This is a genomic window from Microbacterium sp. HD4P20, assembly GCF_019449275.2.
Classification (GTDB): Bacteria; Actinomycetota; Actinomycetes; order Actinomycetales; family Microbacteriaceae; genus Microbacterium.
The window spans coordinates 1-48,864 of record NZ_JAHZQZ020000001.1 but is presented as its reverse complement, the minus strand read 5'-3'; the positions used below and the strand labels follow the sequence as shown (position 1 = coordinate 48,864).

The window sequence follows — 48,864 nt, the reverse complement described above, 5'->3', positions numbered from 1 at the left end:
GGCCGCCTGTCGACTCGATAGATTGGCGGCTATGACGCTCGAGCTTCGGGGGATCACCAAGCGTTTCGGCGCACTGGTTGCCAACGATCACATCGACCTCGTCGTCCGACCGGGTGAGATCCACTGTCTCCTCGGCGAGAACGGGGCGGGCAAGTCCACCCTCATGAACGTGCTCTACGGCCTCTACACCGCCGACGAGGGCCAGATCCTTCTCGACGGTGAGGTGCAGACGTTCGCCGGTCCCGGCGACGCGATGGCGGCGGGCATCGGCATGGTGCACCAGCACTTCATGCTCATCCCGGTGTTCACGGTCGCCGAGAACGTGATGCTCGGCCACGAGCAGACGGGCTTCGGCGGAGTCCTTGACCTCGACAGTGCGCGCGCCCACGTGCGGGAGGTCGCCGCGCGGTTCGGGTTCCAGATCGATCCCGATGCGCTGGTCGGGGATCTGCCGGTCGGTGCCCAGCAGCGCGTCGAGATCATCAAGGCGCTTTCTCGCGACGCCAAGGTCCTCGTGTTCGACGAGCCCACGGCGGTGCTGACCCCCCAAGAGACCGACGAGCTGATGGGCATCATGCGGCAGCTGCGCGACGAGGGGACGTCGATCGTCTTCATCACGCACAAGCTCCGTGAGGTGCGCGAGGTCGCCGACCGCATCACCGTGATCCGCCTCGGCAAGGTCGTGGGCGAGGCCGAGCCCACGGCGAGCAACGCCGAGCTGGCGTCGCTCATGGTGGGCCGGCCCGTCGAGCTCACGGTCCACAAGGAGGCGCCCCGCACGCGTGAGGGTGGACTCGTCGTGGACCGCCTGCGCGTCGTCGACGAGCGAGACCAGATCGTCGTCGACGGCGTCAGCTTCGAAGTCCGGCCGGGCGAGGTCCTCGCGATCGCCGGTGTGCAGGGCAATGGGCAGACCGAGCTCACCGAGGCGATCATCGGCCTCCAGCGCCGGGTGAGCGGATCCATCTCGCTGGACGGCACCGAACTGGTCGGCATGACGGTCAAGCAGATCATCGACGAGGGCGTCGGATTCGTCCCGGAGGACCGCAAGGTCGAAGGCCTCGTGGGTGAGTTCAGCGTCGCCGACAACCTCATCCTCAATCGATCCAGCGGTGCGCCGTTCTTCACCGCCGCGACGCTGCGCCGCGGAGTGCTGCGCGAGTTCGCCGAAGAGAAGATCGCCGAATTCGACATTCGCACGCAGGGCCCTGACCTCGCGGCCGGCCGGCTGTCCGGCGGCAATCAGCAGAAGGTGGTGCTCGCGCGCGAACTGAGCCGCGAGCTCAAGCTCTTCGTCGCGTCGCAGCCGACGCGCGGCATCGACGTCGGCTCGATCGAGTTCGTACACAAGCGGATCATCGAGACGCGCGACTCCGGCGTGCCGGTCATCGTGGTCTCCACCGAGCTCGACGAGGTCTCGGCGATCGCCGACCGCATCGCCGTGATGTACCGGGGCGGGATCGTCGGGATCGTCCCCGGCGACGCGCCCCGCGAGGTGCTCGGACTCATGATGGCCGGCGAGAAGCCGACCGGCTCGATCAGCACGCAGGAGGTGCCGGCGTGACAGACCAGAGCCCGGAGAGCACGAACCTGGGCCCCGGGGGCAGCGACCCGGTGATGGCGCGAACCGCACAGGGGGAGCCGCAAGAGCTCACGCCCGCCGCCGACGTGCCGCCCCCGCCCCGGCAGAACCAGATCATCCGCGAGATGCTGCGCAGCAACATCGTCACGACGATCCTCGCGATCGTGCTGGCGATGCTCATCGGCGGGCTGCTGATCGCCCTGACCGACCCCGAGGTCCAGCGTGCCGCGGGCTACTTCTTCGCGCGCCCGCAAGACACCCTGCTCGCGATCTGGGATGCCGTCGCGGGCGCGTACTCGGCCCTCTTCCGCGGTGCGATCTACAACTACACGGCCGACAGCTTCGTGCGCGCGATCAAGCCGATCACCGACACGCTCAACTTCGCGACCCCCCTCATCGCGGCCGGTCTCGGTGTGGGGCTGGCGTTCCGGGTCGGCCTGTTCAACATCGGCGCCCGTGGTCAGATGCTGATGGGCATCGCAGCAGCCGCGTTCGTCGCGATCAACGTCGACGCTCCGATGTTCATCCACCTCCCGCTCACCATCGCCGCCGGCATCGCCGGTGGAATGGTGTGGGGCGGGCTGGTGGGATTCCTCAAGGCCCGCACCGGAGCCCACGAGGTGATCCTGACGATCATGCTCAACTTCGTGGCCTTCTACTTCGTGTCCTGGCTGCTCGCGACGCCGGGCCTGCTGCAGCGTCCCGGCGGCACGCAGCCGATCTCGCCGCCGACACCCCCCAGCGCGCAGTTCCCGTCGATGTTCGGCGCTCCCCTCACCGTCAACTGGGGCTTCATCGTCGCCATCGCCGCGACGATCTTCGTGTGGTGGCTCGTCGAGCGCTCGAGCCTCGGCTTCCGCATGCGGGCGGTCGGCGAGAACCCGTTCGCGGCCCGCGCGGCCGGTGTCAACGTCGAGCGCATCATCATCTACGCGATGGCGTTCGCGGGGGGCCTGGCCGGCCTGGCCGGCGTGAACCAGATCTCGGGCACCATCACGAGCGGATTCGGCAATCACATCGACGCCGGCATCGGGTTCGACGCGATCACCGTAGCGCTTCTCGGGCGCAGCAAGGCGTGGGGGGTCTTCGCCGCCGGCATCCTGTTCGGCGCCCTCAAGGCGGGAAGCTTCACGATGCAGGTGTCGCAAGACATCCCCGTCGACATCGTCGTAGTCGTGCAGGCGCTCATCGTGCTGTTCATCGCAGCCCCGCCTCTCATCCGCACGATCTTCTTCCTCCCCAAGGACGAGAGTGAGCTGTCGGCGAAGAAGAGGGCCCGCCGTGCGGCGAAGGCGGAGGTGGCCTCGTGAGCACCGACATCCTGAACGCACCCGCATCGCCGGTCGCGGGCGGCTCGTTCTCGCGCGAGAAAGTGCGTCAGCGGCACTTCAAGCTGCCGATCTCACTGGCCGTCGCCACCGTGCTGATCTGGCTCATGGCATTCCCGTTCGGGCGCCACGGCGTGAGCACGTACCGCTTGAGCGACCGCACGTCGTCATGGAACCTCGGTGACATCGGCGTGCCCACGTGGGCCACCGTCGTCGTCTGCGCCCTGCTCCTGGCGCTGCTGACCGCATACGCCTTCTGGGCCGCCGTCACGTACCGCCGGGCGGGCCTGTGGCTGCCGGTCGTGTTCGCCCTGATCGCCGTCTTCGCCTTCCTCACGTGGTCGGCCGCGGGCGGCCTCGTCCCCGTCACGGGTCTGCTCTTCGGTGCCGTGTCGCTCTCGGTCCCGCTGGTGTTCGGAGCCATCGGCGGCGTGCTCGGGGAACGCGCGGGCGTGGTGAACGTGGCGATCGAGGCGCAGTTCCTGCTCGCAGCCTTCAGCTCGGCCGTCGTCGCGAGCATCACCGGCTCGTACGTGGCGGGCCTCCTGGCCGCGATGCTCGCGGGCGCGCTCGTGGCATCCGTCCTCGCCGTCTTCGCGATCAAGTACCTCGTCGACCAGGTCATCGTCGGCGTCGTGCTCAACGTCCTCATCACCGGCCTGACGAGCTTCCTCCATGGCGCGGTGCTCAATCCCAACGCCGAGGCGCTCAACTCCCCGCCCCGCTTCCCGCGGTGGGCGATTCCGGTCCTGTCCGACATCCCCGTCATCGGTCCGGTGGTCTTCAATCAGACTCTCATCGTCTACATCATGTACATCACCGTGCCGCTGGTGGCGTGGGGACTGTACAAGACGCGCTGGGGCCTGCGCCTGCGCGCGGTCGGCGAGCACCCGCAAGCGGCCGACACCGTCGGCATCAAGGTCAATCCGACGCGGTTCTGGAACGTGCTGCTGGCCGGGGCGATCGCCGGGATCGGCGGCGCCTACTTCACGCTCGGCTCCGTCGGCTCGTTCGACAAGGAGATGACCGGAGGCCTGGGCTTCATCGCGCTCGCCGCTGTGATCTTCGGCGGCTGGGACCCGGTGCGCGCCGCGCTCGCGGCACTGCTGTTCGGATTCACGACCAACCTGCAGACGCTTCTGACGAACCTGGGCTCGCCCATCCCGTCCGAGTTCATGGCCATGCTGCCGTATGTGGTGACCATCCTCGCGGTGGTCGGCTTCGCCGGTCAGGTGCGAGGACCGGCCGCGGCGGGCAAGCCGTACATCAAGGGATGAATGTGACCGATATCGACTGGGATGAGCTGCGAGCGGCCGCGACGGAGGCGATGCAGCGTGCCTACGCACCTTACTCGCGCTACAAGGTCGGCGCGGCCGCGCTGGTGACCGACGGGCGCATCGTGACCGGATGCAACGTCGAGAACGCCTCGTACGGCGTGGGACTCTGCGCCGAGTGCGGGTTGGTGAGCCAGCTGCAGATGACGGGTGGGGGCGGGCTCGTCGCGTTCGTCTGCGTCAACGGCCGCGGCGACACGATCATGCCGTGCGGCCGGTGCCGTCAGCTGCTGTACGAGTTCGCCATCCCCGGGATGCTCCTCGAGACGGTGTCGGGCATCCGCACCATCGACGAGGTGCTGCCCGACGCGTTCGGTCCGCGCGACCTCGAGGAGGCCGCGCGGTGAGCTCGGTCGAGGCATTCGACGCGGTCGACGTCATCCGCACCAAGCGCGACGGGGGAGCCGTTCCCGAGGATGCGCTGCGATGGATGGTCGACGCGTACACGCGCGGCTACGTCGCCGACTCGCAGATGGCCGCCTTTGCGATGGCCGTGCTGCTCAACGGCATGGCGCGCGACGAGATCCGCGTCCTCACCGATGCGATGATCGCGTCGGGCGAGCGCATGAGCTTCGCGTCGCTCGGCAAGCCCACCGTCGACAAGCACTCCACCGGTGGCGTCGGCGACAAGATCACCCTCCCGCTCGCACCGCTGGTGGCCGTGTTCGGTGTCGCGGTTCCGCAGCTCTCGGGTCGTGGCCTCGGGCACACCGGCGGCACGCTCGACAAGCTCGAGTCGATCCCGGGCTGGCGTGCGGCGCTGTCGAACGACGAGATGTTCGCGCAGCTGCGCGAGGTGGGCGCCGTCATCTGCGCCGCGGGCTCGGGGCTCGCCCCCGCCGACAAGAAGCTCTACGCCCTGCGCGATGTGACCGGCACCGTCGAGGCGATACCGCTCATCGCATCGAGCATCATGTCGAAGAAGATCGCCGAAGGCACCGGCTCGCTCGTGCTCGACGTCAAGTTCGGCTCGGGCGCGTTCATGCGCGACATCGACAAGGCGCGTGAGCTCGCGCGCACCATGGTCGAGCTGGGCACCGACTCGGGCGTGGCGACGACGGCGCTGCTCACCGACATGAACACGCCCCTCGGCCTCGCGATCGGCAACGCCAATGAGGTGCGCGAGTCGGTCGAGGTGCTCGCGGGCGGTGGCCCTGCCGACGTCGTGGAGCTGACGGTGGCACTCGCCCGCGAGATGCTCACGCTCGCCGGTCAGCCCGACGCCGACGTCGAGGCGGCACTGAAGGACGGCCGTGCGATGGACGTCTGGCGCGCGATGATCCGTGCGCAGGACGGGGATCCGGATGCCGCGCTGCCGGCCGCACGCGAGAGCCACACCGTGACGGCGACCGAGGCCGGCCACCTCACCCGCCTCGAGGCGCTCCCCTTCGGCATCGCGGCCTGGCGGCTGGGGGCGGGCCGCGCCCGCGCCCAGGACCCGGTGCTGCACGCCGCCGGCATCGACCTGCACGTCAAGCCGGGCGAGGCGGTCTCGCCCGGACAGCCGCTGTTCACCCTGCTCGGCGAGGACGCCTCCCGATTCGATCGAGCACTCGAGGCGGTCGAAGGGGCCTGGCGGATCGGTCCGGATGCCCCGGCGCCGGCACCGCTCGTGCGGGAACGCATCACCGCCTAGGCTGAGGCATCCCGTTCGCATCGCTTCCCCCATTCGCCTTCCTTCGCCCCGACACCGCCCCACCGAGGAGAGAACATGCCCATCGACCAGCACGGTGACGCCATCCTGGACGGCGTGTCGATCCGCGGTCTTCCCAAGGTGTCGCTGCACGATCATCTCGACGGCGGCGTGCGGCCGCAGACGATCATCGAGCTGGCGGACGAGGTCGGGCTCGACGTGCCCGAGACCGACGCCGACGACCTCGCCGACTGGTTCTCGGAGAAGAGCGACTCGGGCTCGCTGGTGGAGTACCTGAAAACGTTCGACCTGACGACCGGCGTGATGCAGACCCGCGAAGGGCTCTCGCGCGTCGCCCGCGAGTTCGTCGAGGATCTTGCCGCCGACGGCGTGATCTACGGCGAGGTGCGCTGGGCGCCCGAGCAGCATCTGGCGCGGGGTCTGTCGCCCGAGGAGGCTGTCGCGGCGGTGCAGGAGGGCATCGAAGAGGGAGAGGACGCCGCGGAGCGGCGCGGCCACGACATCCGGGTCGGGCAGCTCATCACCGCGATGCGGCACACCGACCGGTCGCTCGAAATCGCTCGCCTGGCCGTGGACTGGCGCACGCGTGGTGCGGTCGGCTTCGATATCGCCGGGCCCGAGGACGGCTTCCCGCCGTCGAATCACCGGGAGGCGTTCGAGTACCTCGCGTCGGAGTTCTTCCCCACGACGGTGCACGCCGGCGAGGCGGCCGGGCTCGACTCGATCCGCTCCGCGCTCATCGACGGGCGCGCGCTGCGGCTCGGTCACGGTGTGCGCATCGCCGAGGATCTCGAGGTCGTCTCGCGTGCGGGCGAAGAGGTGCTGGTTCAGTTCGGCGACCTCGCGCGGTGGGTGCGCGACCGCGAGATCACGCTCGAGCTCTCACCCTCGTCGAACCTGCAGACCGGCGCGATCGAGCGCTGGGGTTCCACGATGGAGGACCACCCGTTCGACCTGCTGTACCAGCTCGGGTTCTCGGTGACGGTGAATGTCGACAACCGCACCATGAGCCGCACGTCGCTGACCCGCGAGCTGGCGCTGCTGTCGGAGACCTTCGAGTACGGCCTCGACGACCTCGAGGTGTTCCAGCTCAACGCCGCGGCCGGCGCGTTCCTCGCCGTCGAAGAGCGCGAAGAGCTGATCGACCTCATCTCCAGCGGCTTCGCGGAGTAATCCGACTCCTCGCGTTCCCGCGCGGTCGCCTCCGTGGGCGCAACTCCTGAGAATCGGTGCGACACCGCTGTCGTGGTGCCTGATCGGAGCCCCTGCACCGTTCCTTCAGGAGTTGTGCTCGCCGTGGGGTCAGCGCCCGCGGGCGATGACCTCCTTCAGCGCCGACTGGACGAGCTCGCGATTCCACATGATGTCCTCGGCCAGGAGTCGCAGGGTCGTGAAGCCGAGGCGCGCAGCTTCGAGATCGCGTCGACGGTCGCGCTTCTGTGCCGCCCAGCTCGAGTGGAACTCCTCGCTGTCGCACTCGATGATCAGCCAGCCGTTCACGACGAAGTCGACTCGCCCGACTCCCCGGATCGACGGCTGCACGTCGATCCGGCAGCCGAGTGCCCGCAGCATGAGGCGCACGAGTGTCTCGGGTCCGGACTCGCTTCGCCTGTCGAGGAGCGGACGCAGCCGGCGGTAGTGGCGCGGGGGGCGGGAGAACACCTCGGCGATTCCCTCCTCGTCGACGAGGCCGAGGTGCCACGCGCTGTCGAGCGTCGCGATCGCGGCCCGCGGCTGCTGACATCGGGTGGCCTGCACGAGCGCCTCGATCAGATCGGTCACGAGCGCCTCGCGCGGGACCGAGGTCGGTCGCCAATGCCGAACGACCCCGTCAGGCGCGCGGGGCAGTCGGCTTGCGAGCGGGTCCACCTGCATGTGCACGTGTTCCTTCTCCAGCACGAACACCCGGAGAAGACGGAGGAGCGAGACGCAGTCCAGCCGGCCCCCGAGGCGCGCGACCGAGACGACCGCCGGATGCGCCCCAGCCTGAACGTGCCAGCCCTTGCGCACGCGGACGAGTCGGCCGGCCGCGATCTGCTCGGCGAGCTGTCGTCGGGACAGCCCGGCATCGGCAAGGACCCTCGTGCTGAGCAGCGTCGCGGGGCCGGCGTCGTGAATTCGGGTGATTCGCTCGGTCACGGTTTCGACTGTGCCGCCGGCGTCGCGGCACACGACGCCGAAGCAACGCGTCTGAGGAAACCGCCGCGAGAGGTCGTTTGGGGAGGAGCGGGCGGAGTGCCGGCGGGCCGAACTCCTGAAGAACCCCGCTCGAGCACACTCCTGCCCGGTCCGTGCCCGACCAGGTCGGATTTGTCCGGAGTGCTGCACGCAGGGGCCGCGAGCCCGGTAGCGACCCCGACCGACCCCCTACCGGGGTAGGGGGTGCAAGGACGGCTCCGGGGGGTGACGCGCGCGACGGGCCCGGATTCCTACGGTTGCAGGACACCCAAACGAATCCGAACAGAACTGGGAACCGTCGTGACGCTTCTGGATCGTCCTCGCATCGGCACCACCCGCACTTCTCCGACGCCGAGAGATGCCGCGATCGACCTCGTGCGCGCCGTCTGCCTCGTCGTGGTCGTGGCGCTGCATGCGTTCATGGCGGGCATCGCGGTGGTCGACGGCCAGATCGCCGTCACGAACGTCGTGATCGGCCAGGCGTGGTTCGCGCCGGTGTCGTGGATCGTGCAGATCATGCCGATCTTCTTCATCGTCGGCGGGTTCGCGGGCATCACCCAGTGGCGCCGGATGCGCGACCGCGGCGAGTCCGCAGGATCGTTCGTGACCGGCCGGCTGCGGCGCCTGGCGGTGCCCGCGATCGCCGCGTTCTCGGTGATCGGCGTCGGCCTGACCGTCGCGCTCATGGCGGGTGTGTCGCCGGCTCTGGTGGGCGAACTCGGATTCCGCATGGCCCAGCCGATGTGGTTCCTCGGCGTGTACCTGGGTGCGACCGCGCTCGTGCCACTGCTGGCCCGATGCCACGAACGCGCTCCGCGAATGACGCTCGGGATGCTGGTGCTCGGAGTCGTCACCGTGGACGCGGTCCGCATGGGCACCGGGATCGCCGGCCTGGGCTTCCTGAACCTCGCGTTCGTGTGGCTGGCCATGCAGCAGCTCGGCTTCTGGTGGGCGGACGGCCGCCTGGCCGCGACATCTCGGCGCCGGCTCGTCGTCGGGCTTTCGGGCTCGCTGATCGTGCTGGCCGGATTGTTCGCCTCGGGCGCGTACTCGCCCGACATGTACGAGAACCTCAACCCCCCGACCATCTGCCTCGTCGTGCTCGGCGCCGCCCAGCTGTTCGCCCTGGCACTGGCTGCGCCCCGCCTTCGCAGTCTCGCGACCCGGCCGCACGTCGCCGCCGCAGTCGACGCGATCGGCACCCGCTCGATGACGGTGTACCTGTGGCACATGCCCGCCCTGGTCCTGGTCGCAGCTCTCCTCTTCGCATCGGGCGTGCCCTTCCCCGACCCCCTCAGCCCGCTGTGGTGGGCGACGCGGCCGGCCTGGATCCTGAGCGTCCTGATCGCGACGGTGCTGCTGGTGCTCGTGGCGCAGCGTTTCGAGCGCGGCCGCGTCAAGACGACAGGGCAGGAGCCGGCGCGTGGCCGTGTCGTGCTCGCCGTGGCGCTGGGCATGGCGGGTGTCGTCGCCGTGCTGATCGGCGGGTTCACGCCGCTCACCGCAGTGCTCGCCGTCGCCGGCCTCGCGGTGTCGCTCCGGCTGGTGTCGGGTCGGCGGGCGATCGCGCGAGGCGGCCGCCGCTACGCCGTGCCCGGGATGACGAGCCCGGCCTCGTAGGCCGCGATCACCAGCTGGGCCCGATCGCGGGCACCGAGCTTGGCGAGGATCCGCGACACGTGCGTCTTCACCGTCTGCTCGGCGACGAACAGGCGCGCGGCGATCTCGGTGTTGGACTCGCCCTGCGCGACCCCGACGAGCACCTCGCGCTCCCGCTCGGTGAGCTCCCCGAGGACGGCGCGATCGGTGCGACGCGGGCCACGGGTCGCGGTGAACCGCTCGATGAGCGTGCGGGTCGCGCTCGGCGCCAGGAGGGCATCCCCGGCGGCGATGATGCGCACGGCTTGCGTGAGCTCATCCGGCGACGCGTCCTTGAGAAGGAACCCGGCCGCACCCGCCGAGAGGGCGTCGAAGACGTAGTCGTCGATGTCGAAGGTCGTCAGGATCAGGATGCGGGGGGCCTGCGGCGCGGCCGAGATCGTGCGGGTCGCCGCGATGCCGTCGAGCACGGGCATCCGCACGTCCATGAGCACGACGTCCGGATGCAGCTGCTCGACGAGCCGCACGCAGGCCTCGCCGTCGGCGGCCGACCCCACCACTTCGATGTCGGGCTGCTCACCGAGCAGGGCCGAGAAGCCTGCCCGCACCATGGCCTGGTCGTCTGCGATCACGACACGGATCATTCGGATGCCTCCTCCATCGTCGCCGGGAACTGCGCGGCGACCTCGAATCCGCCGTCGTCCGTGGGCGCCGCGAGCACGGTCCCGCCGGCGCCGCGCACGCGTTCGCGCATGGCGACGAGTCCGTGCCCGCCTCCGGCGACGACGGTCGCAGGCCCTGTGGGCCTGCTGTTTCGCACCCGGACGGCGACAGTGTTGTCTGACGCGTCGACGGCGACCTCGATGGTGGCGCCGGGCGCGTGCCGCAGCGCGTTGCTCAAGGCTTCCTGCACGACGCGGTAGCCGGCGAGGTGCGCGATCGCGGACAGCGCCGGCTTCTCGGAACCGCTCCATTGGAGCCGTACGTCGGCCCCGGCCTGCGCCGTCTGGCGTACCAGGACGCCGATGTCGGCGAGACCGTGCTGCGGCTCGACGAGCGGTGCGTCGCCGTCGACGCGCAGCGCGTCCAGGAGGCCCCGCATCTCGCGCAGCGCGGTGCGGGCCTGGGTGGCGATATCGGCGAACTCGTCCGCGGTGCGCGGCTCGACGCCGCCCAGGCGCGCGGGAGCGCTCGCGGCCTGCACGTTGATGACCGACATGCTGTGAGCGATGACGTCGTGCAGATCGCGTGCCAGCCGCGCCTTCTCTTCGGCGATGACACGGCGTGACAGCTCCTCGGCGTTGATCCGCTGCTCGCGCACCAGCTGCGTCCGAATGCGGCGCCACTGGCGCACCGCGATGCCGACGCCGAGCACGCCGGCGCCGATGGAGATGAACACGACGATGTTCGCGGTGGCCGCATCCGCATTGCCGCCGCCGTGAAGGAGGGCGATGACGATCGATCCCGCCGCCGACAGCCCGAAGATCGTGCTGCCGATCTGCCAGGGAGCGCGGAAGGCGAGCAGGAACACCAGGAAGAACTGGGTGATCTCGGGGGCCACTGCCCACGGCCACGGCGCCTCCGGCGTCGGAGCAGACAACCACAGCAGACCGCATACCGCGATCACCGACACCACGCCGGCGGCCACGGGCCAGCGAAGGGCGAGCGGCAGTGCGCCGACGTGCAGCACCGTGAGGCTGAATGCCGCAGCGAGCGGCACGCCGTAGATCGTCGTCGAGAGCGGCGTCTGCACCGAGATGAGGGCGAGCGCGACCGCCGACACGGCCACCCAGGTCCACGCCTCGGTCCGCGATCCGCGCTCGACGGGTTCGGTCGTGCTCACATTGCCCTCCGTCTGCTGTCGCTCCAGTCTCCCCGATGCCGGTCGTCGTCGGTGGCACGCCGAGGCCACGGTCTCGTCGGTCGACCGTACCCGCCTGCCGATCGAGCTCCCCGCGTCAGCGCCGGCCTACGCCCGGGTGCGTGCGCAGGTACGCCTCGAACGCCTCTGCCGCCGTCATCGTGGGAGTGAAACCGAACCGCGTCTTCAACGCGTCGTTGGCGAGCACCGGGCGATACCGCAGGAACCCGACCTGCTCCGGTCCGTGGACGGTGAGGCGCAGCATCCGTCCCACCCGAAGCCCGAATCCGAGAAGCGCGGCGGGCACGGTGACGACCGGCTTGCCCAGACGCCGGGCGATCTCGCGGACGGTGAGCCGCCCGTCGCCGGCGACGTTGTAGATGCCCGCCGGCCCGTCGGTGGCGGCGCGGACCATCGCCGCGGCGACATCGTCGACCCAGACGAACACGAAGGGCGACCCCGAGCCGCGCACCGCCAGGAGCGCGCGGCCGTCCCACAGCGCGGTGATCTGGTTCTGCACGGTCGGTCCCAGGATCGTGCCGATGCGGAACACCACCTGCTCGAGCGCAGGGTGTGTCTCGCGGAAGCCCGCCAGCATCTGTTCGACGAGGCGCTTGTGCTTGGCGTACGGGAACTCCTCGTTGCCGCGCACCGGGTCCGACTCGCGCAGCCACTCGGGATTGTCGGGGTGGTATCCGTACGCCGCGCCGGAGGAAGAGACGACGATGCGGCGCACGCCGGCCTCGACGCAGGCGTCGAGCACGTGGCGGGTGCCGTCGACATCGACGCGGTACTCCAGGTCGTGATCGCGGCCCGGGTTCACGATCGCGGCGAGGTGCACGACGACGTCGATGCCGTGGCGCTCCAGCAGTGAGGTGAGGCCGGCCGCCCTCGTCACGTCGCACTCCTCGTAGACCACGTCCTCGACGGGATGCTCGGGCGGCCGCACATCGCCGGCCACCACCAGCTTCACGTCGGGGTGCCCGGTCAGGGCGGTCACGACGTGCGATCCGAGGAACCCCGCACCACCGGTCACCAGCACACGCACGCCGGTGCTGCGAACGTTCACGACGCCGGACCCGGGGGTGCCGAGGCGTCGCCGGCCGCGGCATCCGTTCCGCTCGCCGCAGCCGCACGACGCGACGCGTCACCCGTGGCAGAGCCGGTGCGCCGCCGGGTGTGGCCGGCCCAGAGCCCGGCGACGATGAGCCCGGCGATGATGTCCCAGATGCCCCACCAGCCGGCGACGATCGCCATGCCGCCGAGCCCGCCGAAGAACGCGAACACGAGCCCGAGGCCGAGGCCGGCGTTGCGGATGCCGACCTCGAAGGTCATTGCCTTGCGTTCGCGCGTGCCGAGGCCGCCGACCACTGCCGTGCCGTAGCCGATGGCGAGTGCGACGGCGTCGTGGATCGTGACGACGAGCACGATGATCCCGAGGAACGCGACGAAGTACGACCAGTTGCCCGCGAGCGCCGCGACGATGAAAGCCAGCAGCGCCAGCAGCGAGAACCACTTGACGAACGGCTGTACCCGCGTCGCGAACCTCGCGAACCGGTTGCGGATCACTAGTCCCGCCACGAACGGCAGCCCGATGATGAGCAGGATGTCGAGCAGCATCGCCCACGGGTTGAGCGCGACGGCCTCGAGAAGGGTGCGCGCCGTCGGGTGCAGCGATCCCCAGAACGCCACCGAGAGCGGCAGCATCACGATGTAGAGGAGGTTGGCCACCGCCGTCATCGAGACCGAGAGCGCGACGTTTCCGCCGGCGCGATGCGTCAGCACCTGCGAGATGTTGCCGGGCGGGCAGCACGCCACCAGGATCATGCCGAGTGCCATCGAGGGCGTCACGGGCAGGATGAGCGTCAGCCCGAACGTGACGGCGGGCAGCACCACCAGCTGCGCCAGGATCGCGATGACGAACGGCTTGGGCTTGCGGGCGACGACTTTGAAGTCGTCGACGGTCGTGTCCAGCGCGATCCCGAACATGATCAGCCCGAGCACGAGGTTGAGCACGACGAGCGTGCCGGGGTTGAAGTTCAGCACCACGTCGTCGGGGTTCATGCCGGCGCTCCCTTCGCGCGACGCACGCGGGAATGTGAAGGAAGACGGATGCCGCGGCGCGGCGTCGTGGCGGCGGCATCTGTCGTCAACGCCTCGGTCGCTGCGCGCACGGCCCGGCGGTAGGCGTCCTTGTTGACGTAGTACGACATACGTTCCAGGCCCAGGTACCGGTAGCCGCCGGTGAGGTCGGGCCACGGTTCGCCGGTGACGCGCCGGCGCAACGCGGCGGCGCGCTCGGGGTGGTGTTCGAGCGCCGAGAGGTATGCGGCGATCAGCTCGCCCTGCTCGTAGCGGCCTTGCCAGCCGATTCCGGATGCCTCGATCATGCCCATCACGTAGAGCCCGGGAAACGAAGGCGGGAACACGTTGAGATACAGCTTCGGCGACCAGCCCGTCCAGTTCAGGTCTTCTCTGGCCACGAACGGGTAGTCGAGGGTGTAGCCGGTCGCCAGCAGGACGAGGTCGTACTCGCCGCTCGAACCGTCACGGAAGTGCGCGGTGCGCCCGTCGAACCGGTCGATGTCGGCCCGGATGCGAAGGTCGCCCTGGCCCAGATGGTTGAGGATCAGCGTGTTGACGATCGGATGCGACTCGTACAGGCGGTAGTCGGGCCGGGGGAATCCGAACCGCACCGGGTCGCCGGTGAATGCCCGCAGCACGCGCGTGTCGACGAACTGCTTGATCCGCGCGGGGAGGGGGCGGCCTTGATTGAGGGTGTCGGAGGGCTTTCCGAACAGGTACCGCGGCACGAAGTAGTAGCCCCGCCGTACGCTCATGTCGACCGATGCCGCGTGATGGACGGCGTCGACGGCGATGTCGCAGCCGGAGTTGCCGGCGCCCACGATGAGCACCCGCTTGCCGGTCAGCTGCGTCGCGGTCTTGTAGGCGCTGGTGTGGAGGATCTCGCCGGTGAACTCGCCTCGGAACGAGGGCACGTTCGGCTCGGCCAGGGTGCCGTTGGCGAGGATCACGCCGTCGTAGCGCTGCTGGACCGCGCCGTCCTCGGCATCGGCGCGCAGCATCCACCCGTCGTCGTCGGTGCGCGTGAGCGAGGTGACCTTCGTGTCGAACCGGAACTGTTCGGTGAGTTCGAAGTGAGCGGCGAACTCGCGGAAGTACGCGATCAGCTCGCGGTGGCCGGGATAGTCCGCGGTCGAGCGCATCGGGAACTCCCGGAACTCGGTCGTCGTGCGCGACGAGATGAGATGTGCGGACTCGTAGACCGTCGAGCGCGGGTTCTCGATGTCCCACAGACCTCCGACGCCGCGCGAGGCCTCGTAGCCGTCGAAGGCGATGCCCTGCTTCTGCATGGCCCGCGCGGCCGACAGCCCGGACGGGCCCGCGCCGATGATCGCGTAACGGTGCTCGGTCATGATTCCTCAGTGAGTCCTCGCACGTCCTCGTGCGCCCGTAGAGAGAACCTTATGTTCTCCGGCCGGGCTGATGAAGTCGCGACCCGGTTTGCGGCTCTGCGTGATACTTGCGGTGTCCTATATATGTGTTGTCTAATATCACCATGACACTTCCCGCGATCATCCTCGGGCTGCTCGACATCGAGCCGATGACCGGCTACGACCTCAAGAAGGCGTTCGACGGCTCGGCGGCTCACTTCTGGTCCGCGGACCAGGCTCAGATCTACCGCACTCTCGCGAGACTGGTCGACGAGGACGCCGTGGAGGTTCACGTGATTCCGGGGGAGGGGAGACCCGACCGGCGCGAGCACCGGATCACCGATGGGGGCAGGCGGATGCTGGCAGACTGGCTCGCCTCGCAACTCGAGGTCGAGCGGGCTCGAGAACCGTTCCTGGCGCGCCTCTTCTTCTCGGGCCGTAGCGAGCCCGGGCTCGCCACTCGGCTGCTCTCCGAGCGGCGAGCCGCCGTGGAGCAGCAGCTCGCATCGCTTCGCGCGCTGCCGCGGGCGACCGCCACTCGGGAACAGCGGCTGCGCACGGCGACGCTGGACTACGGGCTGCGGGCACTCCAGGCCGAGCTCGAGTGGATCGACGCCACACGGGCGGTGCTGTGATGCGGTTCGTGGAGTCAGGCCCGAGCGGGGCCCAGAGCATCCTCTTCATTCACGGCGGAAACGTGGCGGGCTGGATGTGGCGTGGCCAAGCGGAGGCGCTGCCCGGGTTCCACTCGCTCATCCCCGACCTTCCCGGCTTCGGAGTCTCGGCCGACGAACCGTGGCCGACGCTCGTCGAGGTGGCCGACGCCCTCGCCGACCTCGTGCGCGCTCAGGGCGAAGGCGGGCGGGCCCACGTGGTCGGGCTGTCGCTCGGGGGCGTGCTGGGCGTGGTCCTGGCCGCCCGGCATCCGGATGTCGTGCGCAGTGTGTTCGTGACGGGCGCGGCGGTGCGGGGCATTCACGGACTGACGCGTGCCATCGGACTCGCACAACTCCCGATGTGGGGGTCGCGCTCGTACTGGGTAGGGCTCGCCCGCGCGTTCCGGCTGCCCGCCGACTCGGTGGACGAGTTCGTCACCACCGGCCTCGGCATCGATCGGGAATCGGCACGGCGCATGATGCGCGAGGTCTATGACGGCGTGCCCGCTCACGTGCTCGACGGCCTGCGCGGGCTCGGCGCTCCGCTGCTTGCGATCGCCGGGGAACGAGAGCCGCGCGTGGTGCGCGCGGCTCTGCACGACATCGTCGGCCGCGCGCCGCAGGGAACCGCGGCGATCGCCCCGCGCATGCACCACGTGTGGAGTGCCGAGGACCCCGAGCTGTTCCACCGTGTGCTTCGGCATTGGCTCACCCGCGCCGAAGCCTCGCCCGAGCTGTCTCGCGCGTGAGCGACCTCGCCGGTGTTGGTGTCCGGACGGCGCGCAACGTCACTGCGTCACCGAACGAGCGTACCCGCGCCTTCAGGGTCGAAGTTCGGCCTGCCGCGCGGCGACGGCATCCTGTACTCGTGGGAAGAGCGGATGCCCCGGCTCCAGGCCGGTGACGGCTTCGGTGATGGCCGCGGCATCCTGTTCGCGCAGCATCCGCTGCAAGTCGACCGACTGCGCGTCCTCGGAGTCGTCGAACGCGAGCGCCGCGGCCATCGCGTCGACGAGTGCGGCGACACTGAGTCCCCGCTCGGCCGCCTGGGCCGCCGGTCCCACGAAGCGCTCGTGGCGTGAGAGCTTGCGCAGGGGCTGACGTCCGACGCGCCACACCGTGTCGGGCAGTGCCCGGTTGGCGAAGCGCGACAGGATCGTGGCTCGGTAACGAGCCAGTTCCGCGGCGTCGAACTCGTGCTTGGCCTCGAGCAGCGCCGAGGTCTCTTGCAGGGCCGCGCTCACGCGCGCCGCGATGTCGTCGTCGGCGAGGGCCTCCGAGATCGTCTCGACGCCGGCCCGGGCGCCGTAGTATGCCGTCGCGGCATGCCCGGTGTTCACGGTGAAGAGCTTGCGCTCGATGTAGGGCGCCAGGTCGTCGACGAAGTGGGCGCCCGGGATGTTCGGGGTGTCGTCGCCGAACGGGTTCCGCTCGATCGCCCACTCGAAGAACGGCTCGACGGTCACGTCGACGCCGTCGCCGGCGACCTGCGCCGGCACGATCCTGTCGACGGCGGTGTTCGCGAAGACGGCGCGGGAAGCCAGGGCGTCCCAGGCTTGACCCGCCAGGCGAATGATCTCGTCCCGCAGCAGATCGGTGGCACCGATGGCGTTCTCGCACGCCATGATCTGCAGCGGGGGAGACGACGGATCCCGCAGCGCCAGTCCCGACATGATGAGTGGTGCGACGAACTTGAGCACGGTCGGACCCACGGCGGTCGTGACGACGTTGGCTCCCGCGATCTCTTCGATCACCTCGTCGGGCCGCTCGGCGCTGTTGATGGCGCGGAACCCCGTCACGACGATGTCGCGTCCGCCTTCGCCCGCCTCGTGCACCGTGTACTGCGACGCGGCGTTGATCGCGTCGACGAGCGGTGCCGAGACGTCCGAGAACACCAGGTGGTAGCCGCCCTCGTGCAGGAGCAGCCCGACGAAGCCGCGGCCGATGTTACCCGCGCCGAAGTGGACCGCCTTCATCACACGCCCGCGGCGGAGACGAGCGAGTAGAGCTCTTCGGGAGACTGCGCGGCCTTGAGCTTCTCGACCTCGTCCTCCTCGGAGAAGAGGATCGCGATCTGCGACAGGATCTCGAGGTGCTCGTCGCCCTTGCCGGCGATCCCGATCACGAAAGTGACCGGCTCGCCGCCCCAGTCGACGCCACCGTCGTAGCGCACGACCGACAGGGCGGACTCGAGGATGGCGTTCTTGGTCTCATTGGTCCCGTGCGGAATCGCCAGCTCATTGCCCATGTACGTCGAGACGGTCTGCTCGCGCTGCTGCATCGCGTCGAAGTAAGCCCCGGTGACCGCGCCCGCGGCCTCCAGGATGTCGGCGGCCTCCTTCATCGCTTCCTCGCGCGTCGCGCTTCCGGAGTGGATGCGCACCTGCCCGATGCTCAGAACGTCCCGTGTCATGTCTGTCGCCTTTCGTCGATTCCGGATGCCTCTGCCAGGTGCCGCATGCAGTGTCGCGCTGAGGCGGTGGAGCCGGGGGCCTCCCGCCTCCCGGCTCCACCGCTGTCTCAGCTACGCACCATCCTCGTGCTGCGCGCGCACCAGGTCCACGACCTCGTCGTACTTCGGCGAGTTCATGAAGTTGTCGACCGAGATGTGCACCGCGCCTGGCGTCTGCTGCCGCGCACGGTCGGTGAGCTGGTTCTGCGTGATGACCAAGTCGGCCGAGGCATCCAGATTCGCGATCGCCTTGTTGACGACAGTGACGTCCTCGATGCCCGCCTTCTTGATCTTGTTGCGCAGCACGCTCGCGCCCATCGCGGATGAGCCCATGCCCGCGTCGCACGCGAACACGATGTTGCGCACGGTCTTGGTGGTGAGGACCCCGCCGTCGGCGAGTCCCGCGGTCTCCGCCTCCGTCTCCAGCTTGTCGACTGCCTCCTCGGCGTCGCGGAGGGCGGTGCGATCCTTGCCGTCCGAAGCGCGAAGAGCATCCATCGCTGCGGATGACTTGCCCTTGTTGGCCTCGGTCTGGCTGATCGCCGCGCCGAAGGTGTCGGCCTCGGCCAGCAGATCGCGCTTGCGTGAAGCACGCAGGATCACAGCGGTGATGAGGAAGGTCACCACCGCCGCGAGCAGCACCGAGAGGTAGACGACCATCAGGTTGGCGAACCCGCCTGCCGCGGGGCTGGAGGCCGCTGCGGTCACGGCGATGATGCTCCCGGGCGCCGCGGGGAAGGCGAGCCCGCCATTGAGCAGCATGTTCGTCGTCACGCCGGTCGCCCCGCCTGCGATGAGCGCCAGGATCGTCATGGGCTTGCTCAGCGCGTACGGGAAGTAGATCTCGTGGATGCCACCGAAGAACTGGATGATGATGGCGCCGGGCGCGGATGCCTTCGCCGCCCCGATTCCGAAGAACGTGAAGCCGAGGAGAAGGCCGAGCCCCGGGCCGGGGTTCGCCTCGATCAGGAACAGGATGGACTTGCCGGTCTCCGTCGCCTGTTCGATGCCCAATGGCGTGAAGACGCCGTGGTTGATGGCGTTGTTGAGGAAGAGAACCTTCGCCGGCTCGACGATGATCGAGACGAGCGGCAGCAGCCCTGCCGTCACCAGGAATCCGACGGCCAGGCCCAGCACATCGCTGACCCACAGGATCGCCGGGCCGAAGACGAAGAATCCGAGGATGGCCAACAGCATTCCGAGAATGCCGGCCGAGAAGTTGTTCACGAGCATCTCGAAGCCTGGCCGGATCTTGCCGTCCCAGATCTTGTCCATCCATTTGGTCACGAGCGCGGCGAACGGGCCCATGATCATCGCTCCGAGGAACATCGGGATGTTCGTGCCCACGATGACGCCCATCGTCGCGATCGTCGCGACCACACCACCGCGTTCGCCGTAAACCATGCGCCCGCCGGTGTTGGCGATGAGGAGGGGCAGCAGGTAGGTGATCATGGGGCCGACGAGACCGACGAACCTGTTGAATGGGTCGCCGTTCTCGTCGAGGGCGATCTGGGTCATCGCGCCCGGCCAGCTGATGATGTCGGCGTTGCCGAAGCCGCCGAGCAGAGGCGAGACTGGTGTCCACCACCCGAGCCACCCCACCGCGATGAACAGCATGGTGATGAAGCCCCAGGCGATGAACGCCGCGATGTTCGGCATGATCATGCCGGAGAGGAACGTGCCGAAGCGCTGAACGCCTACACGTGCCCGATTCATGCCCGAAGCGGGCTTGGACGCCGTTGTCATTGCTGTGCTCCTTCGTCGGTGGTGTTCGCTGCCGCGAGTGCGGCCCTTCGGGTGGAAGCTTCTTGCGCCGCGGTGCGGGCGGATGTCGCCGAGTCTGCGGCCAGGGCCGCTTCGGCGATGTCGCGAGCGTCCTCGAGCGTGTGCTGCAGCAGGCTCGCGCGGACGTCGGCGAGCGCGGTCGGGGCCATCGAGAGGCTCGTGGCACCCAGGCCGACGAGCACGACGGCCAGCAGCGGATCGGCCGCCGCCTCGCCGCAGATGCCGACGGGCTTGCCGGTGGCCCGGCCCGCATCGCCGACTTCGCCGATGAGTCGCAGGACCGCGGGATGCCACGGATCCTGGAACGTCGCCACCGAACCGAGCAGGCGGTCGGCGGCGAGCGTGTACTGGGTCAGGTCGTTCGTGCCGATCGACGCGAAGTCCGCGTGGGCGAGGATGCGGTCGGCCAGCAGCGCCGACGACGGCACCTCGACCATGACCCCGGCCGTCTTCACGCCGTAGTCGCGCGCGAGGTCCACGAAGTACTGCGTCTCTTCGACGGTCGACACCATCGGCGCCATGACCCAGAGGTCGGCGCTCGTGGCAGCATCGGCTTCGGCGAGGGCGGTGAGCTGTTCGCGCAGGATGTCCTCGCTCGCGCGCAGGGCTCGCAGGCCCCGCAGTCCGAGCGCGGGATTCTCCTCGTGGGCGTCGTTGAGGAACGGCAGCGGCTTGTCGGCGCCGGCATCCAGCACCCGCACCACGACCTTCTTTCCGGGGAAGGCGGCGAGCAGCTTGGTGTACGCCTCGCGCTGCTGCTCGACCGTGGGCGCCTGGTTGGCGCTCAGGAACAGGAACTCGGTGCGGAAGAGCCCGACGCCCTCTGCTCCGAGGGTGACCGCCTCGGCGGCGGCGTCGGCGTTGCCGAGGTTCGCCAGAAGCGGCACGGGCGTGCCGTCCGCCAGCGCTCCGTCGGTCAGGGGAGCGGTCGCCGCGGCGGCGCGGGCTGCGGCCCGGTTCTGTGCGCGCTCGAGTTCGTCTGGCGTCGGATCGGTCGTGACGACGCCGGCCGCGGCATCCACGATCACCATCTGCCCGTCGCGCAGCCCCTTCGCCTCGACCGTGCCCACCACCGCCACGATGGACTTCTCGCGGGCCAGGATCGCGGTGTGCGAGGTCGGCCCGCCTTCGGTCGTGACCAGCGCCAGCACCTTGTCGAGGTCGAGCAGGGCGGTGTCGGCGGGGGCGAGATCCTTTGCCACGAGGACGAACGGATGCCCCGGGTCAGGCACTCCCGGAGCCGCGACTCCGCGCAGTCGGGCGATGACCCGCTGCGCGACGTCGTCGAGGTCGGCGGCTCGCTCGCCGAGGTAGCCGCCCATCGCGCTGAGCTGGTCGCGGAACGATGCGAAGGCGTCGAACACCGCGAACTCGCCGGTCTTGCCCTGCGCCAGGCGCGTGTCGACCTCGTCGGCGAGGCTGGGGTCCTCGGCCATCATCGCCTGCGCCTCGAGCACATCTTGTGCGGCGCCGCCGGCCTGGGCGCCGCGCTGCTCGAGCTCGCGCGCGACAGCGGCGACGGCATCCGTCACGCGTGCCTTCTCGTCATCGACGCTCAGCGTGCTCGGCGCGTCGCTCGGAGGCGGCAGCGGTTCGGCCATGCGGGCCACCGGCCCTTGGGCCACGCCCAATCCGATCCCGACACCTCGAAGCTCTTGAGTCACCTGCTCGGCCATGGTCATGCCGCGTCGTGGTCGGTCGAGAGCAGATCGGCCAGCGTGTCGAGCGTCGCGTCGGCCCCATCGCCGTCGGCGGTGAGGGTCACATAGTCGCCTTGCTCGACGCCCAGCGCGATCACCCCGAGAATGCTGGCCGCGTTGACGGGGCTGCCCGAGTCCTTGGCGATCGTGATCGGGATGCCGGCATCCTTGGCAGCCTGCGCGAACAGCTTCGCCGGCCGCGCGTGCAGCCCGTGCGACGAGCCGATGCGGACCGTGCGGGAAATTGGGGGCATGTCGGGTGGCCTCTCTGTCAGACGTCGTGGCTGTCGGGTTCGGGGGTCGCCGGCACCGGCGCTGCGGCGGGAGGCGGCTCCGCGTCGTGCTCGACCGCGGCGCGCACCAGCGCCAAGGTCCGCGTGCCGTCCAGATCCGTGAAGATGTCGGGCGGGAGCAGCACCACCGTCGTGCCGCGTGGCGCGGCATCCCGTTCGATGCGCTCCAGCGCATGGCCGAGGTGCGGCCCCACGAGGACGACGTCGGCGGCATCGAGATCGATCGGGAGCGACTGCTCGGTGCCGGCGACGGCGATGTAGGCGAGGCCCTGGTCCTGTGCGGCATGCCGCACACGCTGAGCGACGAAGGTGCTCGAGGCACCCGCTCCGCAGACCACCAGGATCCTCATCGACCCGCCTCCTCGTCTGCCCATTCTTGTGAAAGCCCTGGGAGCCGACAACCACGCCTTCTTCCGCAGGGGCGGAAACCGCGCACGGACCGCATGGTTGACTGGCACGGTGACGAGGGCGAGGCAGGACCGGCTTCTCGGCATCCTCGTGCGCGACGGCGAATGGGCTACCGCCGCGACACTGGCCGATGCGCTGGGCGTGACGCCTCGCAGCGTGCGCTCGTACGTCATGGCGCTCAATGCGCGGGTGGCTCCCGGGACCGCCGTCGAGTCGGGGCCGCACGGGTACCGCGCCGGCGCCGAGGCCGCGGCGGCATTGCGCACCGCCGGCGACCCCGGCACCCCGCGCGATCGCCTCCACACTCTCGTGCGGGCGCTGCTGGACTCGTCGGACGGCATCGACGTGTTCGAGACCGCCGATGAGCTGTACGTGTCGCCCGCGACTCTCGACGCCGACCTCGCGCGGGTGCGCGGGCTGCTCGGCGGCACCGAGCTCACTCTCGAACGGTCTGCGTCGCGCGCGCGCCTGCTGGGCACCGAGGGTGCCCAGCGGCGGTTGCTGAGCCGCCTCGCGCATGACGAGATGGATGCCGGATCCTTCGACCTTTCCGCGCTGCGGCGCACGCTCGGCGAGGGCTCGGTGGGCGCCCAGGCGTTCGGCCCCTTCAAGACCGAGCTCGTCGAACGGCTGGGAACGATGGGCTGGTTCGTCAACGAGTTCGGCATCGGCGACGTCGTGATGCACATCGCGATCGCCGCAGACCGCGTTTCGCGCGACCGGCCCCTCGACGCCGTCGCGGCGCCCGTCGACGAGCGCCCCGAGCAGGCCGAGGTGGCCGCCGTCATCGCCGAGCTCGCCGAGCGTCATCTGGGCGTACGCCTCGGCGTCGGCGACCTGCGCCACCTCGCGGTGCTCGTGCTCACGCGGGTCGTCGCCCCCGGTGCCGCACAGGCCGACAGCGCTCGCGAGCACACCCGGGGCCAACTCGAACCGGAGGTGGAGCAAGCCGTGCGCGAGGTTGTCGCGCAGGCGGCCGCGGAGTTCCTCGTCGACATCGTGCACGAGGACTTCCTGCTGCGGCTCGCGCTGCACGTGCAGAACCTGCGGTTGCGCGCGCGGGAGCAGGCGTGGTCGCGCAACCCGCTGACGCGTTCGCTCAAGTCCACATACCCGATGATCTTCGAGGTGGCGGTGTTCATCGCCAACGGCCTGCACCAACGGCTCGACATCCCCCTCCTCGACGACGAGATCGCGTATATCGCGATGCACGTCGGCGGGCGCCTCGAGCGCAGCCGTCGGGCAGACCAGCTGCTCACCGCGACCATCGTGTGCCCCGGCTACTACGAGCTGCACGAGCTGCTGCGCTCGTCGGTCGACCGTTCACTGGGGCAGGCGATCGAGGTGGTCGGCGTCGAGACGCGCGTCGACCCTGATTGGGACTCGATCGACACCGACCTCGTCCTCACCACGATCGACCCGGCCGTGCCGGGCGAGCGGATCGTGCGCATCCAGCCGTTCCTGACCGACACCGACATCGAGCGCGTGCAGGCGGCGGCGAGCCGCATCCGTCGCTCTCGCCGCCTCGCGCGACTGCGCGGCGAACTGGAGCGGTACTTCGAGCCGAGCGGTTTCGTACGCGGTCTGGATCCCGCCCTCGGCGAGGAAGGCGTCATCCGTCTGCTCGGCGAGCGGCTCGTCGCGCAGGGTGTGATCGACGACGACTACGTCGAGCGGACGATCCAGCGCGAGCAGCTGTCGTCGACCGCGTTCACCGACGCGCTCGCGGTTCCGCACGCGCTCGGGATGACGGCATCCCGTACCGCCATCGCCATCGGGATCGCGGAACCGTCGATCCCGTGGGGCGACGGCCGCGTGCAGGTCGTGGCGCTGGTGGCGTTCTCCGAGACCGACCGCGAAGCCTTCCAGACGGTCTTCGAGCAGTTCGTCGAGGTCTTCTCCGAGCGCGAGAGCGTGCAGCGCATCGTGCGTCGCGCGACCGCTTTCCCGGCCTTCCTCGACGAGCTCGTGGCCGTCATCGACGGCTGACCCGCACGTCATCATTGCGGGTGCGCGGCGTCTGCCGTGCCTTCGGGGGTCGCAACACGCGGTGTGGTTGTGGGGATGCCGTGTGTTGCGCCACCTGAGCCCCGGGTGCGGGGGTGGTGGGGTTCTTCGGGGGTCGCAACACGCGGGAACGACTGCGGTGATGCCGCGTGTTGCGCCACCTCGACTCTGGCCGCGAAGACGGCGACGGATGCCGCGGGCAGGGGGTCATCCGCGGGCGAGGCGCTCCTGCAGGCCGAGCTTCACGGCGGGCCACTCGTGGGGAAGGATCGAGAACACCACGGTGTCGCGGAGCGTGCCGTCGGGGCCGAGGCGGTGATTGCGCAGCACGCCGTCCTGCTTGGCGCCGAGCCGGGCGATCGCGGCCCGGGACTGACGGTTGTGCCAGTGCGTGCGAAACTCCACCGCGATGGCGTCGCACGCCTCGAAGGCGTGCGCGAGCAGCAGCAGCTTCGACGCGGTGTTGACCGCGGTGCGCTGCGCCGCGACGCCGATCCAGGTGTGCCCGATCTCGACGTGCCGGTTGGGCTGGTCGATGTTGCAAAAGGTCGTCGTGCCGACAACCTGGCCCGTGTCGAGCCGCCTCACTGCCCACGGGTTCATCGTGCCCTCGTCGCGCCAGGCGAGCCGCTGCGCGATGTCTTGGGCCGCCCCTTCCGAGCGCGGGATCGACGTGTACCAGGCGTGTTCCAGCCCGACGGCCGCGTCGGCGAGATCGGCGGCGTGCTCGGCGGTGAGGGGCTCGACGCGCACGAACGCGTTCTCGAGGGTGACGGGCGTCGTCAGCAGCATCCCTCGAGCCTAGGGCTCACGCGAGCCGCTCATGGCCCGCCTCGCGAACGCACCAGGACGATTCGCATCAAGCGGTGGTTCGCGTGGGCCGATACCGCAAAGCGACCGCCCCCGACCGGAACTCCTGGCGGTGCACGAGCTCGAGCTGGATGCGTTCGCGCAGCCCCGCGAGCAACGTCGGGCCGTGCCCGGCGACGACCGGCTGCACAACGAACTCGTACTCGTCGATGAGTCCCAGATCGGCCAGCGCCAGGGGAAGCGTCACGCCACCCACCCACAGGCCCTCGCCCGGCTCCTCCTTGAGTCGCTGCACCGCCGAACCCACGTCGCCCGGCACCAACTCGGCATTCCAGTCGACCGCGTTCAGGGTGCTCGACACCACGTGCTTCTTGGCCCGGTCGATGGCCTCTGCGAACGGGGTCTCGGACTCATCCATCCAATCGGGCCACGCGCCCGTGGCAGGGCGCCGCCATGCGGACTCCATCATCTCGTAGGTCACCCGGCCGAAGAGCAGGGCGTCGGCTCGCTCCATCTCTGCGGTCCAGTAGCGCATCGACTCCTCGTCGGGCGGCAGCCCCGCCTCGTGATGGCAGCAGCCGTCGAGCGTGACGTTGATCGAGTAGCGAAGTGATCTCATCTCGGTCCTCTCACGAATCCTTCGTCTGCATCTCGGCCTCGACGACCGCTGCGGCCGCGGCCGGATCCTCGGTCGCGACGGTGGCGGCACGCCGTGCCGCGGCGATCGCCCGCTGGCCGGCGGGCAGCCACACCGCAAGCCCTACGACGATGAACGTCATCACGCCGGCGGCGATCAGCAGCACCTCGATCGGCATGACGTCGGCGAGCGGACCGAACACCACCATGCCGACCGGCATCGCGACGGCCATCACGATGCCCACGAACCCGAACACGCGGCCTTGACGCTCGGGCTCCACGGTCTCTTGCAGAAGCGTCATGGACGGCGTCGAGAAGAACGGCACGGCGAGGCCCACCAGGAACATGAAGCCGAAGAAGACCCAGATGTTCGACGACAATCCGAGCCCGATCGACAGCGCACCGAAGACCAGCGACGACACCACGATCAGGCCGACGCGGCTGCGCTTGGCGAAGAACGACGCGACGAGGATGCCGCCGAGCATCATGCCGACGCTGAAGGCGATCTCGAGCACGGCGAGGTTCACGACATCCTGTGACTCGCCCGCCGGGAACGAGCGCACCAGCATGAGCGGCGTGAGGTTGGACGGCGCCACCGTCAGCAGGAAGATGATGGCGAACAGCACCAGCAGCCAGCGGACGAACGCGTGGTGGACGATGTATCGCACGCCGTCGACGAGGTCGGCGAAGTACCCCGTCTGCGTGTCCGCCGCCCGCCGGATCGTGCTCACCGGGATGAACGCCAGGATGCCGATGCCGATCACCGCCGTCACGACATCGATGAAGAAGATCGGGATGAGGGATGCCGCGGTCCCGTCGGACGCGGCCGACGCCCATGCGTACAGGCCACCGGCGGCGGCGGGAGCCAGCAGCATCATTGCGGATTGGATCGAGCCGTTGATGCCGTTGACACGGATCAGGTTGCGCGTCGGCACGATCTGCGGGATCAGTGCCGAGACGGCCGGCATCTGGATGCCCGCACCCATCGAGCGGATGGCCATCGTCGCGAAGATCAGCCACACCGCGTCGTAGCCGTTGATCATGATCACCGCGAGTGCGAGGGTCGTGACGGCGATCGCGGCGTCGGCGCCCATGATGAGGTACTTGCGGTTGTGGCGGTCGGCCCACACACCGCCGAAGATCGACACGATCGCCTGCGGCAGGAATCCGAAGATCGCGGCCAGGGTCATCACCAGACCCGACTGGTATGTGATCGTCAGGTACCAGAACACCGCGTACTGCACGAGCATCGAGCCGAAGAGGGTCACGGTCTGCCCGCTGAGGAACAGCACCACGTTGCGCAGCCAGTGCGGAGGATCCGGTGTCTCGTCAGTGCCGCCCGACGCGACGGCGGGGGCCGGATCATCGCCGGGTGTCGCGTCGGACCCACCCCCGAGCGCGGCGCCCCGGAGCGCGGTTGCGCCGCGTGGCGAGGCCTCCGGAGGAGGTGCCGGGGCCGAGGCATCCGTCTCGTCATGTTCCCGCGCGCCGGTCATCGTCCACTCCTCGTTTCGATGCGGAATCTCCCCCGCGACGTCGCATCGCGATATATCGCGAACGAGACTCTAGCACGGGGCTCGGACACGCGCAGGGTGTCCGAGCCTCCGGTGCTCAGCCGCCGTATTCGGCCAGCAGCGCGTGCGCCCCGTCTGCCAGCTCGGCGATGCGCCCGGCGGCGTCCTCGCGTGAATCGCCCCGCACATCGAGGTACAGCTTGAGCTTGGGCTCAGTGCCGCTCGGCCGCACGATCACGCGGGAGCCGTCGGTCAGCCACAGGCGCAGGACGTCGCCCGGCGGAAGGTCGTCGACGCCGTCGAGCAGGTCGTCCACTCGGTCCACGGCGGCTCCGCCGACGGACTCCGGATGCCGCGACCGCAGCTCCCGCATGATTCGGGCGATCTGCGACACGTCATCGACCCGCACCGACACCTGATCGCTCGCGAACGAGCCGAACGTGTCGTCGAACTCGTGCAGGAGGTCGGCCAGTGTGGCGCCGCGTTCGCGTGCTTCGCACACCATCCCCAGGATTGCCACGGCGGCCGAGATGCCGTCCTTGTCGCGCACCGTCTCGGGATTGACGAGATAGCCGAGCGCCTCTTCGAAGCCGTAGACCATGCCGGGCGCGCGCGAGATCCACTTGAAGCCGGTGAGCGTCGCGTGAAAGCCGAGGCCGTAATGCTCGGCGACGGCCTTGAGCCCGGGCGACGACACCAGCGAGCACGCGAGCGATGCGCCCTCGGTCGCTCCCTGGGCTGCGACTCGTTGCGCGGCGCGCCAGCCCAGGAGCAGGCCGATCTCGTTGCCGCTCAGGCGTCGCCAGCCACCGTTCGCCGTCTCGTCCGGGACCGCGACCGCGAGACGGTCCGCGTCGGGGTCATTCGCGATCACGAGGTCGGCGTCGGCCTCCCGCGCGGCCGCGAAGGCGAGATCCATAGCGCCCGGTTCCTCCGGGTTGGGGAACGCCACAGTCGGGAAGGTGCCATCCGGATCGAGCTGCGGAGTCACCGGAACGGGCGACGGGTAGCCGGCCGCCGCGACGATGCGCGAGAGAGTCTCCCATCCGACGCCGTGCATCGCGGTGTACACCCAGCGCAGCCCAGCGGCGCCCGCCGGAGCAGGGGCGACCTCGACCGTCGCAGCGACGTAGGCGTCCACGACCTCCTCCGTCGCGACCTCGAACCCGAGCGAGCGCGGGAGCGTGCTGATGTCTCCGGCATCCGCCACCGCCTGGATGTGCCGGGCGATCTCGGCGTCGGCGGGAGCGACGATCTGCGAGCCGTCGTCGGCACCGCCCAGGTAGACCTTGTAGCCGTTGTCGTCCGGCGGGTTGTGGCTGGCGGTGACCATGACGCCCGCCGCAGCGCCGAAGTGGCGGACGGCGAAGGCCAGCACGGGGGTGGGCAGCAGACGCGGCAGGAGGATCGCACGAAGCCCCGCACCGGCGAAGATCTCGGCCGAGTCGCGCGCGAACACATCGGAATTGCGACGACCGTCGAATCCGATCACCACCACCGGAGCGTCGTCCAGGATGCCGGGGGACTGGGGCCCCTCCGCCTCCAGGGCCTCGACGCTCGGGGGCTGCACGAGCGCGTGCGCGGTCTCGCCCCGGCCCGCGGCATCCGTCCCGCCTTCGTCGATCGCCGGCAAGCCCGCCCGCTCGCGCACATACGACGCGAGCCCGGCCGCAGCCTGCGCGACCAGCACGCGGTTCATGCGGTTGCTGCCGGCCCCGAGCGCCCCGCGCAGTCCGGCGGTGCCGAAGGCGAGTCGCGCCGAGAACCGGTCGGTCAGCTCGGCCACCGCAGAGTCCTCGCCGGCCTCGGCCGCCGCGAGCAGCTCGCGCAGTTCGGTGCGGGTCTCGCCGTCGGGATCCTGCGCGAGCCATGCCCGCGCCGCCTCGAGGATCGAGTCGGCGCCCGCGGGCACCGAGGCGGGAGCGGGGTCCTGACGTTCAGGGTCGGCCGCCGGCACCTCCGCCCCGTTCACATCGCCCCGATCACGCGAGCGAGCAGCGACGAGATCACCGGCTCGGCCTCGCGGCCGGCCTCGATGACCTCGTGGTGACTGAGCGGAGTGGTCTGGATGCCGGCGGCCATGTTCGTGATGAGTGAGAAGCCGAGCACCTCCATGCCGGCCTGCCGCGCCGCGATGGCCTCGAGCGCCGTCGACATGCCCACGATGTGACCGCCGAAGGACTTCGCCATCCGCACCTCGGCCGGCGTCTCGTACTGGGGACCGCGGAACTGGCAGTACACCCCCTCGTCCAGGCTCGGATCGATCGTGCGCGCGAGGTCGCGCAGCCGCAGGGAGTAGAGGTCGGTCAGGTCGATGAAGGTCGCCCCCTCGAGCGGCGACGCGCCGGTGAGGTTGATGTGGTCGCTGATGAGCACCGGCTGACCCGGAGTCCAGGTGTGCTTGATGCCGCCGGCCCCGTTGGTCAGCACCATCGTGCGCGCACCGGTGGCCGCGGCCGTGCGCACGCTGTGCACGACGCGACGAACCCCGTGCCCCTCGTAGAAGTGGGTACGTGCGCCGATCACCAGCACGCGCCGCCCCTTGGGGGTCACGACGCTGCGCAGCGTGCCGACGTGGCCGGCAAGGGCCGGAGCGCTGAAACCGGTGACCTCGGTCGCGGGGAACGACGCCGTCGTCTCGCCGACGAGCTCGGCGGCCTTCCCCCACCCCGAGCCGAGGGTGAGCGCGATGTCGTGGCGCTCGACGCCGGTGATGCGCGCGATGTCCTGTGCGGCCGCGGCGGCGACCTCGAACGGGTCGGCGGCGGGATCGTCGAGGCGGTTGCCGGTGGTGTCTGACATGCCCCCACTCTAGGAACCCGGCGGCGCGAGGGCCAGCGAGGCGCCGCGAGCTCCAGCGAAGGCCGGCGGGGTCCGGAGACGCCGGTGCTGCCGCACTGTCGTGGCCGCGGCATCCGGCGGTGGAGAATGGAGCACATGTCCTTGAGCTTCGAGACCACGCAGAGCGTTGCCATCATCGGCGGCGGACCCGGAGGATACGAAGCGGCGCTGGCCGCGGCACAGCTCGGAGCGGAGGTGACGGTGGTCGAACGCGCCGGCATCGGCGGCGCGGCCGTGATCACCGACGTGGTGCCGTCCAAGACGCTGATCGCGACAGCCGACGCGGCGGTGGCGATCTCGGGGGCCAGCGATCTGGGCGTGCAGTTGTTCGCCAAGGGCAAGGATGGCAAGCCGCTCAAGCCCGAGATCGCGATCAACCTCAACGCCGTCAACAAGCGGCTGCTCTCGCTCGCTCGGCAGCAGTCCGACGACATGCGGGCCTCGCTCGTCGAGGCGGGCGTTCGCATCATCTCGGGCCACGGACGACTCGAGGGTGACAATGCGGTGGTCGTCTCGACCGGTCCCGGCGGCACCGACTTCGACCGCGTCGAGGCCGACACCCTCGTGGTCTCGACCGGATCGTCGCCGCGGGAGCTTCCGAGCGCCACGCCCGACGGCATCCGCATCCTCACGTGGACGCAGCTGTACGACATGACGGCGATCCCCGAGCACCTCATCGTGGTCGGCTCGGGCGTCACCGGGGCCGAGTTCGCGGGCGCGTACATGAACCTCGGCGCCAAGGTCACGCTCGTCTCCAGTCGCGACCAGGTGCTGCCCGGCGAGGACTCCGACGCCGCGGCCGTGCTCGAGAAGGTGTTCAAGCGCGGCGGCATGACGCTGCTGTCGAAGTCACGGGCCGCGAAGGTCGAGAACGTCGGCGACGGCGTCGTGGTCACCCTCAGCGACGGTCGCACCGTCGAGGGCAGTCACTGCCTCATGGCCGTCGGCTCGGTGCCCAACACCGCCGGCATCGGCCTCGAGCAGGCGGGCGTGCAGATGACCGACTCGGGGCACATCCAGGTCAACCGCGTCGCGCGCACCTCGGTTCCGAACATCTACGCCGCCGGCGATTGCACCACCTTCATCCCGCTCGCCTCGGTCGCCTCGATGCAGGGGCGCACCGCCGTCTTCCATGCGCTCGGCGACGTGGTGATCCCGCTGGAGCACCGCCGCATCGCCTCCAACATCTTCACCGCCCCCGAGATCGCGACGATCGGCTGGCAGGAGAAGGACATCTCGGACGGCCTCATCAACGGCGTCGTGCACAAGCTGCCGCTGGCGGCCAACCCGCGCGCGAAGATGATGGGCATCAAGGACGGCTTCGTCAAGCTCATCGCCCGTCAGGGCAGTGGCACCGTGATCGGCGGGGTCATCGTCGGCCCCCGTGCCTCCGAGCTGATCTACCCGATCGCGATCGCCGTCGAGCGTCGCCTGACCGTCGACCAGGTCTCGCGCGTGTTCGCGGTGTACCCGTCGCTGTCGAGCAGCATCACGGATGCCGCGCGCGCGATGCACGTCGTCGACCACACGGTCTACGGCGGCTGAGCCCGTCGCGGCGCCGGCAGCTCCTCCGCCACCGGCTCCGCGTCGCCAGTCCTGGCTTCGCGTCGCCAGTCCTGGCTTCGCGTCGCCAGTCCTGGCTTCGCGTCTCCAAGTCCCGTCGAGTACGCATGTTCTCGCCGAGAACGCACCCTGCTTGCGTCGACGACATGGTCGCTCGGCGAGAACGTACGGTCTCGGCGGAGAGAGGCGGGGGGAGGCGGGATGGCTGACGGGAGCTGGGCGGCCGCGGCCGAACCAGGCCGCCCTGAGAAACGACCTCAGCTGATGGTGAGCAGCTGGTGGCCCGCTGACACGGTGGCCCCGGGTGCGGCGTTGATGCCGCCGATGACGCCGTCCTTGTGCGCCTGGATCGGCTGCTCCATCTTCATCGCCTCGAGCACGACCACGAGGTCGCCCTTGACGACCTGCTGGCCGTCCTCGACGGCGATCTTGACGATCGTCGCCTGCATGGGCGCCTTGACGGCGTCTCCGGATGCCCCGGCCATGACCGTCGGCGCATGCGAACGGCGTGACGGGGGCACCGCGGCGGGGCGACCGCTCGAGCCGGGCGCCGAGACGACGCGGTCGGGCAGACTCACCTCGAGGCGCTTGCCGGCGACCTCGACGACGACCGTATGACGGTGCTCGGCCGGCTTCGGGGCCTCGAGCTCGCCATCCCACGCGGGGATGTCGTTGACGAACTCGGTCTCGATCCATCGCGTATAGACGCCGAACCGGCCGTGCTCGGCCGTGAAGGCGGGGTCGCGCACGACCTTGCGGTGGAAGGGCAGCACGGTGGGTAGGCCCGCAACCTCGAATTCGTCCAGAGCGCGACGGGCGCGCTCCAGCGCCTCGGCGCGGTCGCGGCCGGTGACGATGATCTTGGCCAGCAGCGAGTCGAACGCTCCGCTCACGCTGTCGCCGGCGGTGACACCGGAATCGAGACGGATGCCGGGACCGCCGAACGTCTTGAACACGTGGATCGGACCGGGCTGGGGGAGGAAACCGCGACCGGGGTCCTCACCGTTGATGCGGAACTCGATCGAGTGCCCGTCGGGGATCGGGTCGTCGTAGCCGAGCTCTTCGCCCTCGGCGATACGGAACTGCTCGCGCACCAGGTCGACGCCGGTGATCTCTTCCGAGACGGGGTGCTCCACCTGCAGGCGCGTGTTCACCTCGAGGAACGAGATCGTGCCGTCGGCGCCGATGAGGAACTCGCAGGTTCCTGCGCCCACGTAGCCCACTTCGCGCAGGATCGCCTTGGACGACTCGTACAGGATGCGGTTTTGCTCCTCACTGAGGAATGGAGCCGGCGCTTCTTCGACGAGCTTCTGGTGGCGGCGCTGCAGCGAGCAGTCGCGCGTCGAGATGACGACGACGTTGCCGGCGGCATCCGCGAGGCACTGCGTCTCGACATGCCGCGGCTTGTCGAGGTACTTCTCGACGAAGCACTCGCCACGCCCGAAGGCGGTGATCGCCTCGCGCGTCGCGGATTCGAACAGCTCGGGCACCTCTTCGAGAGTGCGCGCGACCTTGAGTCCGCGACCGCCGCCGCCGTAGGCGGCCTTGATCGCGATCGGCAGGCCGACCTCCCGCGCGAACGCGACGACTTCGTCGGCGCCCGAGACGGGACCGGGTGTACCCGGGGCGAGCGGAGCGCCCACCTTCTCGGCGACGCTGCGGGCGGTGACCTTGTCGCCGAGTGCCTCGATCGCGGCCGGCGACGGACCGATCCAGACCAGGCCTGCGCCGATCACGGCACGTGCGAAGTCGGCGTTCTCGGCGAGGAAGCCGTAGCCGGGGTGCACGGCGTCGGCGCCCGAGCGGCGAGCGACCGAGAGGATCTTGTCGATCGACAGGTACGTGTCGGCGCTGGTGGAGCCGTCGAGCGCGTACGCCTCGTCGGCGAGACGCGCGTGCAAGGCATCGCGGTCCTGGTCGGCGTACACCGCGACCGATGATTTGCCGGCGTCGCGGGCGGCGCGGATGACGCGGACGGCGATCTCGCCGCGGTTGGCAACGAGAACCTTGGCGATGTGGGGCATGAACGCCAGCCTACCGACGGGTTTGATCGGACTTTTGACCGGTTCGTACAAGAACCGAGCAGAAACGTGGGATTCCTACGACAAGTTCCGCGTGTCGTCGAGTGACGGATCGGTCGTGTTCCACAGCGCCGTCCATTCCACGCCAAGGTCGCGCACGAGGCGTCGGAGGGTCGACACCGACATCCCCACGACCGTGGACGGATCGCCGTCGACCCGGTCGATGAACGCGCCTCCCAGGCTGTCGACGGTGAACGCGCCGGCCACGTGCAGGGGCTCCCCGGACGCGACGTACGCCTCGATCTCGGCATCCGTCACGTCATCGACGAACGAGACGGATGCCGCGGCCGTCGCATGCACCTCGCGCGGGGGCACGCCCGGCTCGAGGCGCACGACGGCGTGTCCCGAGTGCAGCACGCCGGTGCGCCCGCGCATGGCTCGCCACCGGGCGATCGCGTTGTCGGGTGTGTACGGCTTGCCGAGCACCTCGCCGTCGAGCTCGAACATCGAGTCGCCGCCGATCACGATGCCGTTGAAATCGGGGATGTCGTCGGCCAGCCGCGCTGCGACCTCGGAGGCTTTTCGCCGTGCGAGCAGCAGCACGTGCTCGTCGGGGGCAAGCCGTCGTCCCTCCGCGGCCTCGACCGCGGCGATCACGCCCTCCTCGTCGACGTCGGGGGCCACGGTGAAGGGTCGGATGCCGAACTGCCGCAACAGCATCAGCCGGGCGGGCGAGGTCGAGGCGAGGCACACGCGCATGCCCCCAGTATCCCTCCCACCTCGTCCCTCCTCCTCGCGACCATGTCCCTTTCTCCGCGACCATGTCGGTTTCCTCGCCACCATGTGGGTTTGCTCGCGACCATGTCCTTTTCCTCGCGACCATGTGGGTTCTTCCGCGACCATGTGGGTTCTTCCGCGACCATGTGGGTTCTCCCGCGACCATGTGGGGGACATGCTCGGTGCGAAACCGACATGCTCGGCGTGAAACCGACATGCTCGGCGTGAAACCGACATGCTCGGCGCGGAAGGGGGACGAGAGGGAACGGGTCGGGGGAGAGAGAGGGGTGTGCGAGAGTCGGAGGGTGAGTGAACCAGGCGAGACCATCGATCTTGACATCACCGGCGTCGCACACGGCGGGGTGTTCGTCGCCCGACACGAAGGTCGCGTCGTGTTCGTCGCCGACGCGATCCCGGGCGAGCGCGTGCGCGCGCGTCTGACCGACACCGGTAAGAAGTCGTTCTGGCGCGCAGAGACTCTCGAGGTGCTCGATGCCTCGCCGCATCGGCAACCGCACGTGTGGCGCCAGGCCGATGTGGATGTCGCGCCAGAGAAGCGTCCGGGTGGCGCCGATTTCGGCCACATCGCGCTCGCGCACCAGCGGGAGCTCAAACTGCGGGTGCTGCTCGAGGCGCTCGAGCGGTTCGGCGGTATCGCCGCGCCCACCGCGGCCATGGCTGCCGCCGGCCCTGTCCTCTCGGACACGCTCGAGGTCGTCGACCAAGAGACTCCGGACGGGACGCGCTGGCGCACCCGCGTCAGTCTGCACGTCGACGACGAGGGTCGCGTCGGTCCCTATGCGGCCCGCAGCCACCGCGTGATCGAGGTCGACGGTCACCCCCTCGCCACCGTCGAGGTCGAGCAGGCTGCCCTCGCGCTGCGTGGTCACCAGCCGGGACGTATCGATCTCGTCCAGCCCGCCGACGGCCGCGTGCGCATCATCGCCCGGCCGGAGCGACGAGCGGATGCCGCGCGCCACCGTCGTCGCGGCGCACCGGCGAAGTCCGGCCCTGCCCGCACCGCGCCCAAGGCCGAGGTGGTCGTCGAACGCGTCGGCGGCCGGGAGTTCCGCGTGGACGCCGGCGGTTTCTGGCAGGTTCATCGCCTCGCCGCTCATACGCTGACCGCGCTCGTGGCCTCGCGGCTGCGCGGTGATCGGCTCGACGAATCGGCGATCGACCCCGACGCGTGGCATCTCGACCTGTATGGCGGCGTCGGGCTGTTCGCCGCGACGCTGGGCGACCTCGGCGGCCCTTCGACGCGGGTGACGACCGTCGAGTCCGATCCGCGTGCCACCGAGCACGCCGGCGAGAACCTCGCCGAGTGGGTCGGCGCACGCGCCGAGACCGGGCGCGTGGACCGGTGGCTCGCGCGGCTGGATGCCGAAGCATCCGTCAGCGAACGCGAGCGTCTGTCACGGGGAGTCGTCCTGCTCGACCCGCCCCGCTCCGGGGCGGGACGCGAGGTCGTCGAGCGTATCGGCGCCCTTGCGCCGGCGACCGTCGTGTACGTCGCGTGCGACCCGGTCGCGCTCGCGCGCGACCTCTCGACGTTCCGCGACGCCGGCTACGAGGCGGCGTCGGTCGACGCGCTGGATCTCTTCCCGAACTCGCACCACGTGGAGGCCGTCGCCGTCCTCACGCGGCAGGACGCACGTGGCTAGGCTGGCGGCATGACGCGCGTGGCTCTGATCGACGACCATGAGTCCGTGCGGCTCGGTCTCGAGGCGGCGTGCGCGCGTGCGGCGACGAAGGAAGTCGTCTTCTCGGGCAGCACCGTCACGGAGTACCTGAAGTGGCGCGCGTCGTCGTCGTCAGCTCCGGCCGACGTCGTCGTGCTCGACCTCACACTCGGCGACGGCACCACGGTCACCGAGAACGTTCGACGCCTCGTACTCGACGGGTCGAGTGTGATCATCCACAGCGTCGCCGATCGTCCCGCCGCAGTGCGCGAAGCGCTCGCCGCGGGCGCCGCGGGCGTCGTGAGCAAATCGTCGCCCATCGACGACGTGATCGCGGCGATCATGACCGTGGCCAGAGGCGAGCCGCTCAACAACGTGGAGTGGGCCAGTGCGGTCGAGGGCGACCGCGAATTCGCCGACGCACAGCTCTCGGCCCGCGAGCGCGAGGTGTTGCGCCTGTACGCTGCAGGCCTGCCGCTGAAGGTGGTGGCCGACCGACTCGGCGTCGCCTACTCCACGGCCAAGGAGAACATCACCCGCGTGCGCGTCAAGTACGTCGAGGTCGGTCGCCCCGCACCGACCAAGGTCGACCTGCTGCGACGGGCCATGGAAGACGGACTGCTCGCCGAAACCGCCGGGGACTCGGGGGATTTCGCGCGTGGCCGCTGACGGCCAGACCGGTGTGCTCGACACCGCATGGGGCCAGATCCCGCACTCGCGTGAGGCGTCGACAGGGATCGGATCCTTCACACGGTCCCGCGTGGAGCGGATCATCTCCCTCGTCGCCGGCGCCTTCGGCTCGCTCGTGCTCGGAATCCAGGCGTTCCTGACGGCCCTCGGGCCCTCGGACGAGCTTCCCGGCTGGCACGAGGCGCTCATGGCTGCCGTCTTCGGCTCGCTCGCGGTCATGGTGCTGGCATGCGTCATCGGCCGTGGCGTGCGGGTCGCGGCCGGCGCCTTCGCGCTGATCTACGTCCTCGCTCTGGCCGCATGGCCCATCGCCACCGCCGGCATCGAGCCGAGATCGGTCGACGAGCCGTGGATCTGGTACCTCGTCAACATCGCTGCGCTCGCGGCCGTTCTGGCCTTTCCGCTCCCTCTGCAGATCTGCTGGACCATTCTCGCGCCGGTGCTTTTCGGGCTCGTCCGGCTCATGCAGGGCGGATTCGCCAGTGAGTACTGGATCGCCGTCGGCCTCGACGTCTCGTTCGCCCTGATCCTCGGCGGCGTGATCCTCACCCTCGGCTGGCTCTTCCGCTCGATCGCGGCCAACGTCGACGGCACGCGAGCGCGGGCCGTCTCGTCGTATGCGCGCGCGGCAGCAGCGGATGCCGCGGAGCAGGAGCGGGTTGCGGTCGCCGCGCTCATGCACGACAGCGTGCTGGCTGCGTTGATCGCCGCCGAGCGCGCCACGACGCCGCGTGAACGCTCCCTCGCGGCGACGATGGCACGCGAAGCGCTCACCCGTCTGGCCAACACCGAGCACGATGCGCACGAGGGGCCGGACGAGCCCAGCGACGCCGACACTCTCGCGACCGACATCGAAGCCGCGGCCAGGGAATTGGGCGTCGACGTCGATGTGCAGCGCGAGATCTCGCCCGACAGCTCCCAGATTCCCGGAAGAGTGGCGCGCGCCCTCGTGCTGGCGGCGACGCAGGCCATCGCCAATGCCCTCCAGCATGCCGGCGGGGCCGGGCTGGGCGTGGCGCTGCGAAGCTCCGCCGATCGAGTCCGGATCGAGGTGCACGACGCCGGCGAGGGGTTCGACCTCGACGCCGTCCCCGATGACCGGCTCGGGATCCGCGCGTCCATCGTCGCGCGGGTGGCAGCCGTGGGTGGCCAGGCCGACCTCGAGACCGGCCCGCAAGGTACCGTCGTGCGACTGACCTGGTGGGAGACCGCGGCATGATCAGCGTCAAGAACGTGCTGGTGGTCCTCGCCATCGCCTTCACGGCCTACCTCGCGGCCCGCGGACTGTGGTGGACGGGTCCGGTCCCGCAACCCCTGGTCGTCGTGGCCGCGCTCGCCTTGTACCTCGTGACGACGTGGCTCTGCATCTTCTGGGAGCCGGTCGCCGTCGATGACGGCGTGCAGACCGAGGGAAGCGGCATCCGGGGTCCTCGTCCGCTTCCCGCGGTCGCACAGATCCTCGCGCTCGTGGCAGCGGCGATCGTGCCCAGCGCGATTGCGATCGCCGTCGGTCCGGACTCACGGACGGAGTCGTTCGCCACGTGGTACCTCGGCGGGATCGGCGCCCTGATGACCATCGTCATGGTCCGTCGCCGGCCGTGGACGGCATGGGTGGGCATCGCGATGCTGACGGCGGCCTCGATGGCGTGGATGGGGCCGCTGCCCGCGCTGTCTCTCGGACTCGTCGGCTCGGTCGTATGGGTCACGTGCGCGCAGCTGCTCGTGCGTTCCATCGATCGCGCCGCGCGTGACACGGCACGACTGACGATGCTGCAGCGGGCGGCATCCGCTTGGCAGACGTCGCAGGTCGTCCGTCAGCGCGAACGCCGCGTCCAAGTGCAGAAGGCCCTGGTCGTGGCCGGGCCCGTCCTGACTCGCACCGTCGCCCAGGGTGGCGAGCTCACCGACGCGGACCGCCTCGAGGCGAGGATCGCCGAAGGTCGTCTGCGCGACGAGATGCGGGGGCCGCGCCTGCTCGACGACGACGTGCGTGCCGAACTCGAGCGCGCACGCCGGCGCGGCGCCAACGTGACGGTGCTCGACGAGGGCGGACTCGACGACGTCGACGAAGAGACGCTTTCGATCATCCGACTACAGCTCGCCGACACGCTGCGCTCGGCCAGCTCTGACCGCCTGTACATCCGCACGTCGCCCGACGCGCGGATCGCCGTGACGGTCGTCGGACGCTCGACCTCTGTCGGGGCGCCCAGTGACGAGGACGCCGTCGACCTGTGGCAAGAGATCCCACACCCCGATGCGGCCCGGCCCGCCGACGCAGGCCGCCCGGCTGACAAGGGCTGAACGGGCGCGGGCGAGGATCCGATCCCACACAGGCGCATCCCCTATCCAGCAGGGGGAGGGAGAGCCGGACAGGGGACGGGGTCGAAGGAGGCGAGGGGCGGCGAAGCCGCCCGCCCCTCGCCTAGCGAACGGTTACCCGAAAACCGTCCGCGTGGCCGGATCCGGGTAGTCCGCAGAGCGGAGATCGGATCGGCCGAACGCAGAAGCGTTCCAGCGATACAAGTATCACCGGAACGCAAGACCCCCGTCTGTAGGTATTTCGGGGGACAAATCCGGCGGGCCCGCCTTGCCTATCCGCCGAAGCGTCCCCAGCCGAGGTCGCGACGCAGCGGCTGGCGCAGCGAGCGCTGCGAGAGCTCCCACGCACTGCGCGAGCGACGGTCATCGGCGACGGCCTCGGCCGCCTCGCCCGTGTACGCCTCGGTGACCACGGCGATCAGCGCCGCCAGCTCGTCCTCCGTCGGCGAGCCGCTGTGCACGTCGATGGTCACCGGCTCGATGTCGTCGTCGGCGATCGTCATCGTGCCACCTCGCCCACGGCCGCCTCGCACACGCGGAGCGCGCTCACAGCGGGATGTTCCCGTGCTTCTTGGGCGGCAGGCTCGCGCGCTTGCCACGCAGCGCGCGCAGCGCCTTGGCGATCGACACGCGCGTCTGCGCCGGCTCGATGATGCCGTCCAGCTCGCCGCGCTCGGCGGCGAGGAACGGGGATGCCACGTTGTAGGTGTACTCGTTCGCCAGGCGCGTGCGCACCGCCGCGACATCCTCGCCGGCCTCTTCGGCGCGCTTGATCTCACCGCGATACAGGATGTTCACCGCGCCCTGCCCGCCCATCACGGCGATCTCGGCGGTCGGCCACGCGAGGTTGATGTCGGCTCCGAGCTGCTTGGATCCCATCACGATGTACGCCCCGCCGTACGCCTTGCGCAGGATGACCGTCACCAACGGCACAGTCGCCTCCGCGTACGCGTAGAGCAGTTTCGCACCCCGGCGGATCACGCCCGTCCACTCCTGATCGGTGCCGGGAAGGTAGCCCGGCACGTCCACCAGCGTGACGATCGGAATCGAGAAGGCGTCGCAGAACCGTACGAAGCGGCTCGCCTTCTCGCCCGCCTCGATGTTCAGCGTCCCCGCCATCTGCGACGGCTGGTTGGCGATGATGCCGACGCTGCGACCCTCGATGCGGCCGAAACCGATCACGATGTTCGGTGCGAACAGCGGCTGCACCTCGAGGAAGTCCTCGGCGTCGACGATCCCGCGGATCACTTCGTGGATGTCGTAGGGCTGGTTGGGGGAGTCCGGAATGATCGCGTTCAGTGCGCGGTCCGCATCCGTCGTCTCGAACTCGAACTCCGCCTCGTATACCGGCAGTTCGGCCATGTTGTTATCGGGAAGGAAACCGAGCATCGTGCGGACGTAGTCGATCGCGTCGTCTTCGTCCTCGGCGAGGTAGTGCGCGACGCCCGAGCGGGTGTTGTGCGTGTAGGCGCCGCCGAGCTCTTCCATGCCGACGTCCTCGCCGGTGACGGTCTTGATCACGTCGGGACCGGTGACGAACATCTGGCTGGTCTTGTCGACCATCACGACGAAGTCGGTGAGCGCGGGGGAGTACACGGCGCCGCCCGCGGCCGGACCCATGATGATGGAGATCTGCGGGATCACACCGGACGCCTGCGTGTTGAGACGGAAGATCTCACCGTACTTGCCGAGGGCCACGACGCCCTCCTGGATGCGTGCGCCGCCGGAATCCAGGATTCCCACGATCGGGATGCCGGAGCGCAGCGCGAACTCCATCACCTTGATGATCTTCTCGCCGGCGACTTCGCCGAGCGATCCACCGAAGGTCGAGAAGTCCTGCGAATACACCGCGACGGTGCGACCGTGGATCGTGCCGACACCGGTGACGACCGAGTCGCCGTACGGGCGGGAGCGATCCATGCCGAACGCGGTGGTGCGATGCCGCACGTACTCGTCGAGCTCGACGAAGCTGCCCGGGTCGACCAGCTGATCGATGCGCTCGCGGGCGGTGCCCTTGCCCTTCGCGTGCTGCTTCTGCTTCGCGACCGTCTCGGCGTCGAGGACGGCCTCCTGATAGCGGGCGCGGAGGTCGGCGATCTTGCCGGCGGTCGTGAAGAGATCGGGCTGGTCGGTCACGGGTTCCACCCTATCGGCGGGCCCACGGCATCCCTTGGAGGGTTTGCACAAGGGGTCGCGGCATCCGCTGTGCCTATCCCGGCGCGGACGACGTCGATAACGTGGCGTACATGCCGATCCACGAAGCCGGATACCCCTTGACCGCCGCGATCAGCCCTCGCGTGCAGGTCGTCGAGACGACCGAATCCACGAACGCCGACGTCGTGCACCACGTTGTCCAAGAACCCGACGAGTGGCCGCACCTGTCGCTCCTGCTCACGACCGACCAGCGCGCCGGTCGGGGTCGCCTCGACCGCACGTGGGTCACGCCGCCGGGTACGGCGCTGGCCGTGTCGACCGTCGTGCGTGTATCGGGTATTCCGTACGCCTCGCGTGGCTGGATCCCGCTCATCGCGGGTGCGGCCATGACGCGGGCCGTCCGTGCGCAGCTTCCCGACGCCTCGCACACCGCCGCTCTGAAATGGCCCAACGACGTCCTCCTGGATCGCGGCAAGGTGTGCGGGATCCTGGCGGAGGTCGTGCCGGGGCATCCGGATGCCGTCGTCATCGGCACGGGCGTGAACACGCGGATGCCGTTCAGCGATCTTCCCGTCGAGACGGCCACGTCGTTCGAGGCGGTGGGCATCGAGTGCGACGAGGACCGCCTGCTCGCCGACTACCTCGAGGCTCTCGACGAGCAGCTCGGCGCCCTCATCGGCGCGCGCGGCAACGCTGCGGCAGCCGGAGTTCTCGCCGGGATCCAGTCGCTCTGCAGCACGATCGGCAGTGACGTCGCGGTGTCCCTCCCTGATGGCGAGACGCTGCGCGGGCGCGCGAGCCGCATCGACGAGGAGGGCCGGCTGATCGTTCTGCAGCAGGACGAGTTCGAGAGCGCCGTATCGGCCGGCGACGTCGTTCACGTGCGCTGACCGCGCTACTTTTCGGTCGATGAGCGAGAGCGCTTCTCTCCGGTCGTTGAGCGAGCGAAGCGAGACAACACGCGCCCAGCCTCCCGCGCACCCGCTAAGCGTTCGGGTCGTGCTCACTCGCGCCCGGGGGCAGCGGCCGCGCATCGCGGTGCGCGAGGATCTGATTCACTTCGACCTGGTCGACGAGCGCCTCGTGCACAAGACCGATATGCGGGATGTTCTTCAGCCGCATCGGCTGGTCGACGCCGTTGGTGAGCGTGAGTGTGCCGGTACCCCACATCCGCTGCAGGATGCCGCGATGCTCCCGCACCGTGTAGCCCCGCACGTGATGCAGCTCGCGGCGCCGCGATCCGAAGATGCCCGAGCGCTCGAGCACCCGCCGCGTCGTGATCGTGTACACGTGCGACCACCACGCCAGGAATGGCAGCAGCACGAGCAGCAGCACGATGCCCGCGGCGGCGGTGAGCAGCATCCAGTTCTCGAGCGGTGCCGGGAGGTTGTCGTAGAAGTAGCCGCACACGCCCGCGACGGCGATCAGCACCAGAGCCGACCACGTCAGCCGGCGAGCGTGCGAGCGGAAGCGCGCGACGCGCAACTCGGGCGTCGGCGCGCCCGGTGCGGGCGCCAGGGGACGACCCGCGATGCTCGACGGCTGAGTCACTCTCATATTCTGACCCCTCCCACCCCCAAGGCGCGGTTTCGACGCCCGGGTCGACCAGGACTGCTCGCCTCGGCGTGATGCGCGGCGGTGGGGGATGATGGAGAAGTTGACCATCGAGAGGGGAGCGGCATGGCGCTGCGAGTAGGAGTCGTCGGCGGAGGGCAGCTGGCCCGCATGATGATCGCGCCGGCTGTCGAACTCGGGATCGAGTTGCGCGTACTCGCGGAGGAGGACGGGATGTCGGCATCCCTCGCTGCCACCGCTGTGGGCGACTACCGCGACGCCGAGACCGTGCTCGCCTTCGCACGCGATGTCGACGTGGTCACGTTCGATCACGAGCACGTGCCGCAGGCCGTGCTCACCGCCCTGGTCGACGCAGGCGTCGCGGTGCACCCAGGACCTCACGCGCTGCGGTTCGCGCAGGACAAGCTCGTGATGCGAGCCCGCCTGCAGGAACTCGGGATGCCGCAGCCGGACTGGGCCGCCGTCACCGATGCCGAGCAGTTGCAGGCATTCCTCGACGAGCACGGCGGCCGCGCCGTCGTCAAGACGCCGCGCGGCGGCTACGACGGCAAGGGCGTGCGCGTCGTCTCGGCCGGAACCGAGGCCGACGACTGGTTCGCGACGCTGGCCGAGGACGCGCACGGCGGGGCCCTTCTGGTCGAGGAGCTCGTGGACTTCAGCCGGGAGCTCGCGCAGCAGGTCGCGCGGCGTCCCTCCGGAGCAGTGAGAGCGTATCCGGTCGTCGAGACCGTGCAGCGGGAAGGGGTGTGCGCCGAGGTCATCGCCCCCGCGCCGCATTCCGGTGGCCGTTTGCAAGAGGTCGCCGCGCGGATCGGGATCACGATCGCCGAGGGGCTGGACGTGACCGGGATGCTGGCGGTCGAGCTGTTCGAGACCACCGACGAGCGCCTGCTCGTCAACGAACTGGCGATGCGGCCACACAACAGCGGGCACTGGAGTCAGGACGGCGCGGTGACCAGTCAGTTCGAGCAGCACCTGCGCGCCGTCCTGGACTTGCCGCTCGGCGACCCGTCGCCCCTGTCGGAGTGGGCCGTCATGGTGAACATCCTCGGTGGGCCGGCCGAGGGCTCACTTGACGAGCGGTTCGATGCCGCGATGACCGATCATCCGGCCGCCAAGATCCACACGTATGGCAAGGCGCCGCGACCCGGTCGCAAGGTGGGGCACGTGAACGTCGTGGGAGACGACCTGGACGACGTCGCGTACGAGGCCCGCGCCGCGGCATCCTTCTTCGTCGACTGAGCCGCGCCGTTGCGGGGTTCTTCCAGGCATGCGCCCTAGCCTTGACGGGTGACTGGGCACCTGCATTCTGCTGACGCGCCGCTGGTCGGCGTTGTGATGGGCTCCGACTCGGACTGGCGGGTCATGAGCGACGCCTCGCAGGCGCTGACCGACTTCGGCATTCCGCACGAGGTTGAGGTCGTCTCGGCCCATCGCACCCCCGACAAGCTCATGCGCTACGGCCGCGAGGCGCGAGGCCGGGGGCTGCAGGCGATCATCGCGGGTGCCGGTGGCGCAGCGCACCTGCCCGGCATGCTGGCATCCGTCACCGCTCTTCCCGTGATCGGGGTGCCGGTGCAGCTGGCCACCCTCGACGGGCTGGACTCGTTGCTGAGCATCGTGCAGATGCCCGCCGGCATCCCCGTCGCCACGGTCTCGATCAATGGCGCGAAGAACGCCGGACTGCTCGCCGCACGGATCCTCGGCGCCTCAGATCCGGCGGTCGCCGACCGCGTCGAGGAGTACGCGCGCACGCTCGAGGGGCAGGTCGAAGAGAAGAACCGGCGGCTCAAGGAGTCGCTGTGAGCGTCATGAGTCCGCCGCGAACCTCCGCCGGGCGAAGGGCTGCCGTCGTCGAGGAACGCCCGATGCGGCATCCGGATGCCTCGTCCCGAGCCGTCATGACCAAGCGCGGGTGGTGGCTCGTGCTGCTGAACTTCTTGATGCCCGGGTCGGCGCAGGCCCTCGCCGGCAACCGGCGGTTGGGTCGGATCGGACTCGGATCGACGCTGCTGCTGTGGACGCTGGTCATCATCGCCGGGCTGTTTGCACTGCTCGCGCCGACCGCGGGACTGAGTATCGTGACCGGGGCATGGATCCCCGACTTCCTCGCGCTGCTGCGGCCTTTGCCGTTACTCATCGCGCAGGGGCTCTTGATCGCGTACGCCGTGCTGTGGATCGTCCTCACCGTCGACACGCTGCGCCTGGTGCGTCTCGTCAAGACCGCGCCGGCGGCGCGCTTCGGCATCGCGGGGCTCGCCGTCGCGCTGCTGGTGGTCGCGAGCGGGAGCGCCGCCTACGCAGCCAACGTGGCCGGCACGACACGCGACACGCTCGGCGCGATCTTCCAGGCGACCGGTCCTGTCGTGGAACCGTCGGACGGGTACTACAACATCCTGCTGCTCGGTGCCGACAGCGGCGAAGGCCGGGATTCGATGAGGTTCGACAGCATCTCGGTCGTGTCGGTCAACGCCGAGACGGGCGCGACCACGATCACCGGCATCCCGCGTGACATGCCGCACTTCCCGTTCGCGCCTGGTCCCATGCAGGACCGCTACCCGAACGGCCATGAGGGGCATGCCGACCCCAGCTGCGGGTGGGGGAGCGGCATCAATCAGCTGCGCACCGAGGTAGAGGTGTGTCAGGACGGCAACGCGCTGTATCCGGATGCGACCGCCAGCGGCTCCGCGCCGGCCATCGAAGCGACCAAGGACGCGGCCGAAGGGATCCTCGGCATCGAGATCCCGTACTACGTCTTCATCGACATGCACGGCTTCGCGTCGCTGATCGACGCGCTGGGAGGGGTCGAGATCGACGTCGCCGAGCGCCTGCCCAAGGGCGGCGGTCCGGCGTACGCCGGTCAGCCAGTGGACGAGTGGGCCATCGGGTGGATCGAGGCGGGTCCGCAGCACATGGACGGTGACACCGCCCAGTGGTACGCCCGGTCGCGCTACACGACGGACGACTTCGACCGCATGGAGCGCCAGCGCATCCTGCAGCAGGCGATGCTCGCCCAGTTCACGCCGCAGACGGTGCTGACGAGGTTCCAAGAGATCGCGGCTGCCGGGTCCGACATCGTGCAGACCGACCTGCCGCAGTCGCTCGTACCGTTCCTCGCCGACCTTGCGCTGAAGGCGCGGGAAGAGCCGGTTACGACGCTCGAACTGACGCCCAAGGGCGGGATCGACGAGTTCAACCCCGACTACGCGTACATCCAGGAATTGGTGCACGACGCCCTGCACCCGCCCACGCCGACCCCCGAGCCGGAGGGCTGACGTGGTCGCGACCCTGCGTGTCGTGCTCGATCAGGTCGTGGCGCCCACGGATCGGCCACTGGCCGAGGCATCGCGCGAGCTTGCCCGCGCGCTGGTGGCCGGCGCCCCGTCGGGGTGCGAGGTCGAGGCCATCGCGCCCTCCGGAGGCGAAGACGTCGCTCAGCTGGTGCCTGGGCTCGCCGGTGTACGGCGCGCGGCGCTCGCGCGGCGTGAGCTGTCGGGCGCCCTCCAGTTCGGGCTGGCGACCGGACTCGGCGCCGGCCTGATCCACTCGCCGTCGCTGTTCGCCCCACTCGTCAAGCACGACCGCGTGCACAACAACGATCAGACGGTCGTGACCGTATGGGATCTGCGGCCTTGGGAGGCGCCAGCCGAGCTGCCGAGGGCCGTCGTCGCCTGGCAGAAGGCGATGCTGCGGCGGGCCGTCAAGTACGCAGACGCCGTCGTGGTCCCCACGCATTCGCTCGCGTCGCGGCTGGTCGAGATCGCGCCGCAGCTCCGCGACCGGACACGGGTGATCGCCGGGGCGTCGCCGCTCGGGTTCTCGGTTCCGTCGGACGAGATCGGGCGCCGTCGGGCGCTGGATCTGCCCGAGGGCTTCATTCTGCTTTCGGGAGGGCCGCGGAGTTCGGAGGGATTGGATGCCGGACTTGCTGCGGTTGCGGCATCCGGTGTGGATCTTCCCGTCGTCGTGATCGACGTCGAAGAGGGGCACGAGCCCGCCGTCGTCGAGCTCGCGTCGGCGGCGGGGCTGCCGGAGCGGCGCATGCACGTGCGCGGATCGTTGGATGCTGCGGACCGCGGAGCGGTTTTCGGTGGCGCGGTGGCGTTCGTGGCGCCGTCGCGGCGCGCGGCGTTCCCGTGGCGCGTTGTGGACGCTCTCACCTTGGGTGTGCCCGTTGTGGCCGCTTCCTCGGCGATACACGACGAGGTCGTGGTCGACGGGGGAGTGCTGGTGTCGGGCGCGGATGCCGCGGAGGTGGCGGCAGCGATGGGCGAAGCGCTCGCCAGGGGATTGGGGTCTACCTCTGCCGCTGAGCGGCTCGGGGTGCTGGCGGGCGACCGTGGGCGATCGTTCTCGTGGAGTGGAGCCGCGGACAAGGTCTGGATGCTGCACGCGGAGCTCTAGGAGTTCTCCGAGATTCGCTCAAAAGTGGCGTGTCGCGATTGCGCATGCGGGACTGGCTTGTCATCATTCGCCACTTCCGTCACACTGTTCACATGGCGGGGGCTCGGCGAATCGGCACAGGTGCGCGAAGAACATCGATCGTTGCTGCCGTCGTTGCAGCATTGGCACTTGTCGTCGGCGCGATCGCGCCGGCTGCAGCGATCGCATCCAGTCGGATCGCCGCAAGCTCGGCCGCCACTGGCGCTCGAGTCGTACCGGCGGCAGACCTCACGAAGTTCCAGCCTGGCAACATCATCAGCGACGCAGTGTTCTTCCACAAGAACTCGATGAATGAGGGTCAGATCCAGGCATTCCTGGAAGCGAAGGTGCCATCCTGCCGATCTGGCTACACCTGTCTGAGGGACTCATACGACACGTCACGCGTTACCAACTCAGACGCGATGTGCGACGCGTACGCCGGAGGGTCACGCGAGCGCGCGTCGACGATCATCTTCAAAGTCGCGCAAGCATGTGGGATCAACCCTCAAGTTCTGCTCGTGATGCTGGAGAAAGAGCAGAGCTTGATCACCCATACATGGCCCAGCGACTGGCGATTCGAGCGCGCCATGGGCCAGGGATGTCCAGATACTGCTGACTGCAATGCGCGGTATCACGGCTTCTTTAACCAGGTCCTTGGTGCGGCGTGGCAGATGAAGCGGTATGCCAATCCGCCCGGCACGAGTCAGTACTTCACCTGGTACGCGCCGGGGAGGACATGGAACGTTCTTTGGCACCCGCCGTTTCTGGTCGACGGCCGGTGGGTTGACCAATGTGGGTCGGCGCCCGTCTACATTCAGAATCAGGCGACGGCGAATCTCTACTACTACACCCCCTACCAGCCGAACAAGGCCGCCATCGCCGCGGGCTACGGTAGTTCAAGCGACCGATGCGCGTCGTATGGCAATCGCAACTTCTTCCACTTCTTTGTCGACTGGTTCGGTTCGACGCAGCATGTGGCGACAGATACCCCATTTGTGGATGTGTCGTCGGTGTCGTCGTCGCCGGTGTTCAACGTGTTCGCGAGGGACATCGTCTGGTTGTCGTCGTCGGGGATCTCGACTGGTTGGGCGCTTCCTGATGGGGCGAAGGAATTTCGTCCGGGCGCGGCGGTGACGCGTGATGTGATGGCGGCGTTCTTGTATCGGCTCGCAGGACAGCCGCAGTACACGCCGCCGGCTGTGTCGCCGTTCGCTGATGTGCCCGCGACCTACACGTTCTACAAAGAGATCGCATGGCTGGCCTCCACGGGGATCAGTGGTGGCTGGGAGGTGGGTGACTCGCTGGAGTATCGTCCGGGCGCGTCGGTCACCCGTGACGTCATGGCCGCGTTCCTCTATCGGATGGCCGGTGAGCCGTCTTTCGTCGCGCCGACAGTCTCGCCGTTCACGGACGTCGCGGTGGACAACGTCTTCTACGAGGAAATCGCATGGATGGCCTCTACGGGGATCAGCGCTGGCTGGACCGTCGACGGTGTGGTGGAGTATCGGCCAGGGGGCGTGGTCACACGTGACGTGATGTCGGCATTCCTGCACCGACTCCACGCCTAC

43 protein-coding genes are annotated in these 48,864 nt (G+C 69.5%); 21 read left to right on the top strand and 22 right to left on the bottom strand.

Features of this window, described 5'->3' with window-relative positions; all coding sequences use genetic code 11:
• Positions 1 to 31: 31 nt before the first annotated feature.
• From K0817_RS00215 to K0817_RS00190, 6 genes are all read left to right on the top strand, one after another.
• Positions 32 to 1,564, top strand: coding sequence for an ABC transporter ATP-binding protein (locus tag K0817_RS00215; protein ID WP_219978324.1), 1,533 nt, complete (start codon positions 32 to 34; stop codon positions 1,562 to 1,564).
• Positions 1,565 to 1,617: 53 nt separating this feature from the next.
• On the top strand, positions 1,618 to 2,892 hold the full coding sequence (locus K0817_RS00210) for an ABC transporter permease (RefSeq protein ID WP_219978433.1): 1,275 nt from the start codon (positions 1,618 to 1,620) through the stop codon (positions 2,890 to 2,892).
• 11 nt (positions 2,893 to 2,903) lie between these two features.
• Positions 2,904 to 4,187, top strand: a complete 1,284-nt coding sequence (locus K0817_RS00205) for an ABC transporter permease (RefSeq protein WP_253735081.1) — start codon at positions 2,904 to 2,906, stop codon at positions 4,185 to 4,187.
• A gap of 2 nt (positions 4,188 to 4,189) precedes the next feature.
• Positions 4,190 to 4,591 carry a cytidine deaminase gene (locus K0817_RS00200; RefSeq protein ID WP_219978323.1) on the top strand — a complete coding sequence of 134 codons (402 nt, stop codon included), beginning with the start codon at positions 4,190 to 4,192 and terminating at the stop codon, positions 4,589 to 4,591.
• Positions 4,588 to 5,880 carry a thymidine phosphorylase gene (locus K0817_RS00195; RefSeq protein WP_219978322.1) on the top strand — a complete coding sequence of 431 codons (1,293 nt, stop codon included), beginning with the start codon at positions 4,588 to 4,590 and terminating at the stop codon, positions 5,878 to 5,880. The genes K0817_RS00200 and K0817_RS00195 overlap by 4 nt, the downstream gene beginning before the upstream one ends.
• Before the next feature lie 75 nt (positions 5,881 to 5,955).
• On the top strand, positions 5,956 to 7,071 hold the full coding sequence (locus tag K0817_RS00190; RefSeq protein ID WP_219978321.1) for an adenosine deaminase: 1,116 nt from the start codon (positions 5,956 to 5,958) through the stop codon (positions 7,069 to 7,071).
• Between the two features lie 129 nt (positions 7,072 to 7,200).
• Here K0817_RS00190 and K0817_RS00185 read toward each other — a convergent pair whose 3' ends face one another.
• Positions 7,201 to 8,037 (bottom strand): endonuclease domain-containing protein, encoded by an 837-nt coding sequence (locus tag K0817_RS00185; RefSeq protein ID WP_253735080.1) that lies wholly within the window; start codon positions 8,035 to 8,037, stop codon positions 7,201 to 7,203.
• 339 nt (positions 8,038 to 8,376) lie between these two features.
• Here K0817_RS00185 and K0817_RS00180 point away from each other — a divergent pair, with 339 nt between their 5' ends.
• Entirely contained in the window at positions 8,377 to 9,696 is a 1,320-nt protein-coding gene (locus K0817_RS00180) for an acyltransferase (protein ID WP_219978320.1), read from the top strand.
• On the opposite strand, the gene K0817_RS00175 is transcribed toward K0817_RS00180, so the two are convergent.
• The 5 genes from K0817_RS00175 to K0817_RS00155 all read right to left on the bottom strand — a co-directional run bounded on the left by K0817_RS00175 (position 9,660) and on the right by K0817_RS00155 (position 14,973).
• Positions 9,660 to 10,319 (bottom strand): response regulator transcription factor, encoded by a 660-nt coding sequence (locus K0817_RS00175; RefSeq protein WP_219978319.1) that lies wholly within the window; start codon positions 10,317 to 10,319, stop codon positions 9,660 to 9,662. The two genes, K0817_RS00180 and K0817_RS00175, sit on opposite strands and share 37 nt — an antisense overlap.
• Positions 10,316 to 11,518, bottom strand: a complete 1,203-nt coding sequence (locus K0817_RS00170; protein WP_219978318.1) for a histidine kinase — start codon at positions 11,516 to 11,518, stop codon at positions 10,316 to 10,318. Before K0817_RS00170 ends, K0817_RS00175 begins: the two co-directional genes overlap by 4 nt.
• A gap of 115 nt (positions 11,519 to 11,633) precedes the next feature.
• On the bottom strand, positions 11,634 to 12,605 hold the full coding sequence (locus K0817_RS00165; RefSeq protein ID WP_253735079.1) for an SDR family oxidoreductase: 972 nt from the start codon (positions 12,603 to 12,605) through the stop codon (positions 11,634 to 11,636).
• Positions 12,602 to 13,600 carry a bile acid:sodium symporter family protein gene (locus K0817_RS00160; RefSeq protein ID WP_219978317.1) on the bottom strand — a complete coding sequence of 333 codons (999 nt, stop codon included), beginning with the start codon at positions 13,598 to 13,600 and terminating at the stop codon, positions 12,602 to 12,604. The genes K0817_RS00165 and K0817_RS00160 overlap by 4 nt, the downstream gene beginning before the upstream one ends.
• Positions 13,597 to 14,973, bottom strand: coding sequence for an NAD(P)/FAD-dependent oxidoreductase (locus K0817_RS00155; RefSeq protein ID WP_219978316.1), 1,377 nt, complete (start codon positions 14,971 to 14,973; stop codon positions 13,597 to 13,599). The genes K0817_RS00160 and K0817_RS00155 overlap by 4 nt, the downstream gene beginning before the upstream one ends.
• Before the next feature lie 143 nt (positions 14,974 to 15,116).
• Here K0817_RS00155 and K0817_RS00150 point away from each other — a divergent pair, with 143 nt between their 5' ends.
• Together K0817_RS00150 and K0817_RS00145 are read left to right on the top strand one after the other, a co-directional pair.
• On the top strand, positions 15,117 to 15,626 hold the full coding sequence (locus K0817_RS00150) for a PadR family transcriptional regulator (protein WP_219978315.1): 510 nt from the start codon (positions 15,117 to 15,119) through the stop codon (positions 15,624 to 15,626).
• Positions 15,627 to 15,634: 8 nt separating this feature from the next.
• Positions 15,635 to 16,396, top strand: a complete 762-nt coding sequence (locus tag K0817_RS00145; protein ID WP_253735078.1) for an alpha/beta fold hydrolase — start codon at positions 15,635 to 15,637, stop codon at positions 16,394 to 16,396.
• Positions 16,397 to 16,468: 72 nt separating this feature from the next.
• Here K0817_RS00145 and K0817_RS00140 read toward each other — a convergent pair whose 3' ends face one another.
• The 6 genes from K0817_RS00140 to K0817_RS00115 form a co-directional block, all read right to left on the bottom strand.
• Complete coding sequence (locus K0817_RS00140) at positions 16,469 to 17,623, bottom strand: mannitol-1-phosphate 5-dehydrogenase (RefSeq protein ID WP_219978313.1); 1,155 nt, start codon at positions 17,621 to 17,623, stop codon at positions 16,469 to 16,471.
• Positions 17,623 to 18,060, bottom strand: coding sequence for a PTS sugar transporter subunit IIA (locus K0817_RS00135; RefSeq protein WP_219978312.1), 438 nt, complete (start codon positions 18,058 to 18,060; stop codon positions 17,623 to 17,625). The genes K0817_RS00140 and K0817_RS00135 overlap by 1 nt, the downstream gene beginning before the upstream one ends.
• Before the next feature lie 111 nt (positions 18,061 to 18,171).
• Entirely contained in the window at positions 18,172 to 19,845 is a 1,674-nt protein-coding gene (locus K0817_RS00130) for a PTS mannitol transporter subunit IICB (RefSeq protein WP_219978311.1), read from the bottom strand.
• On the bottom strand, positions 19,842 to 21,485 hold the full coding sequence (ptsP, locus tag K0817_RS00125; protein ID WP_374209508.1) for a phosphoenolpyruvate--protein phosphotransferase: 1,644 nt from the start codon (positions 21,483 to 21,485) through the stop codon (positions 19,842 to 19,844). The genes K0817_RS00130 and ptsP overlap by 4 nt, the downstream gene beginning before the upstream one ends.
• A gap of 77 nt (positions 21,486 to 21,562) precedes the next feature.
• Entirely contained in the window at positions 21,563 to 21,838 is a 276-nt protein-coding gene (locus K0817_RS00120; RefSeq protein ID WP_219978310.1) for an HPr family phosphocarrier protein, read from the bottom strand.
• Between the two features lie 17 nt (positions 21,839 to 21,855).
• Positions 21,856 to 22,227: a PTS sugar transporter subunit IIB gene (locus K0817_RS00115; RefSeq protein WP_253735077.1), complete on the bottom strand. Its 372-nt coding sequence runs from the start codon at positions 22,225 to 22,227 to the stop codon at positions 21,856 to 21,858.
• Positions 22,228 to 22,336: 109 nt separating this feature from the next.
• Here K0817_RS00115 and K0817_RS00110 point away from each other — a divergent pair, with 109 nt between their 5' ends.
• A complete protein-coding gene (locus tag K0817_RS00110; RefSeq protein ID WP_219978309.1) occupies positions 22,337 to 24,274 on the top strand; it encodes a PTS sugar transporter subunit IIA in 1,938 nt (645 codons plus the stop codon).
• 225 nt (positions 24,275 to 24,499) lie between these two features.
• On the opposite strand, the gene K0817_RS00105 is transcribed toward K0817_RS00110, so the two are convergent.
• The 5 genes from K0817_RS00105 to K0817_RS00085 form a co-directional block, all read right to left on the bottom strand.
• Positions 24,500 to 25,084: a GNAT family N-acetyltransferase gene (locus tag K0817_RS00105; protein WP_219978308.1), complete on the bottom strand. Its 585-nt coding sequence runs from the start codon at positions 25,082 to 25,084 to the stop codon at positions 24,500 to 24,502.
• A 67-nt stretch (positions 25,085 to 25,151) separates the two neighbouring features.
• Positions 25,152 to 25,721: a dihydrofolate reductase family protein gene (locus K0817_RS00100; RefSeq protein ID WP_219978307.1), complete on the bottom strand. Its 570-nt coding sequence runs from the start codon at positions 25,719 to 25,721 to the stop codon at positions 25,152 to 25,154.
• A 10-nt stretch (positions 25,722 to 25,731) separates the two neighbouring features.
• Positions 25,732 to 27,234, bottom strand: a complete 1,503-nt coding sequence (locus tag K0817_RS00095; protein ID WP_253735076.1) for an MFS transporter — start codon at positions 27,232 to 27,234, stop codon at positions 25,732 to 25,734.
• A 115-nt stretch (positions 27,235 to 27,349) separates the two neighbouring features.
• Entirely contained in the window at positions 27,350 to 29,164 is a 1,815-nt protein-coding gene (locus tag K0817_RS00090) for a phospho-sugar mutase (RefSeq protein WP_219978426.1), read from the bottom strand.
• Between the two features lie 56 nt (positions 29,165 to 29,220).
• Complete coding sequence (locus K0817_RS00085; protein WP_219978306.1) at positions 29,221 to 30,054, bottom strand: purine-nucleoside phosphorylase; 834 nt, start codon at positions 30,052 to 30,054, stop codon at positions 29,221 to 29,223.
• Positions 30,055 to 30,180: 126 nt separating this feature from the next.
• Between K0817_RS00085 and K0817_RS00080 the strand changes: the two genes are divergently transcribed.
• Positions 30,181 to 31,638, top strand: coding sequence for an NAD(P)H-quinone dehydrogenase (locus K0817_RS00080; protein WP_219978305.1), 1,458 nt, complete (start codon positions 30,181 to 30,183; stop codon positions 31,636 to 31,638).
• A 275-nt stretch (positions 31,639 to 31,913) separates the two neighbouring features.
• Here the strand turns inward: K0817_RS00080 and K0817_RS00075 are convergent, their stop codons facing one another.
• Both K0817_RS00075 and K0817_RS00070 read right to left on the bottom strand, forming a co-directional pair.
• Positions 31,914 to 33,680, bottom strand: a complete 1,767-nt coding sequence (locus K0817_RS00075; protein ID WP_219978304.1) for a biotin carboxylase N-terminal domain-containing protein — start codon at positions 33,678 to 33,680, stop codon at positions 31,914 to 31,916.
• A 75-nt stretch (positions 33,681 to 33,755) separates the two neighbouring features.
• Positions 33,756 to 34,436, bottom strand: coding sequence for a nucleoside triphosphate pyrophosphatase (locus tag K0817_RS00070; protein ID WP_219978303.1), 681 nt, complete (start codon positions 34,434 to 34,436; stop codon positions 33,756 to 33,758).
• A gap of 323 nt (positions 34,437 to 34,759) precedes the next feature.
• Between K0817_RS00070 and K0817_RS00065 the strand changes: the two genes are divergently transcribed.
• Genes K0817_RS00065 through K0817_RS00050 form a run of 4 tightly spaced genes read left to right on the top strand, consistent with a single transcriptional unit; the run spans position 34,760 to position 39,127 of the window.
• The gene (locus K0817_RS00065) at positions 34,760 to 36,118 is read left to right on the top strand and encodes a TRAM domain-containing protein (protein WP_253735075.1); all 1,359 of its coding nucleotides are present in this window, start codon (positions 34,760 to 34,762) and stop codon (positions 36,116 to 36,118) included.
• A gap of 9 nt (positions 36,119 to 36,127) precedes the next feature.
• Positions 36,128 to 36,805 (top strand): response regulator transcription factor, encoded by a 678-nt coding sequence (locus tag K0817_RS00060; protein WP_219978301.1) that lies wholly within the window; start codon positions 36,128 to 36,130, stop codon positions 36,803 to 36,805.
• The gene (locus tag K0817_RS00055; protein WP_219978300.1) at positions 36,795 to 38,045 is read left to right on the top strand and encodes a sensor histidine kinase; all 1,251 of its coding nucleotides are present in this window, start codon (positions 36,795 to 36,797) and stop codon (positions 38,043 to 38,045) included. The genes K0817_RS00060 and K0817_RS00055 overlap by 11 nt, the downstream gene beginning before the upstream one ends.
• Complete coding sequence (locus K0817_RS00050; RefSeq protein WP_219978299.1) at positions 38,042 to 39,127, top strand: hypothetical protein; 1,086 nt, start codon at positions 38,042 to 38,044, stop codon at positions 39,125 to 39,127. The genes K0817_RS00055 and K0817_RS00050 overlap by 4 nt, the downstream gene beginning before the upstream one ends.
• Before the next feature lie 290 nt (positions 39,128 to 39,417).
• Here K0817_RS00050 and K0817_RS00045 read toward each other — a convergent pair whose 3' ends face one another.
• On the bottom strand, positions 39,418 to 39,648 hold the full coding sequence (locus K0817_RS00045) for an acyl-CoA carboxylase subunit epsilon (protein ID WP_219978298.1): 231 nt from the start codon (positions 39,646 to 39,648) through the stop codon (positions 39,418 to 39,420).
• 43 nt (positions 39,649 to 39,691) lie between these two features.
• Positions 39,692 to 41,290, bottom strand: a complete 1,599-nt coding sequence (locus K0817_RS00040) for an acyl-CoA carboxylase subunit beta (protein WP_219978297.1) — start codon at positions 41,288 to 41,290, stop codon at positions 39,692 to 39,694.
• A 101-nt stretch (positions 41,291 to 41,391) separates the two neighbouring features.
• Here K0817_RS00040 and K0817_RS00035 point away from each other — a divergent pair, with 101 nt between their 5' ends.
• Positions 41,392 to 42,189: a biotin--[acetyl-CoA-carboxylase] ligase gene (locus K0817_RS00035; RefSeq protein ID WP_219978296.1), complete on the top strand. Its 798-nt coding sequence runs from the start codon at positions 41,392 to 41,394 to the stop codon at positions 42,187 to 42,189.
• Positions 42,190 to 42,283: 94 nt separating this feature from the next.
• On the opposite strand, the gene K0817_RS00030 is transcribed toward K0817_RS00035, so the two are convergent.
• Complete coding sequence (locus K0817_RS00030; protein WP_253735074.1) at positions 42,284 to 42,850, bottom strand: PH domain-containing protein; 567 nt, start codon at positions 42,848 to 42,850, stop codon at positions 42,284 to 42,286.
• Between the two features lie 129 nt (positions 42,851 to 42,979).
• Between K0817_RS00030 and K0817_RS00025 the strand changes: the two genes are divergently transcribed.
• The 5 genes from K0817_RS00025 to K0817_RS00005 all read left to right on the top strand — a co-directional run.
• On the top strand, positions 42,980 to 44,116 hold the full coding sequence (locus K0817_RS00025) for a 5-(carboxyamino)imidazole ribonucleotide synthase (RefSeq protein ID WP_219978294.1): 1,137 nt from the start codon (positions 42,980 to 42,982) through the stop codon (positions 44,114 to 44,116).
• Positions 44,117 to 44,212: 96 nt separating this feature from the next.
• Positions 44,213 to 44,680: a 5-(carboxyamino)imidazole ribonucleotide mutase gene (gene purE / locus K0817_RS00020; RefSeq protein ID WP_219978424.1), complete on the top strand. Its 468-nt coding sequence runs from the start codon at positions 44,213 to 44,215 to the stop codon at positions 44,678 to 44,680.
• Positions 44,677 to 46,149, top strand: coding sequence for an LCP family protein (locus K0817_RS00015; protein WP_219978293.1), 1,473 nt, complete (start codon positions 44,677 to 44,679; stop codon positions 46,147 to 46,149). The genes purE and K0817_RS00015 overlap by 4 nt, the downstream gene beginning before the upstream one ends.
• 1 nt (position 46,150) lies before the next feature.
• On the top strand, positions 46,151 to 47,278 hold the full coding sequence (locus K0817_RS00010; RefSeq protein WP_219978292.1) for a glycosyltransferase: 1,128 nt from the start codon (positions 46,151 to 46,153) through the stop codon (positions 47,276 to 47,278).
• A gap of 44 nt (positions 47,279 to 47,322) precedes the next feature.
• Positions 47,323 to 48,864, top strand: a 1,542-nt coding sequence (locus tag K0817_RS00005) for an S-layer homology domain-containing protein (protein WP_219978291.1), incomplete at its 3' end; no start/stop codon positions are given.

Bases quoted from the DNA above. Each gene is read 5' to 3' on its own strand.
- K0817_RS00215 (WP_219978324.1), top strand. From the start codon at position 32: ATGACGCTCGAGCTTCGGGGGATCACCAAGCGTTTCGGCGCACTGGTT.
- K0817_RS00210 (WP_219978433.1), top strand. From the start codon at position 1,618: ATGGCGCGAACCGCACAGGGGGAGCCGCAAGAGCTCACGCCCGCCGCC.
- K0817_RS00190 (WP_219978321.1), top strand. From the start codon at position 5,956: ATGCCCATCGACCAGCACGGTGACGCCATCCTGGACGGCGTGTCGATC.
- K0817_RS00175 (WP_219978319.1), bottom strand. From the start codon at position 10,319: ATGATCCGTGTCGTGATCGCAGACGACCAGGCCATGGTGCGGGCAGGC.
- K0817_RS00160 (WP_219978317.1), bottom strand. From the start codon at position 13,600: ATGAACCCCGACGACGTGGTGCTGAACTTCAACCCCGGCACGCTCGTC.
- K0817_RS00155 (WP_219978316.1), bottom strand. From the start codon at position 14,973: ATGACCGAGCACCGTTACGCGATCATCGGCGCGGGCCCGTCCGGGCTG.
- K0817_RS00150 (WP_219978315.1), top strand. From the start codon at position 15,117: ATGACACTTCCCGCGATCATCCTCGGGCTGCTCGACATCGAGCCGATG.
- K0817_RS00140 (WP_219978313.1), bottom strand. From the start codon at position 17,623: ATGAAGGCGGTCCACTTCGGCGCGGGTAACATCGGCCGCGGCTTCGTC.
- K0817_RS00135 (WP_219978312.1), bottom strand. From the start codon at position 18,060: ATGACACGGGACGTTCTGAGCATCGGGCAGGTGCGCATCCACTCCGGA.
- K0817_RS00130 (WP_219978311.1), bottom strand. From the start codon at position 19,845: ATGACAACGGCGTCCAAGCCCGCTTCGGGCATGAATCGGGCACGTGTA.
- ptsP (WP_374209508.1), bottom strand. From the start codon at position 21,485: ATGGCCGAACCGCTGCCGCCTCCGAGCGACGCGCCGAGCACGCTGAGC.
- K0817_RS00120 (WP_219978310.1), bottom strand. From the start codon at position 21,838: ATGCCCCCAATTTCCCGCACGGTCCGCATCGGCTCGTCGCACGGGCTG.
- K0817_RS00115 (WP_253735077.1), bottom strand. From the start codon at position 22,227: ATGAGGATCCTGGTGGTCTGCGGAGCGGGTGCCTCGAGCACCTTCGTC.
- K0817_RS00105 (WP_219978308.1), bottom strand. From the start codon at position 25,084: ATGCTGCTGACGACGCCCGTCACCCTCGAGAACGCGTTCGTGCGCGTC.
- K0817_RS00100 (WP_219978307.1), bottom strand. From the start codon at position 25,721: ATGAGATCACTTCGCTACTCGATCAACGTCACGCTCGACGGCTGCTGC.
- K0817_RS00095 (WP_253735076.1), bottom strand. From the start codon at position 27,234: ATGACCGGCGCGCGGGAACATGACGAGACGGATGCCTCGGCCCCGGCA.
- K0817_RS00085 (WP_219978306.1), bottom strand. From the start codon at position 30,054: ATGTCAGACACCACCGGCAACCGCCTCGACGATCCCGCCGCCGACCCG.
- K0817_RS00080 (WP_219978305.1), top strand. From the start codon at position 30,181: ATGGAGCACATGTCCTTGAGCTTCGAGACCACGCAGAGCGTTGCCATC.
- K0817_RS00075 (WP_219978304.1), bottom strand. From the start codon at position 33,680: ATGCCCCACATCGCCAAGGTTCTCGTTGCCAACCGCGGCGAGATCGCC.
- K0817_RS00070 (WP_219978303.1), bottom strand. From the start codon at position 34,436: ATGCGCGTGTGCCTCGCCTCGACCTCGCCCGCCCGGCTGATGCTGTTG.
- K0817_RS00060 (WP_219978301.1), top strand. From the start codon at position 36,128: ATGACGCGCGTGGCTCTGATCGACGACCATGAGTCCGTGCGGCTCGGT.
- K0817_RS00050 (WP_219978299.1), top strand. From the start codon at position 38,042: ATGATCAGCGTCAAGAACGTGCTGGTGGTCCTCGCCATCGCCTTCACG.
- K0817_RS00045 (WP_219978298.1), bottom strand. From the start codon at position 39,648: ATGACGATCGCCGACGACGACATCGAGCCGGTGACCATCGACGTGCAC.
- K0817_RS00035 (WP_219978296.1), top strand. From the start codon at position 41,392: ATGCCGATCCACGAAGCCGGATACCCCTTGACCGCCGCGATCAGCCCT.
- K0817_RS00025 (WP_219978294.1), top strand. From the start codon at position 42,980: ATGGCGCTGCGAGTAGGAGTCGTCGGCGGAGGGCAGCTGGCCCGCATG.
- purE (WP_219978424.1), top strand. From the start codon at position 44,213: ATGGGCTCCGACTCGGACTGGCGGGTCATGAGCGACGCCTCGCAGGCG.